The organism is Paenibacillus sp. FSL R7-0297 (assembly GCF_038009025.1).
GTDB lineage: Bacteria > Bacillota > Bacilli > Paenibacillales > Paenibacillaceae > Paenibacillus_AQ.
This window is the reverse complement of sequence record NZ_JBBPAQ010000001.1, coordinates 4550463-4608133: the sequence shown is the minus strand read 5'-3', so window position 1 is coordinate 4608133 and position 57671 is coordinate 4550463. Positions and strand designations below refer to the sequence as shown.

Here is a 57671-nt window from a genome sequence, read left to right as displayed (position 1 = left end):
CCCCCTGAAGAATATAACGCTGCTCAAAATGATGACCGCCTATCACAATCAGATTGACAGTACGCTGATCGAACAGCGTGATCGCTGGGGGGTGTTATTGCTGATGCCTGCCGTGACCTTCCCCTACGATCACAGAACCTATCCGGAAGCCGACACCGTTGTGCTTATGGACTACAGCAGCCCGGAGGTCTTCCCCGCCCTGCTGAAGCTGCTGCCAAGGGACGCCAGGCTCATATTTAAACTGCAGGAGGATGCTTACCGCCAGGCGCTGGAACCATATTTCACGCTGCATAAAGTCCGCAGTCTCTATTCTTATTCTACGGCCGAAGGCCAAACCTTCATCGCAGACGGGGCATGCATCGTAAGTGAAGCAATAGATGAACGGCTACTGCCGTTATGGATGGCAAACGATTATTCACAAGGGGAAATTAGTCAATATTTTCAGGAGGGGGCTTTCTCTGTAGCATTGTTTGAGGGAGACGTGCCTCTCAGCACTTGTTTTGTATTCCGCAATGAGGAGTCTGTCTGGGAGATTGGAGCTGTACATACGGCTGTTGCCGCAAGAAAAAACGGATTGGCGCAGCGCGTAGTCCGTACAGCGTTATACCACACTCTGCAAAGAGGATATATTCCGAGGTATCAGGTACTTGAAGACAATCTCAGCTCCATCCGTCTGGCTGAATCGATTGGGCTTACCCCCGCAGTGAAGCTTGAGCACTGGATTAACTATTAACGGTTATCTCAGCATTCAAAATAATATATACTGTTAGAAACAGGTATCTGTCTTTGGAGCCTCTGCTCACAAACTATGAAGGAGTTAACCTATGAGTTATCAACCCCCACCCTTTGGAGATCAGGAATTTTATCAACAGTTTCCCCCGCCGCCCCGCCAAGAGCGGACGAACGGCAAAGCGATCGCAGCACTGGTGCTCGGCATTCTCTCCATCGTAGTTCCTTATATCGGACTTATCTTCGGGATTATTGCGATCGTTCTGGCTGCACTCGCCTTCAAGGAGATCCGTCTCCGCTTTGAGCAAGGGCGGGGGCTGGCGATTGCCGGGCTGGTCTGCGGGATTGTCGGCACCATCATTTATGCTGTACTAATCCTCTTGTTTGTTCTTGCACTCGTGCTTTTTGGTAATATTGACACCGACACGGTGAATTATTTCAATAATTTAAACAGCTTCTAAATGGTGAAAAATTAATAAAAGGAAGCAGACACCGGTTTCGATAACCAGTGCCAGCTTCCTTTTATTGTTGCGGCGGAGTACCCCTGCTCATGAGTATGTTGATGCTCTCCTGCTGACGGTATTCCGTTGGTGTAAGCTGAAATTTCTTACGGAACATTTGCGTGAAGTGGCGCATGTCCTGATAACCGACACGTTCAGCAATTTCAGCCAGCTTCAGCTTGGGATTGAGCAGCAGCAGCTTAGCCTGCTCCAGCCGCAGGGAGGTTACATATTCCTTATAGCCCTGCCCCGTCTTCTGCTTAAACAGCTGGCTGAAGTACGCCGGATTCAGGAACACCACCGAAGCCATTTTCTCCAGAGACAGATCCTCGTAGAAATGCTCCTTGATATAGTGCAGCGCAACATCTATGGCCTTCTCCCCGCTGCCTTTCAACGGCTCCAGTTCAAGCGCCTGGGAGGCCGAAGCCTCCCGCATCCGCTTCACAACCTGCGGCACGGTGTTGAAGTCGTAGCTGAGCCCGGAGTGGATGATCTGGAAAGGAATCTTCAGATAATGCGTCAAATGAGCCTTGACCTCTTCCTGGAAAAGCTCCACCCGGACATTCTCACCCGGCGTTATAAGGCCAAGCAGACTCTGCCGGTCATAGCTGACAACGAATCCCCGTCCATGCAGGTCGATCAGCTCAGACAGCACATTCTCGACGATGAAATGCTCCAGGCGGACGCTTTTGTCACCCGGGTCCAGCTGGACCATTACCAGATAGAAGTGGTTGTAATCTTCAATAAAAGGCTCAATATCCAGATTCCCGATATCCAGCCCCGAAGCCAGCCGCTGGAATACCCCCTCGCGGAGGAATCTCAGACTGGCCTTCAGCCGCTCGCCTTGCCGCGAAATATTATTATCCTGCTGGATTTCCGTCGTTAGGCTATCAATAAGCTCCGTCAGCTTTGTTTTGCCAATCGGCTTAAGCAGATAGTCTCTCGCACCCAGCCGGACTGCTTCCTGCGCATAGGAGAATTCGCTATGGGCAGAGATGACAATCCATTTCACATACGGATAGCGGCGCTTCGAGATCTTCATGAATTCGAGGCCGTTCATTCCCGGCATCAGAATATCAGTCAGCACAATGTGGATGCGCTGTTCTTCCATAATTTTAACCGCTTCTTCCGCCCGCGCGGCCACGAATACCTGATGCTCCGGGCTAATCTGCCCAATGGTGCGCTTGATGCCTTCACGGATGACCCGTTCATCATCGGCAATAAGAATATTCACGTAGTCTGATCTCCTTCCACTGAAATCGGCAGCACGATGGCAACCTGTGTCCCTTCTCCGGGGAAACTCTGAATCTGCAGACCGTAACACTCTCCGAACATGAACTGCAGCCGGCGGTGCAGATTTTGCAGGCCGATACCGCTTTTGCCGCTCTCCTTGGGGCCCGGACCCGGATTGTCCCCGTTCAGTGAGCCCTGGAGCGTTTCCAGTTGCTCCTCATTCATTCCGTTTCCGTTGTCTTCCACAATCAGTCTAAGAACGGAACCTTCTTCCCTGGTATATACCTTCAGAATACCCTGCCGGCCTAGTGATTCCAGACCGTGCTTGACGGCATTTTCAATTACTGGCTGGACCGTCATTTTGGGAACACGGATGTCCAGCCAGCGTTCATCGATCTCCGTAATAATCTGCAGCCGGCCTTCCAGCCGGATCGATATAATCTTCAGATAATGACCAATCTGCTCCAGCTCTTCGCGCAGGCTCACTTCCGCCCCATCCTCCCACTGGCTGCTGTAACGGAACATCGAGGACAGGGACAAGACCAGCTCACCCAGCTGCTCATTGCCTTCCTCATCCAGCATCCAGTAGATCATATCGAGGGTATTGTACAGGAAATGCGGATTGACCTGGGACTGCAGCGCATGCAGCTCAGCATTCTTCTCACTGACGGACGAGAGCTTCACGCGCTCAATCAGCTCCTCGATCCGCCGGACCATCCGGTTGAAGGAAGCCACTAGAATATTAATCTCCTGATAGGAGGAGACATTGACCATTCCGCGGAAGTTACCGACCTCTACCTGCCTCATCTCCCGGATCAGCTTCTTCAGCGGCGAGGAGATGGTCTGAGATACGATCGAGGCAATCAGCGTTGAGACAATAACCAGTGCCGAGATGACGATCAGCAAATAACGCTTCATCTCAATCAGCTCTACATTCAAATCCTTGTCCGGGGTAATACTCATCACCCACCAGCCGGAGAAAGACAGCTTGGAGGCTACGACCAGCCGGTCGCTTTGCTGCTCAACCATCACATTCTGCGAAGTCGGCAGCATAGGCAGATTGGAGACGTCCGGCGTCGGATCTGTAGCAGAAGTGACAAAACGTCCATCCGGAGACATCAGATACACCTGGCTGTGCTCACCGAGCTTCAGGTTCTCAAGGGCATCCAGAACCGGCTGCGGATTCGTCTCATACAGCACAATCCCGATCGGCTTATGCTCATTCAGATCATAAATCTGCCGGCCGAAGGCGAACACCGGGCTGTCTTCCACCTGATCGATCAGGGAATGCTGGTACACCCCGAGCCAGACCATTTTACCTGACGAGGCCTGCAACTGGTGATACCAGTCTTCATCGGCGTAATCCGGATCGACCACGTTCATATAATTCCCGTAATTATAAATCTTCCCTCTGTCTGTAATCACATGAATGCCCACCAGGTCATCCCGTGAGTAAAAAATCGAGCCGATGATATTCGTCACGGTCTGCTCATTAATATAAGCCACCGCCGGCCCATCGGTTTTCTCATTAATCAGACGAATCATCTCGAAGTTATTGCTGAGCGATTTGGACAATGCATCATAGCCCTTGTAGAGGAGTGTGAACAACCCTGCGGTCTGGGCGACGTTTTTTTGCGACAAATCACTGATCTTCTCATGCAACTGGTCCGTAGTCCGGTTATAGTACAGCAAGCTGACAATAAGCAGAATACTGGACATGCAAAAAAGAAACAGCAAGAACAACCGATGATGGATGGAATGAAAGCCGCTTTTCATAGGACTCTCTCCTTTCAACACCCTGTCCTGCCGTTTCCTATTATAAATCTAACCTAATTTTATATGCAACGCGTGAATTAATAATTCTGCAGATCAGCCTTTGACAGCCCCTGCCACCATGCCTTTAGTAATCTGGTTGGACAGGAAGAAGTAGATCAGGATAACCGGCAGCGCGCCCATAACGAGGAATGCACCGATGTTGCCGTAGTTGACCGAATACTGGCTGACGAAGGTGTAGACCCCGAATGGCAGGGTTTTGAGCTTCTCGGACGAGATGAACGTTGCCGCCAGGATGTACTCGTTCCAGATGTTGATGAAGGTCAGGATACATACCGTCATTACCGGTGGCACTGACACCGGAAGAATAATGCTGCGGAAGATCCGGTACACACTCGCTCCGTCGATGAACGCCGACTCTTCAATCTCATGCGGGATAGCTCTCATAAATCCGCTTAGGATAAAGACGGCGATTGGCGTGGAGAATGCGACATAAGGCAGAATCAGCGACCAATGAGTATTTAGGATATGCATGTTTTTGAAAATAATCATCAGAGGCAGCAGGGTGGCCTGCATCGGAATCATCATCCCCATCAGGAAGATGGTCATCACGAGATTACCGTATTTCCAGCGGAACCGTGAGATTGCATAAGCAGCCATTGAGGCCAGCAGGATGACACAGATCATCGTAAACGCAGTAACAAATACGCTGTTGGACAAGTATTTCAAGTAGCTGCCCGAGGTATAAGCCTCGTAGTAGTTATGCCATTGAAATTTTTTCGGGAAGGAAAAGAAGCTGCCGTCCAAAATTTCTTCATTGGTCTTCAAGGAGTAAAGAAGCAGCCATAACAGCGGGTATAGCTGGGTGACCACAGGGATGGCAAAAAGAAGATACACGATTCCTTTTTTTAATTTACGCATGATTCGCGCACTCCTTTCCTAGTTGTATTTTTTCTCAAGTTTATTGAAGATGGTATTGATCACTCCGGTAAAGATGAGACAGACAACAACCAGGAACGTTGCGATCGCACTGCCGTATCCATACTTGAAGGACATGAAGGAACTGTTATACATATGGGTTGAGATGACATCCGTCGCATGCGCCGGACCGCCGCCTGTCATGACCATGACCAGATCGAAGGCCTGCAGGGAGCCGATAAACGCCAGGATAATCGATATTTTGAAGATCGGAACAATCAGCGGAAGGGTAATATAACGATCCGCTTTGAAACCGTCTGCTCCGTCAATTTTGGCCGCTTCATATAGCTCATCAGGAATATTCTGCACGCCGGTATACTGGATCAGCAGATGGTAGCCGAAGAACTGCCAGAGGGATACCAGATAAAGGGAATACATGGCGATGTTCGGCTCGGTGAGCCAGTTGTGAGTCCAGCTGTCAAGACCCAGTGACACCAGCACGCCGTTCAGCATGCCTCCCATGGAAGTAGGGTTGTAGATGGTCTTCCAGAGTTGTCCAATGATAACAACCGACAGGATAACCGGTGTGAAGTAGATCGACACCAGTGTGTTGGCTTTTTTGAGATAACGGTTAAGCAGGATAGCCATTCCTAAGCAAAGTGGAATTTCCAGCATGGAAGCTACTGCATACAGCAGGGTTCTTCGTACGGAAGGCCAGAACACAGGATCATTGAAGAACATATCTTTGAAATTGCCTAAACCAATAAACTCCGCAGTAGTAAGACCGTCCCACTTCAATAAGCCCGTATATAATGATACCAGTATGGGAACAAACACAAGGCACACGTACAAGAGCAGACATGGCAGTATGAAGACGGCTATTGTGCGTGCTGGCACCTTAAGTACTTTCATCTTTCCCGCCTCCTAAACAAGCAGATTCTTTGTCTATTTACGATATTCACGATATTCACGATATTTACATTAAAAATCTTCATGATAAACTCGATGCGAAGAAGCCTGGATCAGCTTGCTTCGCATCGAGAAGGACAGCTTTACGGTTGCCTATAGCGTATGGCTTATTGCCTATTTGTTGGCTTCAAATGCAGCCTGGTGCTCTTTCGCCACTGCAGCGGAATCCATTTTCTGTACGAACAGGTTCTGAATGCTGCTGAGGTGAACTTGAGCTGTTGCAGGGTTCATCGTGTTATCGAACGCCAGGTCGCCGCCTTTAACTTGGTTGAACAGGCCGGCAATGTTAACAGCCAGATCAGAGTAACCGGCAGCTTTGAGGTCGCCGTCTACCTTTTGACCGATACCTACAGCATTTTTCAGTTCAAACTGTTTCTTAGGATATTCGGAAGCGAAGTAGTTCAGGAAGTCTTTGGTTTCTTGCAGGTGTTCGCTGTTTGCAGATACGGCAAATGCGCTGCCTGGTGCAAGCATGAATTCGTTAGGATCGCCCTTGCCGTTCACTGTAGGGAATTGGAAAGCTCCAACTTTACCGGCTACAGGGGATGCGTCAATTGCGCCTGTTTCCCAAGATCCGATCGACCACATGGCTGCTTTACCTGTTTTGAAGATGTTACCGCCGGCATTGGCATCAATGGAGGTAGCTCCATCCGGGAATGCACCAGCTTGAACCAGTTGCTGGAATGCTTCTACAGCTTCTACGAATGCAGGATCTTCGAAGGTTTTCTTGCCGTCAAGCACATCCTGCAGGAATCCAGGGCCGCCGTTGGTGCGGAGCAGGATGTTCATGAACAGGAACGAGCCGGTCCAGGAATCTTTTTCACCGATAGCCAGTGGGGTAATTCCCTTATCTTTCAGGATTTTGACATCCTGGAGCAATTCTTCAAAGGTTGTCGGAGGAGCAGCAATTCCTGCCTGTGCGAACAGGTCTTTGTTGTAGTACACGACTTCGATGTTGTTTCCGTCAGGCAGCGCATACACATTGTTGTCGAAGCTGTAGTAGTCGAGCAGGCCTTCCTGATAAGTGTCCTTCAGGCCGTTCTGTTCGAGCATATCATTCAGCGGTGCGAATAATCCTGCATCTACGAAAGGCTTCATTTGTGCAGCCGGGTTAACGATGGTGATGTCCGGCACTTCTTTGGAAGCAGCCTGTGTCTTGAGCTTCACCTTCTGCTGGTCTGTGTTTAGCGTATCCAGTTCAATTGTTACATTCGGATGGTCTTTCTGATACTGCTCACTCAGCTCGTTGATCATTTTGTAAGCTGGTGTTGCAGGGTCAGGATAGATGTTCTGGAAGGTAATTGTTACTTTCTTATCGCTTGGTGCAGTTGTTGCTGCGGCATTTCCGCTATCTGTTGTGTTCGGTGCGGCGTTGTTCTTGGCGCCGTCGTTTGCGTTATTGTTCGAGTTGCCGCATGCTGCAAGGCTTAACGCCATAACTGCGGTGATAGCGATGGTAGCGGATTGCTTCATTTTTCTGTTGACCATTAATTGATGCCCCCTGTGTTCGTGATATGTTTATTATCAACCGGTGAAGCGTTTCCAACAAGGTAGGAACTACAGAATAAAGGTTTGTTTTTTCTAGGTATGCCCCACTTAAGCACCCTAATCGTCTAACCTTTTCTCTAACATCTGCTCATCGTCGGAATTGGCGAATGATCCGCGTATTCATTCCAAATTAAGTTCGAGCTTGTCGGCCTTGCTCATGGAGCCAGCGTCCATCATGAAATGCAATGGCTGGTGAAGGCCGGGTTCACACAGAGTCGATATCCCCGTCAAACATTTAAGATATTGACCGCCCTCGACATGCTAAGCGAATGATGAGGGCGGTTATTTCCCGTCCGAATACCCGGTCTCCATGTTTTCTTGAGTTCAGCAATGCTACATTATTAGTGCTTTTGGAATATTAAGGGTTATAATCGTGGCAAGTTTTAGTATAATGGGTTACAAGCGGGAGACAATTCATATTTTCTTAGGAGGTGGTTGTATGAGTGAAAGCGATATTAGTGATATTACCCCGATTATAAAATCAAAAATTAAAGGGAGATGCTTTTATGAGTTACAACCCCGAAATTCCAAGAAGCCGATATGATAACTATGGTGACCGTGAATGGACACGACTTGAAAAAGATGGGCATGGCGAACTTTTATATCAGGTGCATCTTGATATTTTGAAGCGTCACATTAAACTAACCAATAAGGTTTTAGAAATTGGTGCGGGTTCAGGAAGATATACAAAGGATATTGTTCAAATGTGTGCTGAATTGACTGTTACAGATATATCTAGTCATCAAATGGAGTTCAATAAGTCCAAAATGCTCGAGCTATCACTGATTGACAGAATAAAGGCATACCATGTACTAGATGTTCTGGATATGAGTGTTTTTGAAGATTCTTCTTTCGATTGCGTTGTCTGTATAGGTGGTGTAATCAATTATCTTTTGGACAAAGAGAAAGATGGAATACAAGAAATTCTAAGAGTATTAAAACCGGATGGTGTACTGATCGTTGGGTCCATGAGTTTCATTGGAGCTTCGCTTTATTATCTTGAAGGTATCAGGTATGAAAAATTCGGGCTTGAAGCTACAAGATGGATTTTTGATACAGGTATTCAAGACGAAGAACATTATCCCGTTGAAAGCAAGCATTACATCCATATGATGAGGAGCACCGAAATGGATGCTTTATTTGCTCAGTTTCCTGTAAGAATTCAAGAGAGAAGCTCCGCTGGTTTATTTACGCAAGCAGGAGATTCTGCTTTAGAAAAGGCTCGCAACGACAAAGATTTTTGGAAGCTAATTGTCGAACAAGAACTTGCGTTTACCAAATTACCGGGCACTCTTGATTGTGGAATGAATCTCATCTATGTGGTGCAAAAGTTATAAATTTCGCCACTAATTGTTCAACAGAAGCAGCCGATCACGTTAGGATCGGCTGCTTCTTGTTGTATAAATGAGTTACCAATCAGCCCCCCCTTTGCTTTGGGCTACAAGAAAACCAGTTTACCTCCGCTATTTGATTATTACTATATCAATTATGCTGGCGGCTGCTTCCACTGTTTAATCACGCTAAGCAATCCCGGAACATCCAGCCCGTCGAGCGAAAAAGCTTTGCGCAGCAAATCATGCGGGATGAATTCATCGTATTTGCCGAGGTAAGGTGCCTCATCCGGTCCGAGCAGGGAAATAGCATCCGTAGCTGCGGCGGTTTCGGCAATAATCTCTTCCTCCAGCGTCTCTGCATCCGCCTTGCCGGCGACAACCATATAATAAGGTTCCATCGGTACGACGGACCGCAGACCAAGCGGTCCCTTCAGATTGTTCTTCAGCAGGCGCTCCAGCGTACGGAACTGCCGGCTGCCCGCCCATGGGAGGATGAACATGGAGTCGCCTCCGGCAGGCAGGACAGAACGCGTCAGCAATCCGCTCTCTTTGGCCAGCCTTCGGGCCCGCTCCAATCTGGCGGCCGCGCTTGGCGCAAGATACGGATACAAGGCTGTCGATCCCAGCACTTCGCGGATCTTCGTCATAATCCGGGTGTGGACATCTCCTCCGGCTCCAAGCCATAAGGTGTCTACCTTGCCCCGCGATCCTTTGACATAGACCGCCTTGTGGCGGTTATCTACCTCTTCCACCTTCCACAGCTTGCCGGCCAGGGTGAAGCAGTAGCCCGGAGGTGGCACTGTAGTAATTGAACCGATTTCCTCGGTGCCATTATAGACGACATGCTCTTCATCGTCTTTGAATACCGCATAGAAACGGAAGTTGTTGACGATCTTCTCCCCCGCCATGCCGATCAGCAGACTCCCCTCATCCATCTTCTCAATGTGGCCCATGCCCTGCATGTATTCCATGAAGGCGTCATAATCAGCGGGATCAATACTGCGGAAGGACGGGAGGCTCAGCACCGCCTCTTTCAGATCCTCCGGCTCCGCCTCCCCCATGCTCTTCAGGATGCTCATCGTCTGATGATAGAGCAGCCCGACCGGCAGCTGGCGCACGACCAGCGGCTCGACCCATTTCTCGCGCACGTACAGCTCGATAACGGCAATGGCCCGCAGCAGCGTCCACGGCATCCGCGCAGGCAGCTGCGCTTCCTCGTCCTCCTCCTCGGGCGTGACGAAGATCATCTCGGAGGCGGCGTCCCCGCGCCTGCCCGAGCGGCCCAGCCGCTGCACGAAGCTCGCGCAGCTGTAAGGCGCGCCGAGCTGCAGCACCCGCTCCAGCTCGCCCAGGTCAATCCCCAGCTCCAGCGTCAGCGTCGCTGCAGCCACAGCCGGCCCCGCACCCTGGCGGAGCGCGGCCTCCGTCTCCTCGCGCAGCATCGCGGAGATGCTTCCATGATGCACATGGAAGACATCCCGCTCGCCGCGCTTAGCGGCAATGCGCCGCATCTCCAGAATCGCCTCCTCGGCGTCCGTGCGGCTGTTCGTGAAGATCAAGGCCTTCTTCACATGTGTATGGTCGTAGATGAAGCCGTAATAAGCCTGTCGCGCCCGCTCCAGGTGTTCGGCTTCTTCCTCATTCCGCGCATCCGGGAAAGAAAAGTGCTCGACGCTCAGGCGCAGCCTGCGCCCGCCCTGCGGTGCACTGACCTCCACGCTCTCCCGCGTGCCCGCCGCCAGCCACTCCGTGACGGAGGCGTAGTCGCTCAGCGTTGCGGACAGACCCACCCGCCGCGGATGACAGCCAGCCATCCGCGAGATCCGGGCCAGCTGGCTCAATACCTGAATGCCGCGGTCTGCCCCCATGAAGGCATGCACTTCATCGATTACGATGAAGCGCAGATCATGGAATAGCGCCGGGATGGCATTCGGACGGTTCATCAGCAGACCCTCCAGCGATTCCGGTGTAATCTGCAGCACCCCGGAAGGGTTCTGCATCAGCTTCGTCTTATCCGCCTGCGGCACATCGCCATGCCAGTGCCAGACCGGAATATTCCCTTCGCGCAGCAGATCATTTAACCGTGTGAACTGATCGTTGATCAGCGCCTTCAGCGGAGCGATATACAGAATACCTACCGATGCGGACGGACGCTCATACAGCTCCGTAAGCGCGGGGAAAAAAGCCGCCTCTGTCTTGCCCGAAGCGGTCCCGGAAGCGATAAGCAGATGATGCGGTGTGTCAAACAGCACCCGGCACGCATCTACCTGGGCCTCACGCAGCGTATCCCAGCGGTTCTTGTAGATGAATTCTTTAATGAACGGAGCGAGCCGGTAGAACGGGTTATCACTCATAGGTCAAACTCCGCCAGGAATCCGTCCAGTTCATTCTGCCCGGTCTCGGCAGGCCGCGGAGTCCGCTCCCCGACCAGCTTCTCGAACGACATTTCCGGATGCTGGTTCAGCGTATGCAGCAGATCCATGAAGTCTCGCACGACCTCACGCGCGGTAAGCAGCTCATCTGCACCCAGCCGGTTCACAGCCTCTTCCATGAAATGCACCAGCTGCTCCTGCGTCAGTCTGGCTTCATACCCGTAGTGCAGCGCGTGAATGTCCCGCAGCTTCTGCAGCAGAATCAGAATCTCCTCATGGGAGAGCATGTCCAGGGCAATGATCGGACCGGTGAAGTTGTTCAGTCCGGCACCCGCATACCGCCCGGCTACCAGCCTGGAACGGAGTGCCTCATAGCTGAATAAGCCGCGCCGGTGGTCTTCTACGAACTGCGGTGTGCCGCCAACGAAGATCCCAAGCCGTTCTGCCTTGCCCTGCATCGTATCGTTGAACATAGTCAGCAGCTTCTCATAATTGCTCTGGCGGGAAATGCTGTTGGTTATCTTGTAGAGGTTGACTCCCTCATCTATAAACAGCAGTAACCCCTTATAGCCGATGGCCCCGGTGAATTCCGCCCATAGCTTCATATAATCATACCAGTTGTCGTCATCGATAATCACGCCCACGCCCAGCGCCTTGCGCGCTTCTGTGCGGGTTGCGAACTCGCCGCGGAGCCAGCGCAGCGAATCCTGCTTCAGTGCGTCATCGGCCAGCTTATGCCCGTTCCAGTAAGAGGCCAGCACCTTCGCGAAGTCGAAGCCATGCACAAGCCCGCGCATCTCGGAGGCAACCGCATAGATCCGCCGCTCCACTTCTTCACCAAGCTCCAGCGCATCCGGCCCGTATCCCTTCTCCTGCATGACGGACTGCTGCAGAGACATAATCCACTTCTGCAGCATAATCTCCAGTGCCCCGCCATCGGGGCGCGTCCGGGTCGACAGATGGCTCATCAGCTCGCGGTAGGTGGCAAGCCCCTGCCCCTTCGTACCCACGAGCCGCCGCTCCGGCGACAAGTCCGCATCCGCGACCACGAAGTCCCGGTCCATCGCGTAATTGCGGATAATCTGCAGCAGGAAGCTTTTGCCGCTGCCGAATTTGCCCGTAATCAGCTTGAAGGCGGCTCCGCCCTCGGCTATATTATCCATATCGTGAAGAATGGCTTCAACCTCCGGCCGGCGGCCGACGGCAATATATTCAAGACCGATACGCGGCACAACTCCCGCTGTCAGCGAGTTGACGAGCGCGGTAGTCATCCGCTTTGGTATTTTGAGTGGGTTCATTCCTGATTTCACCTCTTTATATAGTGCAGCATGGATATACACTCTTCGGTCAGCTCTTCACCGTCGATGACGAGATCCCCCAGACTATCCATAGCAAGTTCATTAATCTCATCGAACAGCAGCTCTGCCATGGTTCCGCCGCCCGCTGCCAGCCGTTTCACCTTCGCCAGGCCTTCATCCTCCGCCAGCGCAAGCAACGTTTCCCGCTGCAGCAGACTCAGTTCAGAAGCGAAGGACGTCCAGCTGTCCGCTTCGCCATCAATATTTGGCAGCGGAGAATCTGCTTGTCCTTGCACAGCAGGTTCTTCAACAATAATGTCCAGCTTCTCTTCGTCACTTACTCTAACCGCTGGCTCTCCTTCACCCGCTGTCTCCTCTGACCTGGAACCAGCCGCAACTGCGACACTTCCCGGTTCAGCTTCGTCCAATGTCTCAATGCCCCAATCCGTTCCATCATCCTTCTCCAGCGCTTCCTCCACCGTGAGCAGCGAACGCACCACCTCGGAGTCATTCTTCAGCTGTTCCAGCTTCCGCTGATCAATCACAACTGCCGGACCCTTCTCCTCCTGCTCCGCCTTGCGGAATTCACGCTGCAGGAACTTGGTCACCAAGTCCTCCATGTCAGCATCAACTTTGACATCCTTGAGCCGTCCGCGATAACCCATAAGCGCCCGCAGCTTGTTCTCGGTCAGCCGGAATAAGCGTGTAATCAGGCTGCGCAGCGGAGGCGATTTGCTGATTCGTACGACAGGTACAAGAACAGAGTAGCCATAGAGTGAGATATCATATACTGCGCTGCGGAACAAATACCGCTCACGGACAACAGGAGGACCGGGCGGGAACATCGTGATCAGATTCGAGCCGTGCTTCCGCGCGACATACGTATCAATTAGAGCCACTACTTGGGGGATGTACTTTTCTGCAGCAGCTTTTCCTTCACCAGTATAGAATTTCGATTTGCTGATATCATAATCCGACATCACACTCAGTACCTCGATGCTAAGCTGCTCCGGGGCAGCAGACAGGCAGCGGACAAGCTCAAGCTCGGCCAGATCCCCTGCAAGCCCGCGTGTACGGATGACAATCTCCGAGAGCGGGATATCCAGCTTATGCACGAATGAGAAATCCGCAATCCATCCGCCAAGGTATTGATCCAGACGTTTATACTTGTCACGGTAGGCTTCCCAGAGCAAGCCGAGCTGACGGCAGCCATCCTGCGGCTCGTCCCAGCCCACACCGTTAATCAGCTCATATATATGCAGAAAAATATAGGAGAGGTCGGTCTTCGGGTATCTTCCTTGCCGGACTTCATCCCGCCAGAAGAAATACCACCGGCTCTGCGCACCTGTCATATGGCCGTAAGTCGGCCAATAGCTCTTGAACGGGACAAATAAAGCCGCAGGCTCCTTATGATCCGCAAGCTCCCGGGCCCGCTGGACAAACTGGCTCTCCGTAGTGGTTACCGGCTCCTGCGTCTCTTCCATATCCCATAACTGGAGCTGTACTGTATTATATTGAGACGTTTTTTTCTTGCCCGGACCTTCCGGAGGCTTCGGTATAACCGCTTCTGCAGAGCTGCGCGGCGGAACTTCCATATTCTGCTCCGTGCTCTCCCAGACCAGCTCCGTGAAATGCAGGCCCTGCCTGTCTTTAGCCATACTTACCCGCTCCATTTGTGTGCCATAATAATTTTTACCAGTATACCATATGCCTTATGACGGTGATGCAGCGCACTCCGTCAAATGGCAAGCCGGACTGAAAAACCGCTATTTGAACAAATTAAGCAAATTTGACGATGAAGCGGACTCAGAATCCCTTAATTGAACGGCCACCCCCCATTTAAGGATCGAATGAACAATATAAGCGCTTCTCAGTCCGCTTGGGCAGTTTTACGTGGTTTTTTGATGAAATAAGCGCTTCTCAGTCCGCATGCGAGGTAAAGATTTATAACTCCCTGAATTTCCCAAGCATTAGGCAGAAACTGCTTCTCTGCGTTCTAAGGGATGGTAACCGCCGTTTCGGCAGGCGTAAACATATCCATGCTGGCGTATATTTCAAAAAAGACCTTGAGAGACTGGCTGCTCAAGATCCTAGATTAGAGTGTCTGTCACCGCACTGCCGGACAATGAGAACGTTCGTTTGTGTCTTCCTTAAGAATATACTATATTCACCCTATGGGCTGCAATAGTGGAGGATTCCCTATACCCGCATAGCGGGTGGTTTTTTGTATCGCGCGTTTCACGAACTTAACTGGCTATAACCATAACAAAGGCCAGCCGGAAGCTCCGGCTGGCCTGATTGGAGTATAACTCCTGATGATTTTTCAAGTTAAACTTAGAGTAGCTCTGTACCCTTCGTTTCCTTCCCCAGGAACAGCACGGCCATTGCACCAATGATAATCGTCACGAAGAACAGCATGAAGATCGTGCTGATCGCGACCGAATTCCCCACCATCACCCCGACCAGTGTAGGTGCAATAATACCCCCGATCCGTCCGAAAGAGGTTGCAAGTCCTGCACCTGTTGAACGGATGGTAGTCGGATATAGCTCCGGTGTATATGCATACATCCCGCCCCATGCCCCCAGGTTGAAGAAGGAGAGGCAGATCCCGGCTGCCATTAGCATACCTTCGGTTGTGGAATTCCCGAACCAGGCCGCGCTGACCGCTGTCAGCAGCAGATAGATCACGAGCACGAACTTCCGGCCGAATTTCTCGATGAAATAAGCGGCGGTGAAATATCCCGGAAGCTGGGCGAGCGTCATGATCAGCACATACTCGAAGCTTTTGACCAGACTGAAGCCCTTAAGCACCATAACTGTCGGCAGCCACAAGAACATGCCATAGTAGGAGAATACAACCGTAAACCACAGAATCCACAGCATAATCGTTGAACGGCGGTATTCCGCTGACCAGACTGCCTTAATCCGGTTCCGCAGAGATACCGGAGCCTTCTTGATCTCGGCGAATTTCGGCGAGTCATCAATCGCCTTACGCAGGTAGAGCGCATAGAGCGCCGGGACTGCACCAATCGCGAAGGCAATCCGCCAGCCGTAATCCGGAATCACGAAATAAGCGATCAGCGCTGAAAGAATCCAGCCCACCGCCCAGAAGCTCTCCAGCAGCACGACGGCCCGTCCTCTTTCTTTGACCGGCATGCTCTCCGACACCAGCGTGGAAGCAACCGGCAGCTCACCGCCCAGCCCGAAGCCGGCAATGAAGCGCAGCACACACAGCATTACGTACCCTGCGGCGAATGCCGACAGGCCGCTTGCTATGGAGAAGATCAGCAGCGTCCACAGCAATACGGATTTGCGGCCGAACCGGTCCGCAAGAATCCCGGCCGCAGCCGCTCCCACCGCCATACCCACCGAGTTAATACTGGTTAAATATCCGATCTTCTCCGGTCCCAGCGCCCACTCCTTGGCCAGCGCAGCCACCACAAAAGAAATCATCCCCACATCCATCGCATCGAACATCCAGCTGAGTCCTGCACTGAAGAGCAGTTTTCTTTGCTTCGGATTCTGCAGCATCGACATTTGGTTCATCATAACAAGCACCCTCTTCCCTGATTCCCGCTAAGTCTCGGAGTGAGACTAGTGTCACTTACACATTCTAGAATCGGACGGTTCAAAAATCAAGGAATAACACCGCATTGAAATATTGCCGGGCCATCGCCTGAAAATAACAGGTCTGAACCGATATGGCAGCGATCAGGAGCATATTCTGTACGGCATCCCGCTGTGATCTGGTCAGATGGCTGAGCCGCTTCATCATTCCGTCCATCGCCGATTTGAGCGCACTGTCGGATTTCAGCAAATACTCTTTGGGGTTACCAGGCTGAGCTTGTCCCTGCACCATCGGGGAACGGGTCTTGATCTCTTCGAACAGCTCTGCATACCCGTGATACAACTGTGCCGGTTCAACCAGATCATCATCATCACGCTCAGGTGCGAGGAACAGCATCCGGAAGAGCTGGCGGATACTCTCGAAATCGAGCGCAGCCTTGAGATCATCAATTATAAATAGAAGCGCAGCCTGATTAATGGAATACTTCTTCCCTTCACGCGGCGCCCCGAGATATTCCTTGAAGTCACGCTTTACCCAGTTCTGCATAGCCGTAACAGATAATGTGGAATACTCAATCAGACTGCCGAGCGAGGCGATTTCACCAAGGGATAACCCTTTGATGCCGCTGCCTTTGATCAATTTCTGCAGGATCGGGGGAATATCCGTAGAGAGAAAAGCCGGCAATGACGTCCCCTCCCTCACCTCTTCACGGTGGAACTTGATCCAGGCTTCCTGCAGAATATGGAGCGGCTTCCGCTCCGAGTTTTGGCTTAGAGACAGTAGTAGTCCGGACATCTCTATCCGGCTAAGTGTAAATGCTTCCATAGATGGCAACCCTCCACCATTTGATATTTCACCCAAAAGTTCGTACAATAGGTTCATGTGAACTCATAATATGAGTATAACCTATTTTAGGGACGAAAGGGATGGTAAAGATTATATGGGTATAGGACTTAGTTTGACGCTCGTGGCAATTTTGATTATTTTAACCGCATTTTTTGTAGCAACGGAGTTTGCAGTAGTGAGATTAAGAGGAAGCCAGGTAAGCCAGATGGTACTCGACGGGAAGAAGAATGCGCTAGCAGTACAGCGGGTATCTGCTAACCTCGATGGATATCTGTCTGCTTGTCAGCTTGGAATCACCATTACTGCACTCGGGATCGGGGCGTTGGCAGAGCCTGCATTTGAGCAGCTGCTGATACCATTGTTTGACCTGACGAACCTGAGCCACAGCGTTAGTGAGCCTATTGCTTTTGCACTGGCCTTCATTATCGCCACATTCCTGCATGTCGTTGTCGGTGAACTTGCACCGAAGACGGCCGCTATAAACATTCCGGAGAAAATCGGTCAGATTACCGCACCGCTGATTATTTGGTTCTACAGAGTATTGTACCCTTTGATTTGGATCATGAACGGTTCCGCCAACCTGCTCGTCCGTATGTTCGGAATGAAGCCGGCCAGTGAACATGGCGATGCCCACAGTGAAGACGAGATCCGCCTGATCTTGTCCGAGAGCTATGAGAGCGGCAAAATCAACAAAGCGGAATACGGATATGTGAACCGGATCTTCACCTTTGATGAAATGCTGGCCAAAGAAATTATGGTTCCCCGGACGGATATGGTATGTCTATTCACCGACCACTCGCTGCAGGAGAATATCGCTATCATCCGCAAGGAGCAGTATACACGTTTCCCTGTGGCAGACGGCAGCAAAGACAATATCATCGGCATGATCAATACGAAGCAGCTGTACCTGCAATATGACAACAATCCTGACTTTGATTTCAAAAGCCTGATCCTGCCTCTGCTTACCGTATCGGAAGTCACGCCGGTGAAAACCCTGCTGACCCGTATGCAGAAGGAGCGCGTGCATATCGCCCTGCTGCTGGATGAATACGGAGGAACCTCCGGCCTAATTACGATCGAAGACATCCTTGAGGAGATCGTCGGTGAGATCCGCGATGAGTTCGACGGGGATGAACGCAGAAATGTGGAGAAGCTGAGCGAGACCCATTATCTGTTCGACGGCAACGTGTCTCTCCTGGAGATCAAGGATCTCACCAAGCTTGATTTCCACGACGACGAAGTCACTACCATCGGCGGATGGCTGTATAGTCATTTGGAAGAGCCGGTTGTCGGCAAAAGCCATGTGTATGAGCATGTCACTCTGACTGTGCGTGAGATGAACCGCCATCGTATTCGTAAGGTTGAGATTCAGATTGATCTTCCGGTCACCGAAGATTCCGCAGTACACAGCGACTAAAGCGGCTAGATACGCTGCAAATAATACAGAAAGGCGCTTCCCTAGGGAAGCGCCTTTCTTGCATAGTTTAGTGAATACTAATGTAATCACACCCATAATTAATAGCATTAACTATATAGAGGCGGGGTCAAATATTTTACTCATATAATATTCGTCTACCCATTCCCCGTCCACCAGCAGTGACTTTTTCTTCACGCCTTCAATCTCAAACCCATACCTCGTATACAGCGCTATAGCCCGCTTATTATGCTTCATTACCGTAAGCTCCAGACGTACAATACCGCTCCGCTTCGCCCACAAATCTATCTCATGGAATAATGCGCTGCCGATTCCCATACCCTGATATTGCTTCAGGATGCCAATGACAATATAGGCACTGTGTTTATTGCGGATGACGCTTCCTCCTCTGACCGACAGGTAGCCCGCCAGCTCACCGTCTGCTTCGGCTCCGATTAGGATAGAAGTATGTGCATTCCCGAAGCTTGCAATCATCTCTCCCACCTGCGGAATTCCGGTCTGCCTCTCTCCGGATGCAAGCAGCATGTACGAAGTTTCCTGATCCAGCCGGTGCTGCAGACTTAAGAGTGCGGCGGCGTCTTCAGGAATCAGTTCCCTCAGTGTAATGTCCATGTCATTCCTCCTGCATTTAGACCGGTATGTATTTTTTGAAAAGCTTGCTTCCCTCTCCGTCGTACCCCAGACGCTCGTAGAAGCGGTGGGCATCCGTGCGGCAGCTCTTGCTGGACAGCATCACCTTTAGTGCACCCCTGGCTGCAGCAGCTTCCTCGGCGCATTTCATCATGGAGGCACCTATTCCCTTACCGCGCAGCTGCGGGGCAGTTACAACACGCTCTATGACCCCGAACGGGCGGTCACCGCTAAGCGCATCCATGCACAAGTGCAGATGTAACGTACCTGCTACCTCCCCGTCTTCTTCGTATACGATCAGCAGGCTGTCCGGATTATTGGCAATTTGACTAATTCTTTGCGGTGACACTTGGATATCTGTGTGCTCCGGCAGCAGAATCCGGTACAGCTTCTCTAAGCCGCAGGCATCCTCCGGTGTGGCTTCTCGTATCATTCACAATACTCCCTGTATTATAATTAACAACATTAATTAATATAGTTAATTCAATTAATTAATTGATTAAACGGCAAATCATCAGCACATTCCCGTCCGGATCTTTGAAATTAAACCAGTGATCATGTTCAATATCTGTAAGAATCTCTGCTCCACTGGCTTTGACATAATCAAAGGCAGCATCAATATCGTCGGTAAGCAGATGGAAGGACGGCACCTTCAGCACAGCCTCGGCTGTAAAAATTCTGCTGTCCAGCACGATTCCCGGACCCTGCATTGGCACGTCATACAGATGCCCGAACAAAATTTCACCGTCAAGCGGCAGTCCAAGCAAGCTGCAATACCAGTTTTTGGACCTTTCGATATCACTAACCGGGATGAAGACAGCGCCAACCTGATTCCTTATGGGACTTGTCACAGCAAGTAGAGCCTCCTCTAAAAGTACAGTAGTAGGTAGAGCCTTTAATCATTTCGATAAAATATGTCAATTTCCTGCCGCTTTGATGTCGGGAATATAAGTTATGCTATAATCTTGTCAGATCCTATCCAGATGTCAGGAGAATGAGACGTGGCTAACTTATCCTTTGGGTATCTCAGGCTGACCCCGCCCAAAATACTATCACTCGGGTTTATGGTGCTGATCGCTGCCGGTACCCTGCTTCTGTCTCTTCCGGCAGCCTCTATCAGCGGGAGAATTACTTTCATTGATGCGCTGTTTATGGCAACCTCAGCTACCTGCGTAACCGGACTTGCTGTCATCGACACCGGAACCCAGTTGACGACTTTTGGACAGGTCGTACTGCTTGTCTTGTTCCAGTTCGGCGGGCTTGGATTCGTGACAATGGCAACCCTGATTACACTAGTGTTGAACAAACGGATCTCGCTGAAAGAACGCTTGCTGCTGCAGGAGTCCATGAACCAGAATTCAATACAAGGTATCGTGAAGCTGATCCGCCGGGTGCTGATCTACTCGCTGGTGATTCAGCTGACCGGGGCCGTTCTGCTGGCCGCGAGATTTATGATGGACATGCCTTTTGGCAAAGCAGCGTATTACGGAGTATTCCATAGCATTTCAATCTTCAATAACGCGGGGTTTGATCTGTTCGGTGATGTTCATGGCCCCTTCAGCGGACTAACCCGTTATGTAGAGGACCCGATTGTAAATATCACCTCGATGCTGCTAATTTTCCTCGGAGGTATCGGCTTTATCGTATTATCCGACGTGATAGACTTTCCCAAGCGCAAGCGTCTGACACTCCATTCCAAAGTGGTGCTTACCACTTCTGCTGCACTCGTTCTCATCGGCGCGGCTATCTTCTTCTGGCTGGAGCTGAACGCTGCGCTGAAACCGCTGCATGCCGGAGGCAAGATTATGGCCTCCTTCCTTCAGGCCATAACGCCCCGCTCCGGCGGCGTGACGACCATTGAGATTCCGCTCCTGCGTGAATCCACACAATTCCTGATGATTCTGCTGATGTTTATCGGTGCAGCTCCGGGCTCCACCGGCGGCGGGATCAAGATCACCACCTTTGCGATTCTGGCCAGTACCGCTTACGCCAAGCTCCGGGGCAAGGATGATATTGTCATGTTCCGGCACCGGATCTCGAAAGAGAATGTCTACAGGGCAATTACAATAACCTTGCTGTCACTGATGCTGGTGCTGATCTCTACCATGCTTTTGTCGGTGACGGAGAGCGCGGACTTTCTGACTGTGCTGTTTGAGGCGGTGTCCGCTTTCGGAACTTCAGGTATCACTATGGGACTGACTACGGAGCTTACGTCAATCGGTAAGATACTGGTGATCATTCTGATGTTTGTCGGCCGGACAGGACCGCTTACACTTGCTTATGCACTCAAACCTAAGAACAGTAAGGAACTCTACCGGTACCCTGAAGGCAATATTACCATCGGCTAAACTCTGCGTTACCTGTGAAATGTGAAATGCGACCCTGTGCGGCAAAGTTATTCTGCCGGAACGGAGTCGCATTTTTTAATGAAAGGCTGTACATAGAAAGGCTATTGTATGACAAGGCTATCCGGAAAAGGTTCTAAGCTTCTTCCTCCGGAATCTCCTGAGTGTCGAGTGCCGCGTCCAGCAGCTGATTGTATACATCGTCATCATTCTCCAGCAGGGCATCCACCTCCAGGAACTGCTCCTCACTTCCCGGTTCACCGGCGAAGCTCAGGCTGTAATCCCATTCGGTTCCCCGTGAACTGAAGAAAGTGATCTCATAAGGGGAGCTGTGATTCTCCAGTGTAAACACCGTTCTCCCGACAAAACTTCTATCCTCTACGCGTTTCATTTCTGCCTTGGTGATTTCTAGGTTCATACTCTTTCCTTCCTTTCATCTGATCATGCCCACAATATTCAGTATAACATTGATATGTAAGCAATTCCTTTCCTTTTGCGCTGTAATTGACTTTTTTCATCCGGCGGTTAATAATTTAGTACAATGCTTATTCCGAGCTAAAAATATGGTAATGGAGGAAATTGCAATGACTCAAACAGAGCTTCAATCCAAGCTAAGTAAATATGCTGATCTGGCTGTGCAGATCGGTGTAAATGTTCAGCCGGGGCAAATCCTGGTCGTGAACGCTCCGATTTCTGCAGCCGAGTTCGTCCACCTGATTACCGCCAAAGCATATGCCATCGGCGCAAGCCAGGTCAAGGTTAACTGGAGTGACGAGTTCATTACGCGCCAGCAGTTCGAGCATGCTGCACCGGAAGTGTTCACCAAGGCTCCAACCTGGTACGCGGGTGAAGTAACCGAATTCGCCGAGAACGGCGCTGCATTTCTGAACGTTATTGCCGAGAATCCTGACGCGCTCAAAGGCATTGATCCTGAGCGGATTGCCAACTTCCAGAAGACCCGGGGGGCTGCACTTACGAAATACCGCGAAATGCAGATGTCCGACAAAGTCAGCTGGAGCATTGTAGCCATCCCGTCCCAGCCCTGGGCAGACAAGGTATTCCCTGACGTACCTGAAGAAGAGCGCGTAGATAAACTCTGGGAGGCAATCTTCCACACCGTACGCCTGGACCGCGAAGACCCTGTAGCCGCCTGGCAGGAGCATCTGGATACACTGGAGCAGAAAGCGGATGTTCTCAATGCAAAGAAATACAAAAGCCTGCATTACATAGCACCTGGAACCGACCTTAGTATTGAGCTGCCTGAAGGCCATCTATGGGCACAGGGCGACAGCATCAATGCTAAAGGTCATTCTTTTGTCGCCAACATGCCAACTGAAGAAGTGTTCACGGCTCCGAAGAAAACCGGCGTTAACGGTACTGTCAGAAGCACGAAGCCGCTCAGCTACGGCGGAAATATTATTGACGGCTTCTCGATTACCTTTGAACAGGGCCGGATTATCAGCGTAAAGGCCGAGCAAGGCCAGGAGGCCCTGGAATATCTGATCAGCCTGGATGAAGGCGCCAAGTACCTGGGTGAAGTCGCACTTGTGCCGCACAACTCGCCGATCTCCGACTCCAACATCCTTTATTTCAACACCTTGTTTGATGAGAATGCGTCTAACCATCTGGCAATCGGCACCGCATATGCCTTCTGCCTCGAAGGCGGCAAAGAAATGAATCAGGATGAGCTGATCGCCCATGGACTCAACACTAGTGTAACCCATGTCGATTTCATGATCGGCTCAGCAGAGATGGATATTTATGGTATCACGGCTGACGGTACGCGTGAGCCTGTATTCCTGAAGGGCAACTGGGCATTCTAATGCCTTTTCTACTCCATATTACAAAATAGAAGATAGTGAAGGGAGCTGAAATCATGCTGGATTTCAAGCAAAAGCTCGAAAATTACGCCCTGCTCGCTGTAAAGATCGGCGTCAACATTCAGCCCGGTCAAACGCTTGTAGTCAATGCGGATATCGTCTCCGCAGAGCTGGTACGGCTCATTGTACGCCAAGCCTATGAAGCAGGAGCGAAGCTGGTAAAGGTTAATTATACCGATGAGTTCGTCACACGGACACGTTATGATCTTGCTCCATCCGAGAGCTTCCTCGAGCCGCCGAAGTGGCAGGCCGATGAGCTGGAGGATCTCGCACGGAATGGCGCTGCGTTCCTGACCATTATCTCGGCTAATCCGGACTTGCTGAGCGGGGTAGAACCAAGCCGGATCTCTGATAACCAGAAGACCGCCGGCCAGGCCATGGCTCCTTACCGGGAGATGATGATGGCTAACCATGTCAGCTGGAGCGGCATCGCCTTCCCTTCTCCTTCATGGGCCGCCAAAGTATTCCCGGGCGCTGCGCCTGAGCAGCAGATTGAACTGCTATGGAATGCAATCTTCAAAGCTGTGCGCGCAGACCAGGAGAACCCCGTTGCAGCCTGGAGCAGCCATCTGGGCGGCCTCAAGCAGCGCTGCGATCTGCTGAACGCCAAGAAGTACCGCAAGCTTCATTACACAGCACCTGGCACCGATCTGACGATCGAGCTGCCTGAAGGCCATATCTGGTGTCAGGCCGGTGCGGTGAACAGCCGCGGCATGACCTTCCTGGCTAACATTCCGACCGAGGAAGTGTTCACAGCCCCGCTGAAGACCGGTGCTAGCGGCAAGGTCAGCAGCACCAAGCCGCTTAGCTACGGCGGCAACATCATCGACCGCTTTACCTTGACCCTGGAGGACGGCAAGGTCACAGACTTTACCGCAGAAGTCGGCCAGGAGGCCTTGGCTTCCCTGCTGGCTATGGATGAAGGGGCGGCATACTTCGGCGAAGTGGCCTTGGTGCCTTTCCACTCCCCGATCTCGGAGAGCGGTATTCTCTACTACACCACGCTGTATGACGAGAATGCTTCCTGTCACCTGGCGCTTGGTGCTGCTTATGCTTTCACATTGCAGGACGGCATCAATATGACCAAAGAACAGCTCGCTGAAAGAGGCATGAACCAGAGTCTGACACATGTAGACTTCATGATGGGTTCCCCGGAGATGAGCATCGACGGAATTGCCGATGACGGCTCTGTTGATCCGATCTTCCGTAACGGGGATTGGGCTTAAGCTTTTATTGTAGGTTGAGGATTGAGATTTGATGTTTGTTAATGAATTGTGGTGGCCCCGCCGTTCCCCATATGGGAGAATGGCGGGGTCTTTTTGTATATGAGAGCTAGCCCAAATTTGAAGATAGTTCAAAGAATATTCACAATATTGTTGAATTTAATTCACAAATATGTCACAATACAATTAAGGATAGTGTTTACAAGTCCCGCACCCAAAGTTATTACGAAGCTTCTGATGCCAGAACCTGTGAAGCGACTCTGGAAGTTTATGCTTACCAAACACTTAGGAGGGAATCCTGATGAAAGAATCTTTTAATCAAGAAGTGGATTCGACTGAACCGGAACGTCTGGAAGTCCAGGCCCCCAGAGACTTAAGTATTGTAGCCTCCGATGCAATCAAGTACACAGCCTATATCATGCTGCTGTTCGGGTTTTTGTATTTTCTGATTGCATACCTCGCCCCTATGCTATAAGGCTGCTTCAATATATACGCTTTCCCGTAAGCGCTTACGGCCGGTCTGTTCCTGCGGGAAATGGATTAGCCGTTTTATTTTGTAGACAGGGGTACAAAAAAATAGTCCCCGCTAATCTCGAGGACTACCATGATATGCTTATTTCCAGACTAACGCCTTGCTGATCCAGGCTATTGCTTCCGGTGTCCAGCTCCCGTCCATTCTCGAACGCAGCCACGCCACCGCCTCTTCTCTCATTCCTTCAAAAGTTTCGATTCCCGCATCATTCATCCAGTGGCCCGTTGTTTCAAAAGAGGTACTGTTCCACCCGTTCGGCTCACCGTCCGCATTCAGCCGTTGCTTAACTCCAGAGATTACAATATCCAGAGTGCCTTGAAGCTCGGTTACCGCGTTGTCAAAAGCCGTTTTCTTCTCTTTGGCCTTCATATCAGCCATAGAACGCAGCTGGCGTGTCTCTATGCCTTCGTGCTCCCGGATGATCTGCAATAACGTTAACGCTTCTCTGGTAGCAAGACCGCTGTCATACCGCTCCTCCAGGGAACGCGGACTGCCCGCCGCCGCCAGGTAAGCGGGAAGCCACTCACGGGATACCAGAACGGCTTTTTTCTTAATAAACTTACCGTATCCGGCCAACCCTTCTCCCGGAAATCTCACCCGCCAGCCCCAGGGGTCCAGCTCGGAACCGGTATGCCAGTTCTCCGCCAGGGTCAGCCCGTTCACAGAAGGATGCCCAGGGATCAACGAGGCCAGCGGTACGATCCCCAGCTTGGCCACAACTTCAGCCATCTCCTCAAATGTTGTAATACTCTCTAGGCTTTCTACACTACCCACTCATTCCGCCTCCTTGATGTAATTTCATTCAAGCTCATCTGCTCCCTCACCCATGCAGCGGATTCCGGCAATATAAGCGCGGATCAGCCGGGTAAGACTTACATTCAAGTCCAGCGGCATTCCGAAGCCGCCTTGATTCTCAAGGGCAGAGAACCCGTGCAGTATGCTGCGCAATCCCCGGACGGCGTGCAGGTTCCCTTCCTCATCCAGCCCAAAGCAGGACAGGACTTGAATAATCAGCGACAGAACCTTCCCGCCCGCAGCCTCCAGAGCGGTGTCTCCCTGCTCAGGTGCTCTCAATGTTGTTTCGTACAGCCCCGGATGTTGTCTGGCAAATCCGATGTAAGCCTGACTCAGCGCATGAACGGCCTGTTCGCCCCGTGCGCCTTCCGCTGCAGCTGACATGGCGTCATAGAGCTGCTCCAGCCCGTGAATCGCCAGCAGTGTCCGCAGACCCGCGAGTCCGTTAATGTGATTATACAACGACGGCGGGCGAACGCCCAGCTTGGCCGCCAGTGCAGCCAGCGTCACCTCCTGAACACCCTGTGCGTCTGCCAGCTCTGCTGCTGCCAGCACCAGAGTATGTGTGTCCAAACCGGCTCTAGCCATGCACTTTCCCTCCATTCACCAATAGCCTGCCCGCCTCTGCTGCCGCATGTTTCATGGCTTCTACCGGGTACCTCACCAGATTTCCGTGTCCTACAGCCAGTACTGAAGGCGCTAGATCAATTAGCTTATAGGCACTGGCCAGTGCCTGCTCCAGACTCCATGTCGCCATAGCCGGAAAAGGAAACAACGGTACCTTCTTGCCGGACACAGCGGTTGCCCGGAAGGTCTGGAACGCATCCCCTACAATTAGTGCGCCACTGCGCTGATCCCGGAAAGACATAGATCCCGGAGTATGCCCGGGCGTACTTATGGCCGTCAGTGAGCCGATGGTATCCCCTTCGTACAGCAGCACATCGGGCTTCGTTGCTATCTTGGCAGGTACACTGCCCTTAATCGGGGTCTGAAGCTCACCTGCCCTTAGCGAGCGGTCACCGGCCAGCAGCGCCGCATCGCGTTCCGAGATATAGACCTTGGCCCCAGGAACAAGCTTCTTGAGCGCATCCAGCGCCCCGACATGATCCATATGGCCATGGGTTAGCACGATCCGGGTAAGCGGCTTCTGAAGCCTGGCGGACTGTTGTAGGATACCTTGTAAACTATAAGGCATGCCTGCATCTATTAGAGTAAGCTCCTCTTTTTCTTCGACCAGATAACAGTTAACGGGAAATAAGCGCGGCAGCCAGGTTAGCTGGTGCAGATAACCTTCTTGAGTTACTCTCATAAGGATCCTCCTCAAAACTAATGTTATTAGTTAAATAATAAACTAATAACATTAGTTTTGCAAGAGGGAACTGTATTTTCTACATTTGTACTGAGAAAAACGAGGGTTATATCCCCGCTGACTACAGATTCTTCCTAGTTCTCCGAGTCCAGCATTTTGTCGGCATTTTTATTGGACCGCTTGATCATTAGCCACTGCAGCGCGGTAATTCCGAAGAAGAAAACAACGGCTCCAGCCACGGTACTCACTATGCTTTTGGACAGATTCATCGGATCACTATCCAACAGGTCATAGCTAAACATAAGAGAACCCCACACCACAGAACTGAGCAATCCGCCAATAAGATTCATTTTCTTGAAGCGTTTCACCTCCCCCGCCTTAGGCGGCAGCTGATAGAGTCCTGCACGGATTCCTCGAATAACGACATATAAACAAGCCGCCATCAAGATCAGAAAGGTATCCAGCCATAATTTTATATCCCAATTCAGTATAAATACTTTCACCGCGAGGCTAATCATCAGTCCTGCAAAACAAATCGCGAATCCATGCGAATTAAGCTTTTGAAACTCGGTAATGATCCGTTCATCCTTAATTCCCCGATGCTTCATTCTTCTTCCTCCCAGAAAATATCGTTAAGCGTTGTACCCAGCACTCTGCAAATGGCAATACACAATCGCATCGTCGGGTTGTAGTTTCCCGCTTCGATCAGACCGATGGTCTGTCTCGTTACCCCTACCGCATCTGCCAGCTGCTCCTGCGACAGGTCTTTCTGCACCCGCGCCAGCTTCAATTTGATGTTCTTATGCTCACCCACCCGGAATCCTCCTGGAATGATATGTATTTCCACTACATTGTAATCTATATCAACCATTATGTACATTATATATTGCATTCAGGGTATAAAATAAACACCATTCGCAAGGAATGGTGCCTATGGCTCCTGTAACTATTGTAATGCCTGTCCGTCAGCCGAAACGGCCCATAATATATTCCTGGGTCATCTGATTCTCCGGATTGCTGAAGACCTTCTCGGTCTTGTCATATTCCACAAGCGAGCCCAGATAGAAGTAGGCTGTATAATCCGAGATCCGCGCTGCCTGCTGCATGTTATGGGTAACGATTACGATCCGCAGCTCTTCCTTCAGTTCCTTAATCAGCTCCTCCACCTTGCCTGTCGATACAGGATCAAGTGCTGAAGCCGGCTCATCAAGCAGCAGGATCTGCGGGTTAACCGAAAGTGCCCTGGCAATACACAGACGCTGCTGCTGTCCGCCAGACAATGCCAGTGCAGAGTCCTTCAAGCGGTCTTTGACCTCATCCCACAGGGCGGCGCGGCGCAGGCTGCTCTCCACGATTTCATCCAGTGCTTTTTTGCCCTTAATTCCATGATACTTAGGACCAAAGGCGATATTGTCATAGATGGATTTGTAAAAAGGATTCGGCTTTTGCCAGACCATGCCGATTTTTTGGCGCAGCTTGATAACATCTGTTCCGGAAGCATTGATATCTATACCGTCAATCCAGATGCTGCCTTTGGTAGTCGAGCCGGAGATATCATCATTCATCCGGTTAAGGGAACGCAGAAAGGTTGATTTCCCGCAGCCGGAAGGGCCGATCAATGCTGTTACCGTATTCTGGGCGAAGGGAAGACTAATTCCTTTAACCGCCTCATAAGTGCCATAATAAATACTCAGATCCTCAGTTTGAAATGATTCGCGTACCACCGGTTCCGCTATGCCCATCTCTTACTCCTCCTAAAAGTTTGGTCAGCATCCGCTTTCTGAGTCTTCTACGCAAAACTCGCTTCAAAAGCGTAAACTCTCTTTGTCTTATTAGCCTAGTTCATTCTCTTGGAAGCGGTAAGCTTGCGATAGATGAATCTGCCGAAGAAACGGGCAGCCAGGTTGAAGATTAATACGGTCAGCACCAGCACTGCCGAAGCACCTGCTGCGATCTGCAGCGCATCCGGCGCCAGACCTTCGCTGTTGACCTTCCAGATATGAACCGCCAGTGTTTCTGCCGGACGGAACGGGTTAAGCGGTGAAGAAGGACTAAGCGGATTCCAGTTGCTGAAGTCCAGACGCGGACTGCTCATCCCCGCCGTGAACATCAATGCTGCCGCTTCACCGAAGACGCGTCCGGCGGACAGGATCGTTCCCGTAATGATCGTTGGCAGAGCTACCGGGAGCAGTACCGAAGTCACAATCTTCCACTTGGATAAACCAAGCGCGAAGCCCGCTTCCTTCTGCTGCTTAGGCACCGTGCGGAAAGCCTGCTCGGTGATACGAACCATCAGCGGAAGGTTGAAGAAGGTAAGCGCGAGTGCTCCCGAGATCAGGGAGAATCCGAGATTGAAGGTATTGACGATCAATAAGAGACCGAATAGACCGACGATGATGGACGGGAAGGAAGATAACACTTCCACAACCAGACGGATGAAGTTAGTCAGTCTGCCGGGACGGGCATATTCTGCCATGAAGATCCCCGCTCCAAGTCCAAGCGGTATAGTAATAATCAGGGTCAGCACCAGCAGGAACAGGGAGTTGAAGAGCTGAGGTCCTACCCCGCCTCCTGCACGGATCTTCTGTGGTGCCGAAGTCAGGAAGTCCCAGCTGATATGACTCATCCCGCGGATGAGGATATATCCAAGCAGGCCAACCAGAATAGCTACGATAAGCAAAGCGAACGTTACAATGATAGCAGTGGCAATTTTGTCTGCTGTTCTCGGCTTCAAATTTTATTTCTCCTTTCGAGCATTCTAACAAGCAGTACGAATACAAATGTCATCAGCATAAGCACGAGAGCCATGCTCCATAGCGCATTGTTCTGCGGTGAACCCATCGTCGTGTTCCCCATACCCAGCGTAATAACACTGGTCAGAGTAGACGCGGATTCGAACAGCGAACGCGGCACAAAAGGCGCATTACCGATAACCATCTGTACAGCAAGTGCTTCACCGAATGCACGGGCCATCCCCAGTACCACCCCCGTCATAATAGCCGGGAAGGTCGTCGGGAGAATGACACGGGAGATCGTCTGCCAGCGAGTGGCACCGAGCGCAAATGAGGATTCTTTCAAGTTTTGCGGCAAAGAAGCAAGCGCGTCTGCAGCCACGCTGGTAATGGTCGGCAGGATCATCACCGACAGCACTAGCGCGCCTGCAGCAACCCCGATGCCCTGTCCGGGCAATGTATTCCGCAAAAAAGGTACAATGACACTTAAGCCAACGAACCCGTATACGACAGACGGAATACCTGACAACAGCTCGATAACCGGCTGCAGCAGTTTTTTGCCCCAACCAGGGACGATTTCAGTCATAAATAATGCGGCACAGATGCTAAGCGGACTTGCGATAAGCGCGGCAAGCAGTGTTACCAGGAAGGAACCGGCTATAAACGGAAAAGCTCCATAAGAAGGCGTATCCGCTTCAGGCGACCACTTCGTGCCGAACAGGAAATCGGAAACCTTAACCTCCCCGCTTACAAAGTTCGCAATTCCTTTAGAGGCTACGAAATAAACCATCGATACAATGATTACAATCAATAGCAGTACACAAAAGGACATATAAGCGCGTCCGATAAAATTCTCTATATGATGTTTTTCAAACCGCGTTTTCTTTGGTTTTACCCTCAAGATGCTCCCTCTTTCTAAAGTGAAAAGAGAGGCAGAAGAAATCCGCCTCTAATCACATGAAGTTCTAATGGATGATACCTGTGAATGAATCTGTAGTACTTACTTAGGTGTTACAGTTCCTGCTACATCGCGGGATACCTGCATCTGCGAAGCCGGAATGTAACCAAGCTCTACTACATCTCCTGTCTGTACTTCATCAGTCATCATGAAGTCCAGGAAAGCTTTTACTGTTTCATTCGGCTCACCGTTAGTGTACATGTGCTCGTAAGCCCATACCGGATATTTACCGGCAATTACGTTGTCTACAGAAGGTTCAACACCGTCATAGCTCAAGGTTTTAACGGAATCATCCAGGTAGGACAGAGCCAGATAACCGATAGCTCCCGGTGTTTCACCGATAATTTTCTTAACAGTACCGGAAGAATCCTCTTGAATCGATCCTGGAAGATCATCCGTTTTGGTGCCAAGCGCGAAGCTCTCGAAGGTTGCGCGTGTACCTGAGCTTGCAGGACGGTTGATGATCTGAATCGCCTGGTCAGCACCGCCGACTTCGCTCCAGTTCTTGATTTTGCCAGTGAAGATGTCAACCAGCTGCTGCTTAGTCAGTGTATCTACACCTGCATCCGGATTGCTTACTGCTGCGATAGCTACAACAGCTACCTGATGATCAACGAGTGCTGCCGCTTTTTCAGCATCAGCATCTTTCAATTTCTCTTCTGCGAAGACGTCGGAGTTACCGATATCCACTTGCTTCTCAGCAACTTGTGTCAAGCCTGTTCCGCTTCCGCCGCCTTGAACCTGAATATCGACGCCTGCATTAGCATCCATAAATTTCTCTGCTGCCTGCTCTACGAGCGGCTGCAGTGCTGTGGAGCCCGAAGCCAGAATAGATCCGCTTAATTCGGCGCCGCTGCTGTTTTGTGTATTTGTTGCAGCTGCATTGCCTCCGTTATTGGTTGCCGCATTATTTCCCCCGTTGCCACATGCCGAAAGTGCTACTACGCTTGTTAAAGCCAAAGCCATGATCCAAGATTTTCTGAATTGCATTGTTTTTTTTCCTCCTAAAGGTTTTGTGAGTGTCTGCTTCATTGGTCTGCTTCGTACAAAACTCACTTTGGAAGCATTTCTGTGCTCATGTCAGCTTCTCTTCTGACTCTTCTTATTCTAGGGCTCGTTCGTTATGTAAAAGTACTGAGTTTGTAAAGCGGAAGATAAAAGTTATAATAGATTTTGAATAATGCCATAGATATAATCTATATATAAGCAACAATCGCTAATTTATCGCCATCTAACCGGAGGAATCAGCATGAATCTTGTGAAATTACAAATCGTAGTCCTGATTGAAAAATATAAAAAGGTAACGGACGTAGCCGCCGAGATGGGGCTTAAGCAGCCGACCGTTTCCTTCCATATGAAGAGTCTCGAGAGTGAGCTTGGCGCTTCACTGTTCCAGTTCCGGAGCGGCCGGGTGCTGCTGACCGATGCCGGACGGGCCCTGTATCAATATGCTGTGCGGATTGTATCGCTGACGGCAGAAGCAGAGCGGACAGTTAAGCAGTTCACCTCTCTGGCGTCGGGGAATCTGGAGCTAACAGCAAGCGACATCCCCGGTAATTATCTTGTGCCTAAACTGCTGTCCCAATTCACTGGCCTGCATGATGGAATTGATGTGTTCCTGTCCATATTGCCGGATGATGCCGTCAGGGAGCGTCTGCGGAGCCGTGAGATTCAGCTGGCCGTGCTGCACAGTGCGGACGGACAGGATGATTCCTTCCATACTCAAGTGATTGCCAGAGATGAAACGGTGCTGGTTTTTGCGCCTGGACATCCTTTTGCCGGAGCGGAGGAAATTACGGTAGAAGCGGCAGCACGAGAGCCCTGGGTGCAGCATGAAGCCGCCTCCTTCCTGCGCGGAATCTCCGACAAGTGGACGCAGCTCAATCATGTGAAAGTGTGGAACCATGCCGTACTCGGCTCGCCGGAGGCGGTCAAACGTATGATTAGCGGCGGCGGGATGGTCGGAGTATTCTCCAAATCAGGGATTGAGGCCGAGGTGGCGGCCGGAAGTCTGGCCTATGCCCCGCTGCCGGGACTTCATCCCGGAGATGGTGCATTTGTGCTGGCCTGGCGCAAAGACTACACCCTCTCCCCGTTACAGAAGGCTTTTGCCGGAATGGCAGGTGGTGGCAATTTACAGGAGGAGGACCAGCGCGAAGATCCGGTACCCAGTAAATAGTTGGACTTCCGGGCGGCGGATGTCATCGCAGGAATATCCAGATTATCCGCAATCCTGAGCAGGAATCCGGTAACTTTATATAAAATCCTGCCCATAATACAACATTTCCCTCATTATATTGACCCTAAACTAAAATTTTGTAAAAAAGGCAACATTTCATCTTTTCCAAGCGGCTTAGCAGGATTATTCTTGTAATTCATACAACAATCCTTCTGAACACCTGGCTACCCATACATCAAAGTTGTAAAACATACAACACTTATGTCTACAGTGCGGCTTTATTTACATTTACATAACAAAACGGTATCCCTTAGCGCACGAACGTAACCGCGCTTCAAGAGATACCGTTTATATGACTTCTTAGGTTTCACACTATAAATTACTGCTATTTCCCGCTGAAACGGCTTTGCTGTCTTTAAAAAGGACTGCAAAGCCGTTTCCACTTCGTTGATTATCTTTTCTCTGCCACCAGAGTGAAGGTCTTGGGAATTCCCTTATCATATACATCCGACGACAGGTTCGGCTCTTCCACCAGCTCCTGAATAACAAGCCCGCTGGCCGCAGCAGCGGTTACAATCTCGCCGAGTGTCCAGCGCCGCCAGTAGACAACATTAGGTCTGTCTGCCCCCGCTGCTTCTCCGGAAGAAGGCATATACTTGGAGTAGGACACCTGCTTCTCTTCCAGTGCCGTATCGAAATAATCACCGCTCACTTTGTGCTTGCGCACCTTGGCGGTTGAACCCTTGGAGGAGATCAGCTTGGTCGTTACCGGGTGGAAATCGCGCAATACGAACTTCCCGCCGGGTGCCAGCAGCCGGTATGCGGTAGTCATAAACGGAGCCAGGTCGGTGAAATAGTGGACAATTCCCATCTCCGCAAACACCAGGTCATACGAGCCGTCCAGTTCTGCTTCAGGCAGTCCCAGCACATCTGAGACGATATAATTCAGCTTCACTCCAGCTTCCTGCGCCAGTTCAGCAGCATAACGCCCATTCGCCTCCGAGAAATCGGCAACGGTGACTTCCGCCCCCAGCAGGCCGAGTGCTACCGCCTTCATGCCGTTCGAACCCATCAGGTTCATAATCTTACGGCCCTTCACATCGCCCATATATGCATTCAGCGGGAACAGCCTCCCTGCCGGATCTTTGGCCAGCCTCTCTGCTGCCTCGGCTGGTGATCCGAACCGGCTTGTCCATGCCGCATAGGTATCCTCATTCCACAACTCCTCACTGGAAGGAGCGGCCCCGCCGTTTAGACCTGACGGTTCGTTCTGATCATGTTCATTCATTACGTTCGTTACCCCTTTATATATGTTCTGTGAAAATCATGTCATCGCTCGACCTTTCTAACGCATTATGACGCATTCGGCAGAGCCTCCTGAAGCTTAAGCGCCTTCCTGCGTCCGGAATACAGATAGACCCCGAGGCCGGCCATGACCAGCACGCCTCCTGCCCATTGTAAACCGCTCAGCTGTTCACCCAGCAACAGGAACGCAAGAATGCTCGCGCCGACAGGCTCTCCCAGAATATTCATCGAGACTGTAGTCGCAGATGCATACTGCAGCAGCCAATTAAACAGAATATGGCCGAATACGGTTGGCACTACCGCCAGCAGGACAAAGATGCCCCATTCCCGGGCCGGATAAGCGAAGAAAGGTGTACTTGTTACCAGATTATAAACAGCAAACACAACGGCCGCAGAGATGAATACAATCAGGCTGTACAAATAGGAAGGCATACGCGCCACCAGCTTCTGACCGATTAGTAAATGTGCGGCTACAGCTACGGTTCCGCCAACCGACAGCATGTCACCCTTCAGGTTCTCGGCGGACAGCCCGATATCACCCCAGCCGATAAAGACAACCCCAAAGATTGCAATAGCCATACCCAGCATAGCAGAGGCGCTGTTTCGCTCTTTATACAGTATGTACGCACCGAGCATAATGAATAACGGTTCCAAAGCCATGATCATCGTCGAGCTGGCCACTGACGTGTAATTCAGCGAACCCATCCAGAGCAGGAAATGAAGGGCCAGCATCACACCGGAAACGCCCAGCAGCAGCCAATCCTTCAGGCGCAGAGCCCAAGCGGCTCCGCTGTAACGGCGGGCGAACGGCAGCATTAGCAGCGAGGTGAACAGCAGCCGGTACATCCCCTGAACCGACACTGGAGCAGACGACCATTTAATGAAGATAGAAGAAAAGGATATGGCCACAATTCCGATCACCATCAGCAGCGGTACGGGAACGGGCGGTTTTTTGGGAATCATACGTAGTCGCCCCTTCGTGTTTGGTAAGACTCATTATGTTAATTTAACGCAAATTGCAGAAAAAAGCAGCATTTTTCAATAAAAGAGACATAGAATCCGTCTTTCAGCGGGTTCCATGCCTCATATGAGCCTTTACCAGTGCTAATAAGCATCTGTATCTATGGCTTAAGCACAACCTTGATACAGTCCTCTTCCTTCTCCTGGAATACCTGGTACCCATGCTCCGCTCGACTGATCGGCAGGCGGTGGGTGATGATATCTGTGGGATCGAACTTATTCTCCTTAATCATCTTGTAGAGGGCCGGCATATAATGAATGACCGGAGCCTGTCCCATCTTCAGCGTAATATTGCGTTCAAACAGATGACCGAGCGGGAACATATTATAGTTCAGCCCATACACCCCTACAAGCTGAATTGTACCGAACTTGCGGACCACCTCTGATGCGATACGGAACGCCCCTAGTGAACCGCCCTGCAGCATCAAGGCTGTTTCTACCTTTTCTACAACCGTCTTCTTGGCGTCGAGACCTACACAATCAATGACCACATCGGCACCGCCGCGGGTGATCTCCTTCAAGTGCTTCTCAAAATCCTTTATTTCCTCAAAATTTAATATCTCCACGTTATTCGTCAGCTTCGCATGCTGCAGCCTGTATGGGATATGGTCGACGGCAATGACCCGGGACGCGCCTTTCATCCAGGCGAATTTCTGAGTCAGCAGCCCCACTGGCCCGCATCCGAGCACAATTACGGTATCTCCGGGCTTCACGCCGGCATTCTCAACCCCCCACCAGGCGGTCGGTACAATGTCCGAGAGGAACAGCAGCTTCTCGTCTTCCATTTCAGCATCCTCCGGAACGACAAAGGGGCCGAAATTGCCGTACGGTACACGCAGCAGCTCGGCCTGCCCTCCGGCGAAGCCGCCGTAAGTATCTGAATAGCCCAGATAGCCGCCGGTATCCTTGGCTTCATTCGCGTGGTCACATTGGCTCTCCATCTCGTGCTGGCAGAAGAAGCATTGCCCGCAGGCTACATTAAAAGGGATAATGACACGGTCACCCTTCTTGACCTTGGTAACCTCCGGTCCCACATCTTCCACAATTCCCATAGGCTCATGGCCGATAATGTAATCATCATGCATGCCGGGGATTTCGCCATTATAGATATGCAGATCCGATCCGCAAATGGCGGTTGAGGTAATGCGGACAATGATATCATCCTTCTTCTCAAGCCGCGCATCAGCGACTTCCTTAACCTCGACTTTCTTCTTGCCTTGATAGGTTACTGCCTTCATGTTGAGAGTCACTCCTTCAGAAGTAGGGTATGGACATAACAGGCTGTAAAATCACGCTATACTATGTTATAACCCCAAATCCTCCGAATTTATCCGTGCAGCAGCGGAGAATACATCATCAGTGCGTGATTCTCGGCGACAGCCTCATCACCCGCGAGCTCCCCTGTATGGGTAAGCACCCTGCGTCGGATAGCGTTACTGCGTACATATCCTCCCCACGGTTCCAGGCTGATCACATGGCCGTCTTCATAGACCTCATAATTGTAGAGCTGCCGGCTGTCACAACGCCATTCCCCGTGCAGATGGGTATCATCCAGATGAAGCTTCAGCTGGTAGGTGTACTCCGTATCATTCCTAAGCTGCAAATCCAGATAGTTATAGGAACAGGTAGCCCCGCTGCCAAAAGGCTGTGTCCGCTGCTCATCCGGAAAAACATCATAGCTGTGCCGGTGCCGCTCAGTAACCGTGAGGGGTGTATGCAGCGCCATCCAGTAGATCAGATTCGACAACTGGCAGAGTCCGCCTCCCGTTCCGGACCGGAAACCGCCATAATGCAGAACCATTCCATCCAGATAACCCTTCCTGCGGGTCGGCTTGCCGATACTCCGCCAATAGGAGAACGTCTCGCCGGGACGGATGACCAGTCCGTCAAGCTTGACAACAGCCAAGCGCAAATTCGTTATTTTATTATACTGCAGCTGCATATCGACATTACGCAGGCTCCGCAGCAGAGGTGTGGCATGGCTGGCCGCCGCATAAGTCAGAGCTTCCGGGTGAAGTTCCTTGGCGAGCCTGTCCCGTGCTGTGATCCATTGCCAATATCTTTTCCAGATAAAATAGCGCTTGCCGGCAAATAATCTCAGCCTGGAGCGGCGGATGGGCTTCATTGCGGTAATTACCGGATTCATCGGAAGGTGACTTCCTGTTCTGAGCGCAGCACAGCAAATCCGGAGCCAAGCGCATCATTATGCTGCTTCACGATTTCTTCACCCGTGAGAGGGTTATCATCGAAGGTACTATGTGCATCCTTGACCAGGACGCTGGAATACCCAAGGCTATGTGCGCGTCTGCTGGTGGCATTTACACAGTAATCCGTCTGCATCCCGCAGATAACCAGTTCGGTCACCCCAAGCTGTTCAAGCTCTTCCTGAAGCCCGGTGAGATGGAAGGAATCCGGAGTTGTCTTCTCGATTACCTTCTCCCCTGCCTGCGGTGCAATGCGGCTGCTGATCTCCCAGGTAGGGGTCCCCTTCACAAATTCCCCCTCTTCTTCAGTATGCTGGATGTAAATCACCGGAATCCCGGCTAAGCGGGACTTGTCCAGCAGTGAGCTGATCCGCTCCAGAACACCTTCTTCGTCATACAGCTTCATATCAGGATAAGCAAACATTGCCTCTTGAACATCAATGATCAGTAATGCGGCTGACATCATCAATTTTCATCCCCTCCTCCATATGCTATAACCATGGCGTATAGGCACTAATACTCCCTATTATTATAACTGATAATTCACTCTGGAAGCTTATCCGAGATCACCAGGATAAAGGTAGCTACTGGTCCCAGCAGCAATGACAGCAGAAACCAGTTTAATCCGCTCCGGTTTTTCCCCTGGGCAATTCCCGCATTAATCAGTGCCAAGGTTCCCCAGCCTGCGTAGTATCCGTTCTCCATTTCAATTCCCCCTCGTGCTTGATCATCCATCAAGTATATTACGCCTGGAAGGGGTGATTCTCCTCCGCTTGTTACAGAAATCCTAATAATTACATTAAAAGGAATTGGATGTGGTCACCCCGAAGGAAGAGCCGGTGGACCGGGGACTACACCAAAAAGACCGGACCTCCGCATCGCAGAGGTTCGGTCTTCATTCAATATATAATGCGCAAGCCTTACTTGCCCCGCTTATTATGCCAGATTAGTGCGTGAAGCTGCGGCAGCACCCGCGCCTTGTTCATCTGCGGGTCGGCAATTACCAGATTAAACAGCCACTCCAGCCGGCCCAGCAGGCGGCCTGAAATGTCGCCTTCCTCGGTGACATTATCGTTCCCCGGCTGAAGAAACAGCGGGACCTCCGGGTACCTGAAATGTACCTTCCGGGCATACTCATAATCCTCCTGGTTAAATACAACTACCTTCAGGCTATGAGCCGCCTTGCCGTTGTTACCGACTCTAACCATGATCTCGTCCAGCTTCCCCCAGTCGGTCTTCATCCCGGAGCTTGGCGGCTTGGGGCTAATCGTCAGCACATCGACATCACTGAACCAGTCCTGCCAGCGGCTGCCCTGTGTCTCTATAGCCGCCTGGATACCGCGTTCGTGGAGCAGGGCGATGAACTCACCCATGGCTTCCCCGATAAGCGCCGGATTGCCTCCGGAGATGGTTACGCAATTGAAATTATCTCCTGCCAGCTCAAGCAGCCCGGCGAGAATCTCCTGCGGTTCCATCAGGATTACTTTATCCTTCGCCGAACCATCCCATGTAAAGGCTGAATCACACCAGCCGCAGCGGTAATCGCAGCCGTAGGTGCGGACGAACATCGTTTTGACACCGATGACCGCCCCTTCCCCCTGAATCGTCGGGCCGAACATTTCGATTACCGGTATTTTACTCATGGTCACAGCCTCCGTACAGACGGTAAGACGGCCCCGCTTCCGGAATGTCTGCCGCCAGCACCTCCGCCCAGGAGGTCGGAGTCTCCCACAGCTTAACGGAATAGACCGGCAGAGAAGCCTGCTTCAGCTCATAAGCGATGTATGCTGACATGTTCTCCGCCGTCGTACGGAACGACAGCAGTGCTACCTTAGAGCCTGTAGATGTAAGTGTCTCCAGCACAGGCTCATTGCCCATTGCCAGAAAAGCATGATCCAACCGGTCGACTACAAGCTGCTTCACGATTGTTTTGATGTCACTGAAATCGACAACAAACCCCTCGTCCGATTGACCCTGTGCGACAGAAGGTACACCTTTCAGCACAACCTCAAGCTTGTACGTATGCCCGTGCAGATTGCTGCATTTCCCCTTGTGCCCGATCAGCTGATGGGCGGCATCGAAGGTGAAGATTTTGCAGACAGATATTTCGCCCAGCATTATAGTCCAGCCTCCTGACGCTCCGCCTCATATTGCTCAAGGCCGCGCTGGCGGAGCAGACATGCCGGACAGGTGCCGCAGCCGCTGCCGATCATCCCGTTGTAGCAGGTAAGCGTCTGCTCACGGATATAGTCGAAGTAGCCAAGCTCATCGGCCATTTTCCAGGTTTCTTTTTTGTCCAGCCACATCAGCGGAGTATGGATTACGAACTCAACATCCATCGACAGATTAAGTGTAACATTCAGTGATTTCACGAACACATCCCGGCAATCCGGGTATCCGCTGAAGTCCGTCTGGCAGACACCGGTGATGATATTGCTATAGCCCAGCTGCTTGGCCAGAATCGCTGCAAAGGACAGGAATAGCAGGTTCCGTCCGTCTACAAATGTACTCGGCAGCTCCGCGCCCTCCCCGGCAGCGATTTCGATATCATCCCGGGTTAGCGCGTTCGGGGCCAGCTGATTCAGCAGTCCCAGATCGAGAATATGCTGCTTCACCCCAAACTTCGCGGCAATCTCCTTGGCGACTTCAATCTCTGCCGCATGGCGCTGATTATAATTAAAAGTAACCACCTGAACCTCCTGGAACTGCTGCAAAGCCCATACCAGACAGGTGGTGCTGTCTTGGCCGCCGCTGAAGACGACCAGTGCTTTTTTATTCATCGTAAGTTCTCTCCTCCTTATTGTTCTGTGTGCTGCAGATCTCCCGGATTAACGGTTATCCACTTTCTCGGGATACAGGTCGTGGTTCATCAGCCGGTGCTCGGCCATGGCCTCATATTTCGTTCCCGGACGCCCCCAGTTGCAGTAAGGATCGATGGAAATGCCGCCGCGCGGCGTGAATTTACCCCAGACCTCAATATAGCGGGGCTCCATCAGCGAGATCAGATCATTCATAATAATGTTGACACAGTCTTCATGGAAATCCCCGTGATTGCGGAAGCTGAACAGATAGAGCTTCAGGGATTTGGATTCAACCATTTTGATATCCGGAATATACGAGATGTACATCACGCCGAAATCCGGCTGTCCGGTAACGGGACACAGGCTGGTGAACTCCGGGCAGTTGAATTTGACAAAATAATCACGGCGGGGATGCTTGTTATCGAACGCCTCCAGAATCTCCGGGTCATAGCCGAAATTATACTTCGTACCTTGATTTCCCAGCAGGGTAACCTCCTGTATTTCCTCTTTCAGTCTGCCTTCTGACATGACAAAAAACCCCTCTCTTTTCCCTAGGCTCCTGGCCTGAACTGGAAAGAAGAACGAGATTTCGAAAACCTGGCTCTACTAAGTTGAGACACGCGCGGCATAACAAGAAATAAGTACAGGCAAATGCCCGTACTTCTAAAGCCCCCGGATATCCGGAAAGCTGCTCATGCCTGTAGCGGTCTTAGTTTTTTATAGAGGGAGTTTGCGAACCTCTCCTGCGCTTGCGCACGCAGATTCCTTCTTTATGCTGATAACTGTACATATGGTGCGTCTTGAACTATACCATGATTGCCGGAGGCTTGACAACCCTCACAGCTGATCCAGAATCAGCGAGCACAGCAGACCCATGGCGGCGATAAATCCCGTTAGCGGTCCACCTTCCTCATAAGCTTCGGGCATCATGCTGGAGGAGACCATCGCGATTATTCCGCCCCCGGCAAAAGAAGCAATCATCGCCTCCGTATATCCGCTTGCATGGTCCATAAACGTATAACCCGCCCCTGAAGCCAGGGTGGAGATCACCAGTACGCCGAACCACAGCAGCATAATTTTTCTTTTGCCGTAGCCGTCCTGCTTCAGCCCTGCCGTGCTCGACAGCCCTTCCGGGATATTACTGATAAAAATAGCGATGACCAGCAGCAGACTTACACCTTGACCGGCAATCAGACTGGCCCCGATCATGATCGACTCAGGAATAGCATCCAGTACCGTTCCGGCAAAAATAGCCAGGCCGCTCCCGCCTTTAGCTTCCTTCTTCCCTGAAGCTCTGGCTGAGCGTTTGCGGCCGGCTCCGCCTTTTCGCGAGATATACCAGTCGAACAGCGTGAACACCAATGCCCCTGCGGTAAAACCGATGATCGTCGGGGTCAGCCCGCCGTCACTCGCGGAATCCTCCAGCAGTTCATAAGCAGCTGCTCCAATAAGTACGCCTGTCCCGAAGGCCATAATGAATCCGATCAGCTTGGTGGGAATGGACAGGAACAGAGCGAGCAGCGCCCCGAGTAATACAGCAGAGCCGGAAATGGCTCCCCACATCAATGCACCCCACATTATGCTCACCTTCCCCGTTCATGTATTGTTATTGAAGTGCATAGATGTAGTTTACACCCTAATGGGGCACTGCAAACAATGCATCTTCCGGCGGGCACCTATTCGAGATCTATTCTCCATATCCATACGGCCAGCGCGGAGATCCAGAGGAGCAATAACAGGCTTTCGCCCAGCAAGGGACCGCTCCCGTTCAGGACACTATTCAAATTCTCTACGACCTCCACACTCGGTAGTAGGGCGAATAGCGGATAAGCCCAGTCCGGCAAGGAACCATATACGGAAACCACCAGAAAAAACACAATCATCGCTGCTGAACTGACGGCTGCGCCGTTTTTCGCCGAGCTAAGCTTAAGCCCGATGACCATCCCGACCTCGACGAAAATAATCCCTCCGGCCAGCATATATGGCAGAGCCGCCAGTAAACCGCTGTGCGCTCCTTCATTCAGCAGAAAAACGACGCATTGTGCCAGTAAAGAGAACATCAGCACGGTAGCGCCTTTGGCGAGAATAATCTGTCCCCGTCCGAGCGGAGATACCAGCAGGGCATCGAAGGTGCGGCTCTCGCGCTCTTCCAGCAGGGACGGGCCGGTGAGCATAATGCCTACCATCACCTCGGCGAACAGAATCCAGGTAGACAGCAGCATGAAATTGGATTCACCGGTCTGCATAACGGATATTAGTATTTTAGACATGAAGATTGGCAATAACAAGAGGATGATACAAGAAGGATTACGCAACAGATCCCTGCATTCATGCTTAATCAGCTTCAGCACCGGACTCAACTCAGCTCACTTCCCGTCAAAGCCGCGAAGACATCCGCGAGCGTGGCTTCCCTGCTGTGCAGGCTGATGAGCTGTCCTTCGGACAGCAGCTGATACACGCGATCCTTAGTGATTTCTCCTGACAGCGGCCAGGATTCACGTGCGACCCTGGAATCCTGCCAATATTCAGCGGCTAACTCTGCCTTCCCGTATCTCTGCTTCAGACGCTGCGGCCGATCAAGCGCTACCAGTCTGCCGCCGTGCATGATGCCTACACGGTCACTTAGCTCTTCGGCTTCGAGCATATCATGGGTAGTCATCACAACAGTCGTGCCTTCTGCTTTGATTCGTTGTATGTACTCTCTGATTAACGCCGCTGAATTCGGGTCCAGTCCGCTGGTAGGTTCATCGAGGAACAGGACTGCGGGATTGTGCAGAAGACTCCTGGCAATCAGCACACGCTGCTTCCACCCTTTGGATAAGCTGCTCACTCTGGCATGCTGCCGCTCCTCCAGTTGAAGGCTTTGCAGCACCTCATCAATTCGCTGCCTGGATACGCCGTACAGATCGGCGAAGAGGTTGAGATTACCGCGGATCGAACTGCGCATGTAGAGATTAGGAAGCTCAAAGACGACCCCGATTGAACTATGAATTTTCTTTTTATGCTGTGAAATATTCATTCCATTAATTAATATTTCACCTTCACTGGGAGTGAGCAGTCCGGTCATCATACGGATTGTTGTTGTTTTGCCGGCGCCGTTTGGACCGAGGAATCCAAAGATCTCACCTTGCTCCACGGTGAATGACAACCGGTCAACGGCCCGCCTACCCTGATATAGTCTGGAGACCTCCTTAAGCTGAATCAATGGCCTAACCACCTTTGCTTATAGTTTGCCTTATCCAAGCTTATTCTTATAAGCAGATGAACATCCCTCCGGCATGATATTTATAACATTCACCTTAAGCTCCTGCGTTTCCTGTGATGGGAGAGCGGAGATGTGACAGGCCGATGGATTCATTTGCCGGGAAAAGGGTAACTTAGAATTATCAATCTCTTACTAACCAAAGGATGGGATCCTATATGGAACAAAATGTACAGAAGCTTATCGATTGGCTGGAGTCGCCGGAGCATGCAACCCTGGTGATCAAGAAGCAGGAGCTGGATGATCTGGATACTGTTCACTTTAATCTGGACACGGTAGACTACCGCAATGCCGAGGATGTCCTTGATGAATACCTGGGCAGTGCACTGATTCTGCGGGGAACGGGAAATACACTCAATGCAGACGGTGAGCTTGTGCCGCTTCCGCAGCCTAATTATGAGATCGCAGTAAGCGGGCTGAAGCTGAATACAATAGCTGAGGATAATGTTGAACTGGAGACGGACAGAGCGAAATATTCGCTGGCTTTGAGCTAAATGCTCTAGTACTGCAGGGAAGTTGAGCGCGTCTTGTTATTTCCCCTCTACTTGAGACACATACAGGCCATGGGTGAAACACACCCATGGCCTTACACACGTCTATGATTCAAATATAAGAATTTACTAGCTGATCTATGCTTCTTCCCCGAGAATCTCGACTTCCGTCTCCAGCTCGACATCGAATTTATCCTTGACCGTTGAACGCACATGCTGAATCAGTCCGATGTAATCACTGGCCGTGGCATTATCCGCATTGACGATGAATCCGGCATGCTTGCGCGATACCTCCGCTCCGCCGATGCGGGTACCCTGCAGGCCGCTCTCCTGAATCAGCTGGCCGGCATAGCGGCCCGGCGGCCGCTTGAACACACTGCCGCAAGAAGGATATTCCAGCGGCTGTTTGGATTCCCGGAGATAGGTCAGCTCATCCATGGAGGATTTGATCGCAGCAGGATCACCCGGCTGAAGGGCAAATCTGGCCTCCAGCACAATATACTCTCCGCTGGCAAAGATACTTTTGCGGTAGCCCCACTGAAGCTGGTCACCCTGCATAGTAATTAGCTGTCCGTCCTTATCAATCACAAGTGCACTTTGCAGCACATCCTTAACCTCACCGCCGTAAGCTCCGGCATTCATATACAGCGCCCCGCCTACCGTTCCGGGGATGCCGCAGGCGAACTCCAGCCCCGTAAGCTCCTGCTCCAGCGCATATCTTGAAGCATCAATAATCTTCGCCCCGCACTGCGCGTAGAGCAGTCCGTCCCGGATGCCCATTTCCGTCATGTCAGAGGTCTGAAGCACAATACCACGGATGCCGCCGTCACGGATAATGACATTCGAGCCGTTTCCAAGTACAGTAAGCGGAATATTATGATCCTGCGCATATGTATATATTCTCTGAATTTCATCGTAGGTTGCCGGAGCAGCCCAAATATCCGCTTCCCCGCCCATGCGGGTATACACCAGATGCTTAAGACTCTCATGATGCTTCAGCGAGCCTGCGGTGACCAGCTGCTGCAGGTCTTTATATATGTTGTCTATATTCATACTTCATGCTCCTAACTCTATGGAAATGATGATCGTGATCGTCTGCCTGCCTCAACTGTCTGTGCATCGCGGCAACCACAACTTTAACAACGAACAGGCTCCCTTGTCAATGACAGGAGCCTGTTTGGAAGCTGCATACAGCATTATTATGTTTCATCATTCCCGATTATAACCTAACTCCCGGCCGCAGCACGCTCTGAGCGGAATTCTTCCCTTCTCGCTGCACGTTCCTCTTCTTTCATCCGGGGGCAGGTATAACATAGACGGCCGCCTTCTGTCCGGTAATACATACAGCAGCGGTTGCGCATCTGTACAGTCTGCTCCGGGTCAGCGATCGATTCAATTCTCCGTACCTTCACATGAAACGGATTCCGGGGCATCTGGAATACTTCAGCAGGCAGTTCATCTTTCAGATAGCTGTAATCTGCTTCAATCTGCTTAAGCACCGCAGGATCAGTAATTCCGGCTGCAAAGGACTCCACATAATAATTGAATTTGGACGGCATCTGTCCCCAGACCTCACCAAGTGATAAACCGCTCACCTGTGAAATACAGCGTACCAGAGGCCCGGCAGTCTCTTGATAAAAGCGGGCAAACACATCATTTCGCCACGCGTCCCTGCTCTGCTGTTCCTCAGGAGCCTGCTCGGTCTTCCACACGTGAAGGGAGAAGGCAATCCGGCAATATCCGTCTGCCGGAATGAGATGAATCCCCAGATTCGCTAGGCTGAGCCCAGGAACGAAGGAGAATCCTGTGACTGAATACTGAACCGCAAGCGCCAGATTGGACATATAGCCGCCGAAATATGCCGCAACTGCTTTATCGTCCAACGCTTTCATTAACGGCCCGTAAGTGTCTACAAATGCCCTCATACCCTGCTCATGCACCAGTTCAGCCGCAGCGAAGGAGTGCAGAGCCCCCTCCGGCACCGCAGGATGCAGGTCAAACTTGGTGGTGAATTCCTGAATCAATTGTTCGTTCATTGCACTGCCCCTTTCCGCTCACTAGTCCGCACAGCTCGCGCTTATAGTCCAGCTGCCTTGTACGCGGCCAGCTCGTAAGGAAGGCACAGCGGCACTCCGGTACGCGGATCAGGCACAATATCGGCTTCAATGCCGAATACCTCGCGTAGAACTACCGGTGTCATTACGTCAACCGGCGCCCCTTCACTGATCACATTACCGGATTTGATCGCTACCATATGCTGTGCATAACGGGAAGCATGGTTCAAATCATGTACCACCATGATAATCGTCCGGCCTTCTTCTTCATTCAGCTTCTGCAGCAGCTGGAGCACCTCCAGCTGATGGGCCATATCCAGGAATGTCGTCGGTTCATCAAGGAACAGAATATCTGTCTGCTGCGCCAAAGCCATGGCAATCCAGGCCCGCTGACGCTGTCCGCCGGAGAGCCGGTCAATCGGGCGGTCATGGAATTCTGTCATACCGGTAACTTCGATTGCATTAGCAATGATGCTGCGGTCTTCAGGCGTCATGGTGCCGAAGCCCTTCTGATGCGGGTAGCGGCCGTAACCCACAAGCTCAGATACAGTCAGACCGTCAGGCGCAGTAGGATTCTGCGGCAGAATCGCCAGCTGCTTGGCCACCTCTTTGGTGGACAGGTTATGAATGGATTTGCCGTCGAGCATGACACTGCCGCTCTTCGGCTTCATGATGCGCGCCATCGTCTTCAGAATAGTTGATTTACCTGAGCCGTTCGCACCAACCAGCGCTGTAATCTTCCCTGTCGGAAGTGACAGGTTCAGCCCCTTCACAATCAGCGCCTCTGCGTATCCGATACTCAGCTGTTCTGTATTCAAACGTTCCGACATGATACTCACTCCTCAGAATTTTAATTTTTCATGATAACTTCGCTTATGAATGCCTATGTTAAGCCTTAGATTTTGCCAAAAGATATAAAAAGTACGGGGCGCCGATGATTGCCACCACGATACCTGTAGGTATCTCTGTTGGCTGCAGAATCCAGCGCCCGATAGTGTCTGCGGTGAGCAGCAGCAGCGCGCCTATCAAAGCGGCTGCAGGCAGCATGATCTGATGACGCGGGCCTACAAGTCTGCGGGCGAGATGCGGTGCAATCAGTCCGACAAAGCCGATGCCTCCGCTGACCGAAACGCAGGCGCCTGCGAGAGCCACTGCAGCAGCCAAGAGCAGCAGACGTTCCCGCTCCAGCGGCAGCCCAAGTCCCTTGGAGGTTTCATCCCCTAGGTTCAGTACGTTAAGCACCCGAGCTTTGTAGAACGCGAACGGCAGCAGAATCAATATCCAGGGGAGCAGTGCCAGCACGAATCGCCAGTCTCCGCCCCAGATTTTACCGGCCAGCCAGATGGCTACGAACTGATAATTCTGCGGGTCCAGTCTCAACGACAGGATCAGCTGAAAAGCGTAAATGCCGGCACCTACGGCAATACCGATCAGGATCAGGCGTGTCGGCGAGAGTCCGTCGGCTCTCCGGTAGGAGAGAAAATAGATCAGTGTGGCCGTAAGCGCGGCACCTGCCAGCGCCAGCAGCGGAAGAACAAAGATGGGCCCCGCCGTGGTTGCCGGGACAAATGAAATGAAGATCAGCACTGCAAATCCTGCTCCGGCGTTAATACCTAGAGTTGAAGGTTCGGCAAGAGCATTGCGCGACAGGCCTTGCAGAATAGATCCTGATACTGCGAATCCCGCCCCGATGAGCAATGAGATCACTATACGCGGCAGCCGAAAATCAAACAAAATCAGGTTCTGCTGTTTGGTTCCTTCACCGAGCAGAGTATGTAGAACATCAAATGGTGATAAGCGCATGAAGCCGGTATTCATACTGACAATAAAAATAATGATGATAAGTACAGCAAGCAGCATTAGAATACCGGCTTCTCTGGTGCGGCGCGATTTCGCTGAGGGTACAGACATGGTCCTGTTCATTACAGCTCCCCCTTGCGCTTGCTGGCCAGATAGATGAAGAACGGTACGCCGATTACTGCAATCAGGGCACCTATTGGTGTTTCATAAGGCGCATTAATCATTCTCGCAGCGATATCGGCAAAGAGGATCAGCACGCTCCCGAGTACTGCCGAGCAAGGAATGATCCAGCGGTAATCCACCCCCACCAGATAACGGGTAATATTCGGAATCATTAATCCGACAAAAGCAATCGGCCCCACCGTCGAGACTGCCGCTCCGGCAAGAATGACCACAATGATCATCCCTGCGGTCTGTACCAGCCGTGTGCGCTGCCCCAGTCCTGCGGCAACATCCCTTCCCAGGCTTAACAGCGTGATGGAACGCGAGAGCACCAGCGACCCGATAAGCGCACATGCAACCCAGGGGGACATAATCTTGAGCTGTGTCCAGTTGGCTCCGCCAATCCCTCCTGCCATCCAGAACGCGATATCCTGGGAGAGGTGATACAGAATGGCGATGCCTTGGCTGAGCGCCAGCAGCATGGCACTGACCGCAGCACCCGCTAAGGTCAGGCGTAGCGGTGTCAGCCCGCTATGGGACAGCGAACCGATGCCGAAGACTAAGAGCGATGCCACAGCTGCTCCAATGAAGCAGTAGATCATGATATACATGAAAGACAGCGAAGGGGCAAAGGCGAAAGCCAATGCCAGGCCAACACCGGCTCCGGCGTTAAGTCCCAGCAGCCCCGAATCCGCCAGCGGATTCCGGGTCATCCCCTGCATGATCGCGCCGGCAACAGCAAAACATGCACCCACCAGCGCTCCGGCCAAAGCGCGGGGGATCCGCAGCTCCCGGATGACCTGATGCTGTCCCAGCTCCGGATTGAAACGGAAGACAGCTTCCCATACAGTAGCCAGCCGGATATCTGCCGCTCCTACCGATACAGACAGCATCAGCCCGAAGACGATGGCGGCTATTCCGAGCAGCAGGATCGTAGCTGCAGCCACCGGCCGCGACTTGATGGGTTTATCCTCTGCAGCCGTAGAAGGATTGAGGTTAGAACGTGTGGATGAAACCATAAGCCGTCTCCTTAACAGGATTATTACTTGCTTCTAATTGATTATCATTCTCATTATCGCAAATATATGAATATTGTACAAGCAGATAACGCGTAATCTATACTGGACGCCCTCATCTATCGCTCCATTTAAAAAAGGTGCAGATCATCGTATCCGGGGATACAAGGACCTGCACACTCTCTACCGGCAAAAGCTGATTACCGGCATTTGAACGCTGCTTATTTTACAAGACTGCTCAGAGCATCATCAATTGTTTTGGAGTTAGCTATAGGACCGCTGTACAGCCAGCTGGTTGATCTGCCAAACTCATGAACATTCCCCGCCTTAACAGCCGGAATCCCCTTCCAGATCGCGCCATCCGTAACTTCAGCAGCATCCGCCCCGTCACTGTTCACAAGGATGATATGATCTGCAGTCAGCTCAGACAATTTCTCAAGTGAAATGGGATTCCACGTTGCTCTGGACTCTGCAGGAATTTCGGTAACCAGATTCGGAAGCTTCAGGCCAAGGTCACCATACAGGACTGCCCCGCTGCTGCGGGTTTCATCTACTATATAGAAGTTCTTGGATACCAGCCAGAGGATGGCAACAGACTCATCGCCGATCGCAGCAGAGATTTTTGTTTTGGCTTCCGCCGCTTTTTGATCATAGGCAGCAATGGCTGCTTCAGCTTCCGGCGTTTTGTTCAGTAGCTCACCGATCTGGAGCAGCGATTTGCGCCAGTCTTTACTGATTTCATCGCCGAGTACATACGTAGGTGCGATTTTGTTCAACTGATCATACAGACCGTTCTGGACTGTGCCTTCCGATTGTACGATGTGGAAGTCCGGTGCAAAACTAGTTACGGCTTCGAGTGGAAGGTCATAGCTGATGGTTGGAACATCCTTAAGCTCAGCTGCGAGGTAATCCTGAGTGCCGTTTGTCACGGACCATTGGGCAACCGGAGTCACGCCGAGTGCGACCAGATAGTCTTCCAGATAAGAAGCAAGCACACGCTGCGGGTTCGCAGGGATAGTGACTTTATGTCCCATGGCATCCGTTACTGATTGGTCTACCGCTGGGGCTGTCGTTTCTTCCGGTGCAGTTGTAGCTTCTGCAGTTGTTGCAGGTGCCGTAGTTGCCGCTCCTCCGTTATTGACTGCATTGTTATTCCCGCATGCGGATAGTAACAACGTCGTGGTCATGAGTCCGGCCATAGCCAGCTTCATGCTTGTTGATCTTTGCAGGTTGAACGAAAACATATAATACCCCTCCTGTATATACATTCATTATTGGTCAAAGGTGATTGTGGCCTTCGCCTCACATAAACTGATGATATTGATTCTCATTCTCTCTGTCAACTAAATTATCTGGTTCCATGTACACTCACACTGCGCATAACAAAAAACGGCTGCTCCCGCAACCTGCGGAAACAACCGTTTTACATATAAAGGGTATGTCTATTTGTGCAAATGATACGGCACAGTTGCTATAACGATATCCTTCTGATTCATCAGATAAGAGCGGATGAACAAGCTGGTCTGATTATGCAGAATCGCCTGCCACCAATGCTTCGTAACAAATTGCGGAATGAGTACAGTAATATGGTCTGTTGAAGCGGTTTTCCACTCCACCGTATCGATGAATTTCACCAGCGGGCGGATGATGCTGCGGTAACGCGAGCGGAGTACAATCAGGCGAACCCCAGGGTTCCACTCTTCCCACTTCTGTTCCATTTTGTGAATCTCTTCTTCATCGAATCCGACATATACAGCCACCACATTCTCAGTCAATGACTTCGCATAGCTGATTGAATGCAGTACCGCGCGGGTGACACCGGCAACAGGTACAACCACTGTGCTTCCTTTAATGCAAGGTTTATCCGTAGCCGGACAAATGCGCAGCTGATCGGCAATATTCATATAATGGCGGTGAATCCGGTGGAACACGATGATTACAAGCGGCAGGAAGATGAAGGCCATCCATACACTCGAGAATTTAGTAATAATGAAGATGAGCGTAATGGTCAAGGTTGTGAGCATGCCTACTGTATTCACTGCGAATTTGCTCTGCCAGCCCTTAGGCTTGGTTCTGTACCACTGGACCATCATGCCAAGCTGTGAAAGGGTAAACGGAATGAATACCCCAACGGCGTATAATGGAATCAACCCTTCGGTATTACCGTGAAAAGCGGCTACAAGCACAGCCGACATTACGCCGAGGAAAATAATGCCGTTGGAGAATCCCAGCCGGTCTCCGCGTACCATGAAGGCGTGGGGTAAATATTTGTCTTTGGCGAACATGAATGCCAGCAGCGGGAATGCCGAATACGCTGTATTCGCCGCCAGGAACAAGATTACTGCGGTGATGCCTTGGATGAAGAAGTACAAACCGCCGCGGCCAAAGGTAGACTCGGTAATCTGCGACACAACCGTTGCTTTCTCGTTCGGCATGATACCGTACCAATAAGCCAAAAGCGTAATCCCCGTGAACATAGCCCCGAGAATCAGACCCATAAGCACCAGTGTTTTAGCCGCATTTTTCTCAGCCGGTGCTTTGAAGTTAGGGATCGCATTAGATACAGCTTCTACCCCGGTCAGTGCCGAACAGCCGGAGCTGAAGGCCTTAAGCAGAAGGAACATACTGACATTCGATACCGCCGAGCCGATCTCAGGAACCTGGGCATGAGCACCGCCGGTTGCATACTTGAAGACTCCCGCGATAATCAGCACAAAGATGGAGACGACGAACAGATATACCGGAATGGCTATGAATGAAGCTGATTCAGTAACCCCCCGCAGATTGACAATCGTTAAGAGCAGAATGACAGTAACCGCTATAAGTACACTATGATTATGAAGACCCGGGAACGCTGATGTGATCGCATCCGTTCCCGCCGAGGCGCTTACCGCCACCGTTAAAATATAATCCACCAGCAAAGAGCCTCCGGCAAGCAAGCCGGTATGAACCCCGAGATTAGTTTTGGCGACAATATAGGCGCCTCCGCCCTGCGGATAAGCAAAAATGGTCTGCCGATAAGACAGGATTAAGATGACCAGCAGGCCCAATACGGCTAATGCAATTGGCAATGAGTACCAGATAGCTGTGAAGCCTGCGGCCACGAGTACAATTAAGATTTGTTCTGTTCCGTAGGCTACAGACGAGAGCGCATCAGAAGACAGGACAGCCAGTGCTTTCACCTTGGATAACTTTTCATGATCGAGTTCGTTCGACTTCATCGGACGCCCGATCAATAGTCGTTTTACCTTGCTTACCATTGTAGTAACATTTCCTCTCTTTGTTAAGTTGAAACGGCAGTACCGCGCGCTGTTTTCATAAGTGGATTTCATAAATGCAGGCACAGAAATAGGCATACGGAAATGATCCGCATGCCTTGAGTGCATGGTCATTATCCCACTATTGCTTACGAGGTTAGCTGGCGGATTCGGGCTGTGGTAGCCCTACGGTTTTCGAGTCTGCTGACCCGCTTCCGATTCACCCCGTTGGCACTCGGCCAAGTTTGGTTCCCCCGTTTTTCCTTCCGGAAAATTCAGCGCATATTCAACTTCTCACAAGGACTAATATTAATCTACAATGACTCTTCCGTAAAGCGTTGAAACAAATGAAAAAAGAATGAAAAACAACCAAAACAACCAAATCCATGATCCGGTATGTCTTGATCTTTCATTCTCTTTCATTATCACTTTATCGCGTGATTTTACAGCATTTCTGCTTAATAATTTACACTCAATTTAAGGGAAATAGTTACTCTTCATTCTGCCTGACGGCTTCTTACTCACCTGCATCCTCTTTACGCCCTGTCCATAGCAGAATTGTGATTAATGCGAACGCAATGAGTGCCAGCAGCGGGATGGTGATGAATCCGAAATAATTCAGATAATCCGTGTTGCACGGGACACCGATTGTACATGGAAGCACCTTGCTAAGTGCCGGAATTTTCTGCTCTGCGTAATGATAGATCGAAATGCTTCCGCCAATCAAACTTAAGGGCAGCACATAAGGGATAATGCGCTTATCCCCCCGGTAAGTGGCGATTCCGAGCAAAATAAGCTGCGGGTACATAAATATCCGCTGAAACCAGCATAGCTTGCAGGGCTCATATTTCAGCACTTCACTGAGATACAGACTGCCTGCTACAGCAACAACCGAGACGAACCAGGCCAAGTAGAGACAATTCCGGCGGCAGAATGCAGAGAATTTATTCATTGTGCAGCCACAGCTTCCGCAGCTACCTTGATTTGAGCATCAATTTCCTCCATATTAAAAGGTTCATTCACCTTGACTCCATTCACAAACAGTGATGGCGTGTTGGTTACACCGGTGTCTGTGCCAACCTGGATATCTCTCTCCAGTTCGCTTTCATAGGTCTTGTCTTCAATATCCTTACGCAGCAGGTCGAAGTCAATGGGCAGTTCTAATTGCTGTGCCAGACTTACCAGGAAGTCCGGTGTTGCCCACTCCACCTTTTCTTCACCCTGGTTAGCATAGATGGCATCGAAGAATTTCCAGAAAGCCTCTTCATTCTGATGATATACGGACAGTGCCGCTAGTGAAGCTGTTCTCGAATCTGTACCAATAAAGGCCAGGTTGACGAAGTAAAAGGCTGCTTTATCCTGATTGACATACTCCTGAACGATTTGCGGTTTAATCACCCCGGTGAACTGGGCGCAAGCCGGACATTTGTAATCGCCGAATTCAACGATTTTGACTGGAGCATCTTCTTTGCCCAGCCGTGCCATTTCACTGTAATTGAAGTCAACGGGAGCCGCAGCAGATCCTGTGGTTGAGCCGTCCTTCGAGGCCAGCATGAATAATCCCACAAAAATAATAACGACTAACGCCACTGTACTCACGATCAGGATTCTCGTTTTCTGCTTCTGCTGCTCCTGCTCTGCCCGGCGTTTCTCCTGCTTGCTCATCTGGGGAAGCGCGACATTGTTCTTTTTCGGTTTGCTCAAAGAGAGTTCCTTTCTGTCCATAGGACTTTCGTGATAAAAGATAAGTTACTTTAAAATTATATAATTAAAGTTCTCTCCTTGGCAAACTCTACATTATACGGCTTTGGTAGTCGCAGGCACTCCGCTGTCTTCATTTTCTTGGTTGTAAATCAGCTCCGGCGATAAATCCAGCGACTGTAGCACAATTCTGAAAAAGAACTGGGTCCCGCCGCCCGGCGCCGGTTCCGCCCATATTTCTCCCTGCATAAGCTCCACCAGCTTCTTGCAAATGGCCAATCCCAGACCGGTACCCGGATATTTACGCGTGTGGGAAGCATCCACCTGGGAAAAGGATTGGAACAGCAGCTGCAGCTTATCCGGCGGAATGCCAATGCCCGTATCATGCACTTTGAATTGCAGCGTCTCAGACGCTCCCTCCAGGCCGCAGGACTCAACAGTAACTGTAACCGCTCCCGAAGGAGTGAATTTCACCGCATTGCCGATTAAGTTAACCAGGATCTGACGGATCCTTGCAATGTCTCCTACGAACTTGCCGGGAAGCCCCTCTTCTACAGACAGCACAAACGACAGTTGCTTGTCTCTGGTGATCACTTCGAACAGATCCATACACTCCTGCAGCAGCACATTCAGCTGAAACGGCTCCTGGTTCAACACGAGACCCTCTGCTTCCAGGCGGGAAATATCGAGAACATCACTCATTACATGGAGCAACGCCTGGCTGCTGGTACTCTGCAGCTTCAGCAGCTCCAGATGCTCGGGCTTGCTGATCTCTTCGGCCAGCAGCTGATTGATGCCGATAATTCCGTTCAATGGCGTACGGATTTCATGGCTCATTGTCGCCATAAATTCGCTTTTCATCCTGGCTGCACTCTCTGCCGCGTCCCGGGCTTGAATCAGTTCATGCTGGTACTGCATCAGGGCAGTGACATCCTCGGCAACGATATAGACCAGCTGTTGCTTATTGTGAAGCAATGGAAACACCGTTACGCTGCAGATCATCTGCTGGCCGTCCCTGGTGATTACCTTCAGCTCCAGCTTGGAGGACTTCCCTTGGGAGGCATTGCGCACAGCTTCCTTGACTGCGGCTTCATCCCTGGCACTGTACAGGATGTTCTTGAATTCCCCCAGTTCTTCTCTTCCGTATCCCGTGGTATACCGCAGGGAAGGATTAGCACTGATGATCTTCTTAAGGGCCGGATCAATACATAGCACCATATCCGGGCTATGCTCGAACAAGGCCATATAACGCTGCTCATTAAACGCTGCAAAGCGGAGTACATGCTGCCGGTCCCTATAGAGCAGGCCAAGCACAATCATCACAATGAATAAGAAGGAACCGCCCAGAATGATGCCCAGCAGTGATTCATCCAAGAGCGGAGCGCGACCTGTATACAAGAATGAGTCTACTATTGTGAAGGATGCACCGGCCATTGCAGAATAATGTATTCCTGTGAACACTCCGGTCAGGGTTAACACGAGCAGCAGTTTTTTGACACTAAGCATATTGTAGGCATTCTCCAGCCATTTCGGGTCGTAGGATGCAGTAATGACAGGGACAACCAGGGCGAATAGGATAGACAAAATAATGGAAGAGAACCCTTGTTCATACGTTGCCGATAGCTTCATCGCCAGAATGCCGCTGAAATGCATGATCAGGATTCCGCTGCTGAACAGCATACCGCCAAGACCCAGATAGACACGGCTGCGGGTATGGGGGTTGCCGAGCATTACGAACAGCATATAAGAAGCAGCCACAGGAATGATCAGCGAGAACACAAGCAGCAACAGATCATACGATACCGGAACTCCCAAATCCATCGCCCGCATTCCGATAAAATGCATACTCCACATCCCTGTGCCCAGCACTACAGAGATAAGCAGAATATAGAGATTCCCCTTGCGGCCACGGAGCAGCCGTTCCGCCAGATCAAGGGCTGTGAAGCACGATAGAAATGCTATAGCAACAGATAAGAGGACAAGCAGATCATTGTAATGATTCGGATGATGCTCCATAGCCTCTCTCTCCCTTCATGAACATTAAGATATTGCATTTCACCTATTTACACTAACCTTACCCTGGGTGAATCCAGTCGAATCGTAGATTGTGCCTAATGGGACAGACAGTTTTTGCCTAAGCAAAGCGCCACCAGAACAGGAGCCCCTGTATGCAAAAAAGCACAGCGCTCTGTAATAGCGCCATGCTCTTGTCTATTCGTAACCTATGCTCCGGCTTCCTCCGTCAAAAACTGCACCTTCAGCAGCTTAATCCGGGAAATCCGCTTATTATCGGTCTCTTCAACCACGAATAAATGGTTGTCGAACTCCACCGTCTGGCCTTTTTGCGGAGGATTGACCTCCAGCTTGGAATACAGCCAGCCGCCTATCGTATCGTAATCATCCGTCTCCATATGGATTCCGAGCGTATCATTGATCTCCTCGATCAGCATCAAGCCGTCGATTGAGAACTCATCCTCCCCCAGCTTCTCGATGCCGGGACGTTCCTCGTCGAACTCATCCTGAATCTCTCCTACAATCTCTTCCATAATATCCTCCAGAGTAACCATCCCCGAGGTACCGCCATACTCATCAATCAGGATAGCGATTTGGGTCTTGGCACGCTGCATGACCTTGAGGAGGCTGCTAATCTGAATCGATTCCGGGACAGTCAATATCGGACGGATCAATTCGTTATACTTGGGCGCATTATCTCGGATCATATCCTTGATATGAATGAAGCCGAGAATATGGTCCTTGTCTCCGTCGCAGACCGGATAACGGGTTCTCATTCCGTCAAAGGCAATTTCAAGATTCTCGTCCGTCTCCAGATGTGTGTTGAGACAGATCATTTCCGTGCGCGGAATCATGATTTCCCTGGCCATCGTGTCGGCAAATTCGAAGATATTGTCCACCAGCGTCATTTCCGTATTGTCGATCAATCCGCTTTTGTTGCTCTCCTGCATCAGAATGCGTATTTCTTCCTCTGTATGTGCTGTAGCCAGCTCCGATGCCGGCGCCAGACGGAAGATACGCAGCAGCCCGCGTGCCAGGCCGTTAACCACCCAGATGAAGGGATACATGATCCGGTAAAAAACATTCATCGGACCCGCGGCAAGCAGAAGGACAGCCTCCGCTTTATTTACCGCAATGGTCTTCGGGGCAAGCTCGCCCAGTACAATATGCAGAACGGTGATAAACATAAAGGCAATGATAAGCGAAACCACAAAAACAGTTGTTTCTCCGAAGCCAAGGTTCGTAATAATAGGCCCCACAATCGTAGCAATTGCCGGTTCTCCGAGCCAGCCCAGCGCAAGCGAGGCAAGCGTGATGCCAAGCTGACAGGCCGATAGATAACCATCCAGATTATGAACGATTTTTCGTGCGGCAGGGGCTCTCTTGCTGCCTTCTTCAATCAGTGAATCGATGCGCCCGCTGCGCACCTTCACCATCGCATACTCAACCGAAACAAAAAAACCGTTAAGCAGCACAATC

At 51.1% G+C, this 57671-nt stretch carries 57 protein-coding genes and 2 riboswitches (2 of these 59 cut by a window edge); of the genes, 10 read left to right on the top strand and 47 right to left on the bottom strand.

The features are described from left to right. Together MKZ24_RS20345 and MKZ24_RS20340 are read left to right on the top strand one after the other, a co-directional pair. A protein-coding gene (locus MKZ24_RS20345; RefSeq protein WP_197072937.1) for a GNAT family N-acetyltransferase crosses the window boundary here: on the top strand, positions 1-733 show its 3' portion. Its footprint begins 41 nt before the window's first position; 733 of the gene's 774 nt are visible here — the last part of the coding sequence; its start codon lies off the left edge, out of view; the stop codon is at positions 731-733. 91 nt (positions 734-824) lie between these two features. Then, positions 825-1190, top strand: a complete 366-nt coding sequence (locus MKZ24_RS20340; protein ID WP_042236705.1) for a DUF4190 domain-containing protein — start codon at positions 825-827, stop codon at positions 1188-1190. 61 nt (positions 1191-1251) lie between these two features. On the opposite strand, the gene MKZ24_RS20335 is transcribed toward MKZ24_RS20340, so the two are convergent. From MKZ24_RS20335 to MKZ24_RS20315, 5 genes are all read right to left on the bottom strand, one after another. Next, a complete protein-coding gene (locus MKZ24_RS20335; RefSeq protein WP_042236707.1) occupies positions 1252-2463 on the bottom strand; it encodes a response regulator in 1212 nt (403 codons plus the stop codon). Further along, a complete protein-coding gene (locus MKZ24_RS20330; RefSeq protein WP_042236709.1) occupies positions 2460-4238 on the bottom strand; it encodes a cache domain-containing sensor histidine kinase in 1779 nt (592 codons plus the stop codon). Before MKZ24_RS20330 ends, MKZ24_RS20335 begins: the two co-directional genes overlap by 4 nt. A 93-nt stretch (positions 4239-4331) precedes the next feature. Continuing rightward, positions 4332-5156 carry a carbohydrate ABC transporter permease gene (locus tag MKZ24_RS20325; RefSeq protein WP_042236710.1) on the bottom strand — a complete coding sequence of 275 codons (825 nt, stop codon included), beginning with the start codon at positions 5154-5156 and terminating at the stop codon, positions 4332-4334. Positions 5157-5174: 18 nt separating this feature from the next. After that, positions 5175-6065: a carbohydrate ABC transporter permease gene (locus MKZ24_RS20320; RefSeq protein ID WP_039301056.1), complete on the bottom strand. Its 891-nt coding sequence runs from the start codon at positions 6063-6065 to the stop codon at positions 5175-5177. Positions 6066-6236: 171 nt separating this feature from the next. Then, positions 6237-7610 (bottom strand): extracellular solute-binding protein, encoded by a 1374-nt coding sequence (locus tag MKZ24_RS20315; RefSeq protein WP_042236712.1) that lies wholly within the window; start codon positions 7608-7610, stop codon positions 6237-6239. A 566-nt stretch (positions 7611-8176) separates the two neighbouring features. Between MKZ24_RS20315 and MKZ24_RS20310 the strand changes: the two genes are divergently transcribed. Further along, complete coding sequence (locus MKZ24_RS20310; protein ID WP_340785845.1) at positions 8177-9007, top strand: class I SAM-dependent methyltransferase; 831 nt, start codon at positions 8177-8179, stop codon at positions 9005-9007. A 149-nt stretch (positions 9008-9156) separates the two neighbouring features. Here the strand turns inward: MKZ24_RS20310 and MKZ24_RS20305 are convergent, their stop codons facing one another. The 5 genes from MKZ24_RS20305 to MKZ24_RS20285 all read right to left on the bottom strand — a co-directional run bounded on the left by MKZ24_RS20305 (position 9157) and on the right by MKZ24_RS20285 (position 17067). After that, positions 9157-11358, bottom strand: coding sequence for a DEAD/DEAH box helicase (locus MKZ24_RS20305; protein WP_340785842.1), 2202 nt, complete (start codon positions 11356-11358; stop codon positions 9157-9159). Next, positions 11355-12674: an ATP-binding protein gene (locus MKZ24_RS20300; RefSeq protein ID WP_340785840.1), complete on the bottom strand. Its 1320-nt coding sequence runs from the start codon at positions 12672-12674 to the stop codon at positions 11355-11357. The genes MKZ24_RS20305 and MKZ24_RS20300 overlap by 4 nt, the downstream gene beginning before the upstream one ends. An 8-nt stretch (positions 12675-12682) precedes the next feature. Then, positions 12683-14332 carry a TerB N-terminal domain-containing protein gene (locus MKZ24_RS20295; RefSeq protein ID WP_340785838.1) on the bottom strand — a complete coding sequence of 550 codons (1650 nt, stop codon included), beginning with the start codon at positions 14330-14332 and terminating at the stop codon, positions 12683-12685. 676 nt (positions 14333-15008) lie between these two features. Continuing rightward, positions 15009-16220: an MFS transporter gene (locus tag MKZ24_RS20290; protein WP_042242629.1), complete on the bottom strand. Its 1212-nt coding sequence runs from the start codon at positions 16218-16220 to the stop codon at positions 15009-15011. A gap of 82 nt (positions 16221-16302) precedes the next feature. Then, positions 16303-17067 carry a DUF1836 domain-containing protein gene (locus MKZ24_RS20285; protein WP_340785836.1) on the bottom strand — a complete coding sequence of 255 codons (765 nt, stop codon included), beginning with the start codon at positions 17065-17067 and terminating at the stop codon, positions 16303-16305. A 115-nt stretch (positions 17068-17182) separates the two neighbouring features. On the opposite strand from MKZ24_RS20285, the gene MKZ24_RS20280 reads away from it, so the two are divergent. Then, the gene (locus tag MKZ24_RS20280) at positions 17183-18505 is read left to right on the top strand and encodes a hemolysin family protein (protein ID WP_340785834.1); all 1323 of its coding nucleotides are present in this window, start codon (positions 17183-17185) and stop codon (positions 18503-18505) included. Positions 18506-18616: 111 nt separating this feature from the next. Here MKZ24_RS20280 and MKZ24_RS20275 read toward each other — a convergent pair whose 3' ends face one another. Genes MKZ24_RS20275 through MKZ24_RS20265 form a run of 3 tightly spaced genes read right to left on the bottom strand, consistent with a single transcriptional unit; the run spans position 18617 to position 20004 of the window. Next, entirely contained in the window at positions 18617-19135 is a 519-nt protein-coding gene (locus MKZ24_RS20275) for a GNAT family N-acetyltransferase (RefSeq protein ID WP_340785832.1), read from the bottom strand. 16 nt (positions 19136-19151) lie between these two features. Next, positions 19152-19586 carry a GNAT family N-acetyltransferase gene (locus tag MKZ24_RS20270; RefSeq protein WP_340785830.1) on the bottom strand — a complete coding sequence of 145 codons (435 nt, stop codon included), beginning with the start codon at positions 19584-19586 and terminating at the stop codon, positions 19152-19154. 58 nt (positions 19587-19644) lie between these two features. After that, positions 19645-20004, bottom strand: a complete 360-nt coding sequence (locus MKZ24_RS20265) for a VOC family protein (protein ID WP_340785828.1) — start codon at positions 20002-20004, stop codon at positions 19645-19647. A 150-nt stretch (positions 20005-20154) separates the two neighbouring features. Between MKZ24_RS20265 and MKZ24_RS20260 the strand changes: the two genes are divergently transcribed. Continuing rightward, positions 20155-21501, top strand: coding sequence for a TrkH family potassium uptake protein (locus tag MKZ24_RS20260; protein ID WP_340785826.1), 1347 nt, complete (start codon positions 20155-20157; stop codon positions 21499-21501). 133 nt (positions 21502-21634) lie between these two features. Here the strand turns inward: MKZ24_RS20260 and MKZ24_RS20255 are convergent, their stop codons facing one another. Next, the gene (locus MKZ24_RS20255) at positions 21635-21916 is read right to left on the bottom strand and encodes a hypothetical protein (RefSeq protein WP_039298880.1); all 282 of its coding nucleotides are present in this window, start codon (positions 21914-21916) and stop codon (positions 21635-21637) included. Between the two features lie 166 nt (positions 21917-22082). Here MKZ24_RS20255 and MKZ24_RS20250 point away from each other — a divergent pair, with 166 nt between their 5' ends. From MKZ24_RS20250 to MKZ24_RS20240, 3 genes are all read left to right on the top strand, one after another. After that, on the top strand, positions 22083-23321 hold the full coding sequence (locus MKZ24_RS20250) for an aminopeptidase (protein WP_340785823.1): 1239 nt from the start codon (positions 22083-22085) through the stop codon (positions 23319-23321). A gap of 53 nt (positions 23322-23374) precedes the next feature. Next, positions 23375-24604, top strand: a complete 1230-nt coding sequence (locus tag MKZ24_RS20245; protein ID WP_340785821.1) for an aminopeptidase — start codon at positions 23375-23377, stop codon at positions 24602-24604. A gap of 298 nt (positions 24605-24902) precedes the next feature. Then, entirely contained in the window at positions 24903-25076 is a 174-nt protein-coding gene (locus MKZ24_RS20240; protein WP_340785820.1) for a hypothetical protein, read from the top strand. A 138-nt stretch (positions 25077-25214) separates the two neighbouring features. Here the strand turns inward: MKZ24_RS20240 and MKZ24_RS20235 are convergent, their stop codons facing one another. The 9 genes from MKZ24_RS20235 to MKZ24_RS20195 all read right to left on the bottom strand — a co-directional run bounded on the left by MKZ24_RS20235 (position 25215) and on the right by MKZ24_RS20195 (position 31917). After that, positions 25215-25907 (bottom strand): AlkZ-related protein, encoded by a 693-nt coding sequence (locus MKZ24_RS20235; protein WP_340785819.1) that lies wholly within the window; start codon positions 25905-25907, stop codon positions 25215-25217. Between the two features lie 24 nt (positions 25908-25931). After that, a complete protein-coding gene (locus MKZ24_RS20230) occupies positions 25932-26516 on the bottom strand; it encodes a TetR/AcrR family transcriptional regulator (RefSeq protein WP_042236728.1) in 585 nt (194 codons plus the stop codon). Further along, the gene (locus tag MKZ24_RS20225; protein WP_340785816.1) at positions 26509-27237 is read right to left on the bottom strand and encodes an MBL fold metallo-hydrolase; all 729 of its coding nucleotides are present in this window, start codon (positions 27235-27237) and stop codon (positions 26509-26511) included. Before MKZ24_RS20225 ends, MKZ24_RS20230 begins: the two co-directional genes overlap by 8 nt. A 134-nt stretch (positions 27238-27371) precedes the next feature. After that, a complete protein-coding gene (locus MKZ24_RS20220; protein ID WP_340785814.1) occupies positions 27372-27845 on the bottom strand; it encodes a DUF6773 family protein in 474 nt (157 codons plus the stop codon). Next, positions 27842-28051: a helix-turn-helix transcriptional regulator gene (locus tag MKZ24_RS20215; protein ID WP_042236731.1), complete on the bottom strand. Its 210-nt coding sequence runs from the start codon at positions 28049-28051 to the stop codon at positions 27842-27844. The genes MKZ24_RS20220 and MKZ24_RS20215 overlap by 4 nt, the downstream gene beginning before the upstream one ends. A gap of 151 nt (positions 28052-28202) precedes the next feature. Continuing rightward, positions 28203-28979, bottom strand: a complete 777-nt coding sequence (pstB, locus tag MKZ24_RS20210; protein WP_042236732.1) for a phosphate ABC transporter ATP-binding protein PstB — start codon at positions 28977-28979, stop codon at positions 28203-28205. 95 nt (positions 28980-29074) lie between these two features. After that, the gene (gene pstA / locus MKZ24_RS20205; RefSeq protein WP_039298906.1) at positions 29075-29971 is read right to left on the bottom strand and encodes a phosphate ABC transporter permease PstA; all 897 of its coding nucleotides are present in this window, start codon (positions 29969-29971) and stop codon (positions 29075-29077) included. After that, entirely contained in the window at positions 29968-30870 is a 903-nt protein-coding gene (gene pstC, locus MKZ24_RS20200) for a phosphate ABC transporter permease subunit PstC (protein ID WP_039298909.1), read from the bottom strand. Before pstC ends, pstA begins: the two co-directional genes overlap by 4 nt. A 99-nt stretch (positions 30871-30969) precedes the next feature. Then, positions 30970-31917, bottom strand: a complete 948-nt coding sequence (locus MKZ24_RS20195; protein WP_039298912.1) for a phosphate ABC transporter substrate-binding protein PstS family protein — start codon at positions 31915-31917, stop codon at positions 30970-30972. A 259-nt stretch (positions 31918-32176) separates the two neighbouring features. On the opposite strand from MKZ24_RS20195, the gene MKZ24_RS20190 reads away from it, so the two are divergent. Next, positions 32177-33106, top strand: a complete 930-nt coding sequence (locus MKZ24_RS20190; protein WP_340785808.1) for a LysR family transcriptional regulator — start codon at positions 32177-32179, stop codon at positions 33104-33106. Positions 33107-33557: 451 nt separating this feature from the next. Here MKZ24_RS20190 and MKZ24_RS20185 read toward each other — a convergent pair whose 3' ends face one another. The 13 genes from MKZ24_RS20185 to MKZ24_RS20125 all read right to left on the bottom strand — a co-directional run bounded on the left by MKZ24_RS20185 (position 33558) and on the right by MKZ24_RS20125 (position 43641). After that, complete coding sequence (locus MKZ24_RS20185) at positions 33558-34394, bottom strand: class I SAM-dependent methyltransferase (protein ID WP_042236733.1); 837 nt, start codon at positions 34392-34394, stop codon at positions 33558-33560. Between the two features lie 65 nt (positions 34395-34459). Further along, complete coding sequence (locus tag MKZ24_RS20180) at positions 34460-35374, bottom strand: DMT family transporter (protein ID WP_042236736.1); 915 nt, start codon at positions 35372-35374, stop codon at positions 34460-34462. A gap of 158 nt (positions 35375-35532) precedes the next feature. Then, positions 35533-36669 (bottom strand): zinc-dependent alcohol dehydrogenase, encoded by a 1137-nt coding sequence (locus tag MKZ24_RS20175; RefSeq protein WP_042236738.1) that lies wholly within the window; start codon positions 36667-36669, stop codon positions 35533-35535. A gap of 89 nt (positions 36670-36758) precedes the next feature. Then, positions 36759-37577: a VanW family protein gene (locus tag MKZ24_RS20170; protein WP_340785805.1), complete on the bottom strand. Its 819-nt coding sequence runs from the start codon at positions 37575-37577 to the stop codon at positions 36759-36761. After that, a complete protein-coding gene (locus tag MKZ24_RS20165; protein WP_340790193.1) occupies positions 37574-38101 on the bottom strand; it encodes a cysteine hydrolase family protein in 528 nt (175 codons plus the stop codon). Before MKZ24_RS20165 ends, MKZ24_RS20170 begins: the two co-directional genes overlap by 4 nt. A gap of 77 nt (positions 38102-38178) precedes the next feature. Beyond that, positions 38179-38340 (bottom strand): hypothetical protein, encoded by a 162-nt coding sequence (locus tag MKZ24_RS20160; protein ID WP_340785803.1) that lies wholly within the window; start codon positions 38338-38340, stop codon positions 38179-38181. A gap of 215 nt (positions 38341-38555) precedes the next feature. Continuing rightward, positions 38556-39278 (bottom strand): 7-carboxy-7-deazaguanine synthase QueE, encoded by a 723-nt coding sequence (gene queE / locus MKZ24_RS20155; protein WP_340785801.1) that lies wholly within the window; start codon positions 39276-39278, stop codon positions 38556-38558. Further along, positions 39271-39753, bottom strand: coding sequence for a 6-carboxytetrahydropterin synthase QueD (gene queD / locus MKZ24_RS20150; RefSeq protein ID WP_042236742.1), 483 nt, complete (start codon positions 39751-39753; stop codon positions 39271-39273). Before queD ends, queE begins: the two co-directional genes overlap by 8 nt. Then, a complete protein-coding gene (gene queC, locus MKZ24_RS20145; protein WP_042236744.1) occupies positions 39753-40415 on the bottom strand; it encodes a 7-cyano-7-deazaguanine synthase QueC in 663 nt (220 codons plus the stop codon). The genes queD and queC overlap by 1 nt, the downstream gene beginning before the upstream one ends. A gap of 48 nt (positions 40416-40463) precedes the next feature. After that, positions 40464-40964 carry a preQ(1) synthase gene (gene queF, locus MKZ24_RS20140; protein ID WP_042236746.1) on the bottom strand — a complete coding sequence of 167 codons (501 nt, stop codon included), beginning with the start codon at positions 40962-40964 and terminating at the stop codon, positions 40464-40466. Positions 40965-41139: 175 nt separating this feature from the next. Then, positions 41140-41183: riboswitch (PreQ1 riboswitch) on the bottom strand. A gap of 90 nt (positions 41184-41273) precedes the next feature. Next, positions 41274-42014, bottom strand: a complete 741-nt coding sequence (locus tag MKZ24_RS20135) for a ZIP family metal transporter (RefSeq protein WP_042236748.1) — start codon at positions 42012-42014, stop codon at positions 41274-41276. A gap of 98 nt (positions 42015-42112) precedes the next feature. Further along, positions 42113-42658 (bottom strand): ABC transporter permease, encoded by a 546-nt coding sequence (locus MKZ24_RS20130; protein WP_331281872.1) that lies wholly within the window; start codon positions 42656-42658, stop codon positions 42113-42115. Between the two features lie 134 nt (positions 42659-42792). Continuing rightward, a complete protein-coding gene (locus tag MKZ24_RS20125; protein ID WP_052416461.1) occupies positions 42793-43641 on the bottom strand; it encodes an ABC transporter ATP-binding protein in 849 nt (282 codons plus the stop codon). Positions 43642-43856: 215 nt separating this feature from the next. Here MKZ24_RS20125 and MKZ24_RS20120 point away from each other — a divergent pair, with 215 nt between their 5' ends. Further along, a complete protein-coding gene (locus tag MKZ24_RS20120) occupies positions 43857-44192 on the top strand; it encodes a hypothetical protein (protein ID WP_042236754.1) in 336 nt (111 codons plus the stop codon). A 135-nt stretch (positions 44193-44327) separates the two neighbouring features. On the opposite strand, the gene murB is transcribed toward MKZ24_RS20120, so the two are convergent. The 11 genes from murB to MKZ24_RS20065 form a co-directional block, all read right to left on the bottom strand. Next, entirely contained in the window at positions 44328-45242 is a 915-nt protein-coding gene (gene murB / locus MKZ24_RS20115) for a UDP-N-acetylmuramate dehydrogenase (protein ID WP_042236756.1), read from the bottom strand. A gap of 173 nt (positions 45243-45415) precedes the next feature. Beyond that, entirely contained in the window at positions 45416-46225 is an 810-nt protein-coding gene (locus MKZ24_RS20110; RefSeq protein WP_042236759.1) for a (2Fe-2S)-binding protein, read from the bottom strand. A gap of 41 nt (positions 46226-46266) precedes the next feature. Then, complete coding sequence (locus MKZ24_RS20105) at positions 46267-47073, bottom strand: ABC transporter ATP-binding protein (protein ID WP_042236762.1); 807 nt, start codon at positions 47071-47073, stop codon at positions 46267-46269. Positions 47074-47131: 58 nt separating this feature from the next. Continuing rightward, positions 47132-48154, bottom strand: a complete 1023-nt coding sequence (locus tag MKZ24_RS20100; RefSeq protein WP_042242642.1) for a FecCD family ABC transporter permease — start codon at positions 48152-48154, stop codon at positions 47132-47134. Between the two features lie 11 nt (positions 48155-48165). Further along, on the bottom strand, positions 48166-49224 hold the full coding sequence (locus tag MKZ24_RS20095; RefSeq protein WP_340785789.1) for a FecCD family ABC transporter permease: 1059 nt from the start codon (positions 49222-49224) through the stop codon (positions 48166-48168). Between the two features lie 218 nt (positions 49225-49442). Further along, entirely contained in the window at positions 49443-50465 is a 1023-nt protein-coding gene (locus tag MKZ24_RS20090; protein ID WP_340785787.1) for an iron-hydroxamate ABC transporter substrate-binding protein, read from the bottom strand. A 198-nt stretch (positions 50466-50663) separates the two neighbouring features. Beyond that, complete coding sequence (locus MKZ24_RS20085; RefSeq protein WP_042236765.1) at positions 50664-52481, bottom strand: APC family permease; 1818 nt, start codon at positions 52479-52481, stop codon at positions 50664-50666. Positions 52482-52609: 128 nt separating this feature from the next. After that, positions 52610-52769: riboswitch (cyclic di-AMP (ydaO/yuaA leader) on the bottom strand. Between the two features lie 226 nt (positions 52770-52995). After that, entirely contained in the window at positions 52996-53430 is a 435-nt protein-coding gene (locus tag MKZ24_RS20080) for a disulfide oxidoreductase (protein ID WP_039298958.1), read from the bottom strand. Next, a complete protein-coding gene (locus MKZ24_RS20075) occupies positions 53427-54182 on the bottom strand; it encodes a DsbA family protein (RefSeq protein ID WP_052416467.1) in 756 nt (251 codons plus the stop codon). Before MKZ24_RS20075 ends, MKZ24_RS20080 begins: the two co-directional genes overlap by 4 nt. A gap of 93 nt (positions 54183-54275) precedes the next feature. Beyond that, a complete protein-coding gene (locus MKZ24_RS20070; protein ID WP_052416469.1) occupies positions 54276-56195 on the bottom strand; it encodes an ATP-binding protein in 1920 nt (639 codons plus the stop codon). Positions 56196-56401: 206 nt separating this feature from the next. After that, on the bottom strand, positions 56402-57671 hold the 3' portion of the coding sequence (locus MKZ24_RS20065) for a hemolysin family protein (protein WP_042236768.1). 47 nt of this gene lie beyond the right edge of the window; 1270 of the gene's 1317 nt are visible here — the last part of the coding sequence; its start codon lies off the right edge, out of view — the gene reads right to left on this strand; the stop codon is at positions 56402-56404.

Coding starts and splice junctions, on each gene's coding strand:
- murB (WP_042236756.1), bottom strand. CDS start 45,242: ATGAATATAGACAACATATATAAAGACCTGCAGCAGCTGGTCACCGCA.
- queF (WP_042236746.1), bottom strand. CDS start 40,964: ATGTCAGAAGGCAGACTGAAAGAGGAAATACAGGAGGTTACCCTGCTG.
- MKZ24_RS20085 (WP_042236765.1), bottom strand. CDS start 52,481: ATGGTAAGCAAGGTAAAACGACTATTGATCGGGCGTCCGATGAAGTCG.
- MKZ24_RS20185 (WP_042236733.1), bottom strand. CDS start 34,394: ATGAATGAACATGATCAGAACGAACCGTCAGGTCTAAACGGCGGGGCC.
- queC (WP_042236744.1), bottom strand. CDS start 40,415: ATGAATAAAAAAGCACTGGTCGTCTTCAGCGGCGGCCAAGACAGCACC.
- MKZ24_RS20245 (WP_340785821.1), top strand. CDS start 23,375: ATGCTGGATTTCAAGCAAAAGCTCGAAAATTACGCCCTGCTCGCTGTA.
- MKZ24_RS20170 (WP_340785805.1), bottom strand. CDS start 37,577: ATGAATCCGGTAATTACCGCAATGAAGCCCATCCGCCGCTCCAGGCTG.
- MKZ24_RS20255 (WP_039298880.1), bottom strand. CDS start 21,916: ATGAACCTAGAAATCACCAAGGCAGAAATGAAACGCGTAGAGGATAGA.
- MKZ24_RS20230 (WP_042236728.1), bottom strand. CDS start 26,516: ATGGCTAGAGCCGGTTTGGACACACATACTCTGGTGCTGGCAGCAGCA.
- MKZ24_RS20120 (WP_042236754.1), top strand. CDS start 43,857: ATGGAACAAAATGTACAGAAGCTTATCGATTGGCTGGAGTCGCCGGAG.
- MKZ24_RS20160 (WP_340785803.1), bottom strand. CDS start 38,340: ATGGAGAACGGATACTACGCAGGCTGGGGAACCTTGGCACTGATTAAT.
- MKZ24_RS20340 (WP_042236705.1), top strand. CDS start 825: ATGAGTTATCAACCCCCACCCTTTGGAGATCAGGAATTTTATCAACAG.
- MKZ24_RS20195 (WP_039298912.1), bottom strand. CDS start 31,917: ATGCAATTCAGAAAATCTTGGATCATGGCTTTGGCTTTAACAAGCGTA.
- MKZ24_RS20225 (WP_340785816.1), bottom strand. CDS start 27,237: ATGAGAGTAACTCAAGAAGGTTATCTGCACCAGCTAACCTGGCTGCCG.
- queE (WP_340785801.1), bottom strand. CDS start 39,278: ATGAGTAAAATACCGGTAATCGAAATGTTCGGCCCGACGATTCAGGGG.
- MKZ24_RS20250 (WP_340785823.1), top strand. CDS start 22,083: ATGACTCAAACAGAGCTTCAATCCAAGCTAAGTAAATATGCTGATCTG.
- MKZ24_RS20070 (WP_052416469.1), bottom strand. CDS start 56,195: ATGGAGCATCATCCGAATCATTACAATGATCTGCTTGTCCTCTTATCT.
- MKZ24_RS20270 (WP_340785830.1), bottom strand. CDS start 19,586: ATGATACGAGAAGCCACACCGGAGGATGCCTGCGGCTTAGAGAAGCTG.
- MKZ24_RS20220 (WP_340785814.1), bottom strand. CDS start 27,845: ATGAAGCATCGGGGAATTAAGGATGAACGGATCATTACCGAGTTTCAA.
- MKZ24_RS20105 (WP_042236762.1), bottom strand. CDS start 47,073: ATGTCGGAACGTTTGAATACAGAACAGCTGAGTATCGGATACGCAGAG.
- MKZ24_RS20135 (WP_042236748.1), bottom strand. CDS start 42,014: ATGTGGGGTGCATTGATGTGGGGAGCCATTTCCGGCTCTGCTGTATTA.
- queD (WP_042236742.1), bottom strand. CDS start 39,753: ATGCTGGGCGAAATATCTGTCTGCAAAATCTTCACCTTCGATGCCGCC.
- MKZ24_RS20090 (WP_340785787.1), bottom strand. CDS start 50,465: ATGTTTTCGTTCAACCTGCAAAGATCAACAAGCATGAAGCTGGCTATG.
- MKZ24_RS20100 (WP_042242642.1), bottom strand. CDS start 48,154: ATGTCTGTACCCTCAGCGAAATCGCGCCGCACCAGAGAAGCCGGTATT.
- MKZ24_RS20165 (WP_340790193.1), bottom strand. CDS start 38,101: ATGATGTCAGCCGCATTACTGATCATTGATGTTCAAGAGGCAATGTTT.
- MKZ24_RS20330 (WP_042236709.1), bottom strand. CDS start 4,238: ATGAAAAGCGGCTTTCATTCCATCCATCATCGGTTGTTCTTGCTGTTT.
- MKZ24_RS20240 (WP_340785820.1), top strand. CDS start 24,903: ATGAAAGAATCTTTTAATCAAGAAGTGGATTCGACTGAACCGGAACGT.
- MKZ24_RS20285 (WP_340785836.1), bottom strand. CDS start 17,067: ATGGAAGCATTTACACTTAGCCGGATAGAGATGTCCGGACTACTACTG.
- MKZ24_RS20295 (WP_340785838.1), bottom strand. CDS start 14,332: ATGGCTAAAGACAGGCAGGGCCTGCATTTCACGGAGCTGGTCTGGGAG.
- MKZ24_RS20300 (WP_340785840.1), bottom strand. CDS start 12,674: ATGAACCCACTCAAAATACCAAAGCGGATGACTACCGCGCTCGTCAAC.
- MKZ24_RS20175 (WP_042236738.1), bottom strand. CDS start 36,669: ATGAAGGCAGTAACCTATCAAGGCAAGAAGAAAGTCGAGGTTAAGGAA.
- MKZ24_RS20095 (WP_340785789.1), bottom strand. CDS start 49,224: ATGGTTTCATCCACACGTTCTAACCTCAATCCTTCTACGGCTGCAGAG.
- MKZ24_RS20280 (WP_340785834.1), top strand. CDS start 17,183: ATGGGTATAGGACTTAGTTTGACGCTCGTGGCAATTTTGATTATTTTA.
- MKZ24_RS20315 (WP_042236712.1), bottom strand. CDS start 7,610: ATGGTCAACAGAAAAATGAAGCAATCCGCTACCATCGCTATCACCGCA.
- MKZ24_RS20290 (WP_042242629.1), bottom strand. CDS start 16,220: ATGAACCAAATGTCGATGCTGCAGAATCCGAAGCAAAGAAAACTGCTC.
- MKZ24_RS20130 (WP_331281872.1), bottom strand. CDS start 42,658: ATGCTGCTGTCTACCTGGATTCTGTTCGCCGAGGTGATGGTAGGCATT.
- MKZ24_RS20305 (WP_340785842.1), bottom strand. CDS start 11,358: ATGAGTGATAACCCGTTCTACCGGCTCGCTCCGTTCATTAAAGAATTC.
- MKZ24_RS20080 (WP_039298958.1), bottom strand. CDS start 53,430: ATGAATAAATTCTCTGCATTCTGCCGCCGGAATTGTCTCTACTTGGCC.
- MKZ24_RS20110 (WP_042236759.1), bottom strand. CDS start 46,225: ATGAACGAACAATTGATTCAGGAATTCACCACCAAGTTTGACCTGCAT.
- MKZ24_RS20325 (WP_042236710.1), bottom strand. CDS start 5,156: ATGCGTAAATTAAAAAAAGGAATCGTGTATCTTCTTTTTGCCATCCCT.
- MKZ24_RS20275 (WP_340785832.1), bottom strand. CDS start 19,135: ATGGACATTACACTGAGGGAACTGATTCCTGAAGACGCCGCCGCACTC.
- MKZ24_RS20190 (WP_340785808.1), top strand. CDS start 32,177: ATGAATCTTGTGAAATTACAAATCGTAGTCCTGATTGAAAAATATAAA.
- pstB (WP_042236732.1), bottom strand. CDS start 28,979: ATGGGCATAGCGGAACCGGTGGTACGCGAATCATTTCAAACTGAGGAT.
- MKZ24_RS20180 (WP_042236736.1), bottom strand. CDS start 35,374: ATGATTCCCAAAAAACCGCCCGTTCCCGTACCGCTGCTGATGGTGATC.
- MKZ24_RS20320 (WP_039301056.1), bottom strand. CDS start 6,065: ATGAAAGTACTTAAGGTGCCAGCACGCACAATAGCCGTCTTCATACTG.
- MKZ24_RS20310 (WP_340785845.1), top strand. CDS start 8,177: ATGAGTTACAACCCCGAAATTCCAAGAAGCCGATATGATAACTATGGT.